A 57,671-nucleotide genomic window follows, 5' to 3' on the forward strand; every position below is an offset into this window, starting at 1 on the left:
TCCCTTCGCGTGAGAACACTGTGAACGTTCCCCCGAGATGCCGGGGGAGGCTGGGCCGCCCCCTTCATTCGGTCCGGTCGCCGAAGAAGTGGTGGCTGACATGCGGAATCCGAAGATCACGTGGAATGGGTACCTCGAGGGCCTCGCTCGCGCCGGCTTGCCCCTATGTGCTACCGAACTAGAAAAGCGGACCGTAGGAGTCGGCTAGAAGCCAGGTCCAGGGGGCACCCCACAATGCGGACTCCCCATCCTCATCGTCCCGGCCGTCGCTACGCCGGCGCTCGCTCCCCCACGCTCATTCCTCGAGTGTTCATGAGGGAACCCTATGCCGGACCCACTTCCCCGCGGGGCATCCCGTCACCGCAGCCAGCCGGGGTGGGCGTCACCCGTCAGCGCGGTCGGCCAGTAGTCCGGCAGCAGGTCCGCCAATCGCTTCCACACGACCGCCGTGGGATCGTCCCGGCCCGCCACCGCCGCCAGGACGTCCGGCCCGTACGCCGCCAGCCGTTCCCGGCACACCCCGCACGGGCTCAGCACGACGACGCTGCCATCCGCCCTGCGGTGCACACACACCGAGGCCACCACCCTGAGGTCCAACCGGTGGGCGGCACAGTACGGTTCGATCTCGTGGCACACCTCGACCGCAGCATTCGGCATGTCCGGGGCGGTTCCGGTGACCACGGTGCCGTCCTCGAGCAACATGGCCGCCGCACCGTGCTCCGACCCGTCCGGAAACCGGGTTTCGAGTAGTGCCTTGCACTCGGTCACGACGTAGTCCAGAGCGGAAGTGTCCATGGCCGGAGCCTATCGGGGAGCGCGCCGCACGGGTCGATTGGCCAGTCGGCCAGAGTTGCCCGCGGTGCGACCACGTTCCGACGCCGGCCCGGCGGACGATCGAACCCTCGGACCGACCGAGGTGACGGTCGCACGGTGGAGCTGCAGCGGCGTCGTCTCCTCGCGGACCTGCGTGTCCACCTGGCCGCGATGCGACATCGCGAGAGCGACGCCCCGCCCACTGCCTGTCATTTGAGGCACTCTCGAGCCACCGGGTGCACTTTCAGGCACGTCGAGGCCAGGAATACCGCTGTTCGTGGCTTCAAAGTGCCTCAAAGTCCGCAGCTGGCCAGAACGTGCCTCAAAGTCCGCGGGCTGGCCCGAACGTGCCCCAAAGTTCAAGGAGCGTCCGGAACCCGCCGCCGTCACCGTGACGCATTGCCCCACCTGACCCTCGGCGATACTGGTTAGGCATCAATCGGCCGAAAAGTGTCGTGGGTCACGCGATTGACGGTATGAATGTACCCACCGGTCGAACCGACCCCCGCGCACCCTGCGGCGGCGTCGGACCGGTGGGTCCATCGCATCACTCCCGTGGAGGCACCATGACACGAACCCTCAGCCGACGATCGTTGCTGGCCGCAGCGGCGTCGTTGCCCGTGATCGGGGGCCTGACGGCCTGTGCGGGAGGCCCGGGCTCGACCGACCGCACGCATCAGCTGGTGTGGTCCACCTACGGCGTGGGCACCGGGACGTACAACGACCTCGCAGCGGTCGCGAACACCCTGACCCAGCGCACGGGACGGCAGATCCGGTTGATGACCTCGGACACCGGCATCGGGCGCCTGGCCCCGCTGATCAACGGCACGGCCCAGTACTCGCGCACCGGGGACGAGTACTACTACGCGTTCGAGGGCAATGACGAGTACTGCTCCGAGCAGTGGGGCCCGCAGGCGCTGCGCCTCGTGTGGACTCCCCCGGGCAACTACGGGGTGCTGGTGCGCAAGGACAGCGGCATCGAGAAGGTGGCCGACCTCAAGGGGAAGAAGTATCCCAGGCTCATCGCCAGCACGTCCATCAACCGCAAGCTGGAAGCCATCCTGAACTACGGGGGCCTCACGGGGGACGACGTCGAGCACGTGGACATCTCCTACAGCGCCCAGATCGAGGGCCTCAAGACGGGTCAGATCGACGCCCTCTACCAGAACGTGGTGGGAGCAAACGTCTCCGAGCTGGCCTCGCAGTACCCGGTCCGGTGGCTGGACCTGGGTGGGAACGACCCGTCCCGCTACACGACCTGGGAGGAGCTCGCCCCCATGGTCAAGCCCGGCAAGTTCACGCAGGGCGCGGGGTTGGCCAAGGGTGAATCGGCGGTCAACATGCAGTACACCATCCCCCTGGTGGCCATGGCGGAGCGCCCCGCGGACGAGGTAACCCGCTTGGTGGAGGCCCTGGACGAGAACTTCCAGTACTACAAGGACACCACCCCGGACGCCCACCGGTTCGCCACGGACCAGATCCAGTTGACGCCTCTGGTCATCCCGTTCCACGACGCCGCGGTCGAGTTCCTCACCCGCAAGAACCGGTGGTCGCGCGAGCTCCAGACGCGCCAGGACGCCCTGTTGGAGCGCGAGCGCCTCATGACCGAGGCGTGGCCCGATTTCTGGAAGAGCCAGTCGGACGAGAAAGCCGCGCGCAAGGCCTGGGTCGAGTGGAAGAAGTCCAACCTGCCGCCGCTGCCCGAGGTCCCCGGGACCCTCGCAGAGGATCCCACGTCCACCGCACCCGCCGGAGGCACCGCATGAGTTCCCCGTACCAGCCCGGCGACGCCGCCGCTGCCGCCCACGACCCCCGTACGGGAGCCGCGGTCCTCTCCGCCCCACCGCGCGATCCCGCCCGCACTTCCGGGGACGACGCCGCCGCGGCGTCACCCACCATGCCGTCGGACGTGACCCTGCACGATGCCAATCCGCGTCTGACACCGTTCTGGCGGACGGTGGTCATCGTCCTCACGGTCGCGGGCATCCTGCTGACCATGAACCAGGTGTTCTTCTGGAACGCCGGTGGTTTGGCCGTGCTGACCAACTCCTTCCTGTACCTGCTGATCGCGGCGTTCGTGCCGATCGTGTTCATCACCACCCCGGTGCGCAAGCGGGCACCGGGAGCGACCGTGACGGGCCGCGAGCGCCGCGGGGTCCCCTGGTACGACGTGGCCCTGATCCTGATCCTCATGGGTTCGTGCGGGTACTTCGCGGCCAACGGTGTGCGGATGCAGGAGTACGGCTGGCAGTTCATCGCACCACCCCTGGCCACCGTGTTGAGCTTCGTGTTCTGGTTGCTGATCCTGGAAACCCTGCGCAGGGCGGCCGGGTGGATCGTGCTGGTCGTGGCCCTGCTCTTCTCGGTCTACCCGTTGTTCGCCGGGGTCATCCCGCTGTCCTTCCTGCAGGGCATCTCCTACGACCTGCCCACCCTCGCCCAGGTGCACACCATGGGCGTGGACAGCGTGCTGGGTTTGCCCCTGCAGACGGCCGGAACCATCCTGGTGGGCTTCCTGCTCTTCGGGGTGGTGCTGCAGCACACGGGCGGTGCGGACTTCTTCCACGAGCTGTCCATGGCCCTGTTCGGCCGCTACCGCGGCGGATCGGCCAAGGTGGCCGTGGCCAGCTCGGCCGCGATGGGCATGATGAGCGGCTCGGCGGTGTCGAACGTTCTGACCACGGGGCCCATGACGATCCCCGCGATGAAGCGCTCCGGGTTCAGTGCCCGGGTGGCCGGGGCGGTCGAGGCCACGGCGTCCTCGGGTGGCTCCATCACCCCGCCCATCATGGGCACCGCGGCGTTCCTGATGGTCTCCTTCGTGGGTGTCCCGTACACGACGATCCTGGTGGCCGCGACCATCCCGGCGATCCTCTACTACCTGGGCATCTTCTTCCAGATCGACGGCTATGCCGCGCAGCGCGGCCTGCGGGGCACCGTCAAGCACTTGCTCCCCCGCGCCCGGGGCGCCCTGCTCCAGGGCTGGCCCTACCTGGGGGCACTCGCCGTGCTGACGATCCTGCTGTTCACCACGGACTCGGAGGCCCAGGTGCCGTACTGGGTCGTGGCGATCCTGTTGGTGATCGCCCTGGTCAAACCCGGTGTCACGTTCGGTCCGCGGCAGTGGCTGGACATGGGCGTGGACGTGGGCAAGACGCTCGCCCAGATCGTGGGGATCATCGCCGGCGTCGGGCTGATCCTGGGTGGTCTGACGGCCACGGGCGTGGCCCTGTCCCTGTCTCGGGACCTCGTGGCGCTCGTGGGCGACAACGTGGTCCTGATCCTGATCGCGGGTGCGGTGGTGTGCTTCGTGCTGGGCATGGGGCTGACGATCTCCGCGGCGTACGTGTTCCTGGCCATCGTGATGGTCCCCGCCGTGACTGCGCTCGGGGTGGATCCGATCGCCGCCCACCTGTTCGTGATCTATTGGGCCTCGGTCTCCTACATCACCCCGCCCGTGGGTCTCGCCGCGTTCGCCGCGGCCGGGATCTCCAAGGCGTCCCCCATGGCCACGTGTTTCGCGGCCATGAAACTGGGTGCCGTGAAGTACGTGGTCCCGTTCGGTTTCGCGCTCAACCCCGCCCTCGTGGCGCAGGACTCCCCCGGCCACATCCTGCTCGCGTTCGTGTTCAGCGTGGTGGCCGTGTACGCGATCGCCGGGGCCATGGGTGGCTGGCTGACCTTCGTGGAACGGCAACTGTCCATCCCGTTGCGCGTGGTGCTGGCCGTGGGTGGGTTCCTGATGTTCCTGCCCAGCCTGACCGTCACCCTCATCGGTCTGGCCCTCGTGGTGATCACGGCCACAGCGGCCCGGCTCGGCAAGGCCCGTCCCGTCACCGACCCCGAGACCGGGGAGATCACCCGGGTCCCCCGTGAGGACACCATGGGTGAGAACACCACAAGTCAGAGCACCACCCCTCAGAGCAGCAAGGAGAATGCCTCATGACCGCATCGCAGAACGTGCTGACCGTCGAGATCTCCGACGGCGTGGCCCTGGCCACCGTCAACCGGCCGCAGGTGCGCAACGCCATCAACTCCGCTGTCCTGCAGGCCCTCACCCGCACCCTCGAGGAGCTCGCCGAGAACGACGACGTCCAGGTGCTGATCTTCACGGGCGCCGGTGACAAGGCCTTCGTGGCCGGTGCGGACATCAACGACCTCGCGGTGCGCACACCCCGCGACGGCCTCAAGGCCACCATGCAGAGCGTGTACGAGAAGGTCGAGCAGTTCCCCAAGCCCACGATCGCTGCGGTCAACGGGTACGCGTTCGGCGGCGGGCACGAGCTCGCGCTCGCGTGCGACATCCGCATCGCCTCCACCGCCGCGCAGTTCGCCCTGCCGGAAACCGGACTGGGCATCATGCCCGGGGCCGGTGGCACGCAGCGCCTGGCCAAGCTCGTGGGCCTGGGCCGCGCCACCGAGATCATCCTCACGGGGCGGCGCGTGAAGGCCGACGACGCCCTGGCCATGGGTCTCGTCACAAGCGTCGTGGAACCGGAAGAGTTGCTCGACACCGCCCGCGAGACCGCGAACGCCATCATGGCCAAAGGCCCGTTGGCCATCCAGCTGGCCAAGCTCGTGGTGCGCCACGGGTTCGACACGGACCACACCACCGGGATGCTGTTGGAGCGCCTGGCCCAGTCGGTGCTGTACAGCAGCGCGGAGAAGGCCGAGGGCACCACCGCGTTCCTCGAGAAGCGCACCCCCGATTTCCGCAGCGCAGCACGTAAGGACGTGACCGAATGACGACCGAGACCCCGAAACACATCACCGTGATCGGCGCGGGCGCCATGGGGTCGCAGATCGCCATGGTGTGCGCGCTGGCCGGGTACGACACCGACGTCGTGGACATCGCCCAGGACGCCGTGGACCGGGCCGAGACGCAGTTGCACGAGCGGATGGACCGGGACGTGGCCAAGCAACGCCGCACCGCCGAGGACGTGGCCGCGGCCTTCGAGCGGCTGACCTTCACCACGGACCGGGACGGATGTGCCGCGCAGGCGGACGTCGTGATCGAGGCCGCCGTGGAGGATCTCGGGATCAAACGGAAGTTGTTCGCGGAACTGGATCGGATCTGCCCGGAGCACACGATCCTGGTGACCAATTCTTCCAACATCGTCTCCTCCCGTGTGGCGGACGCGACCGGGCGGCCGGAGAAGGTGTGCAACTTCCACTTCTTCAATCCCGCGCTCGTGATGCAGTGCGTGGAGGTGGTCCCCCACGTGGGCACGTCCCGCAAGACGGTGGACACCGCCCTGGAGCTCGCGCGGTCCCTGGGCAAGCAACCCGTGGAGCTGAAGAAGGAGGTCCCGGGCTTCGTGGCCAACCGCTTGCTCGGTGCCCTGCGCACGGAAGCGTTGAAACTCTACGAGGACGGCGTCGCGGACTTCGAGGACATCGACATCGCCGCGAAAACCGCCCTGCGCCACCCCATGGGCCCGTTCGAGCTCATGGACCTCGTTGGGATCGACGTCGTGCACCTGATCCGGCTGGCCGAGTACGAGCAGACGGGTGACCCCGCGAGCCTGCCCGCCAGGTCCATCCGGGAGAAGTACGAGGCCGGCGAGTACGGCCGCAAGACCGGTAAGGGCTGGTACGACTACTCCTGACGGCGATTCACGGCCGTGACTCCTGCCCGGCGAGCACCCCGTGCAGTGTCTGGGCGATGCGCACCACGGAGCGCAACGCCGGGTTGGGGTCGGCCGCGCGCCACACCATCTGCACCTCGAGCGGGCGCTGGGGATCGGCCACGGGCAGGAACACCACGCCGTCGGAGGAGACGTTGTCCCGCACGGAGTCCAGGCTCAAGGCGCACCCGATCTGGGCGGCCACGAGTACCACGAGCGTCCACGAATCGGGTGCCACCTGGGCGACCCGCGGGACGAACCCCGCCGCGGTGGCCAGGGAGACCAACCGGTTCTGCAGGGCCGCCCCGGGGCCCGAGGGCAGCGTGACCCACGATTCCTCCGCGAGGTCCGCGAGCGCGATGCGCGGCTCCCCGGCCAGCCGGTGGTTGCTGGGCAGCACCACCATGACCTCCTCGTAGCCCAGCACACTCGAGCGCAGTTCCGCGGGGATGAAGTCCCAGCGCCCGATCGCCACGTCCAGGGCGCCGTCGAGCACCTTGGCGAGCGCCGTGTGCGAGAACTGGGAGCCGCGCAGTTCCAGGTGCACGCCGGGGCGCTGGGTGCGCACGTGCCGCGCCAGCTCCCCCACCTTCCGGTTGATGGACGCGCCCGCGAAGCCCAGGCGCACCCGGCCGGTCTCGCCCGTCACGGATTTGGCGACGGCGCTGCGCGCGTACTCCGACGCCGCCACCAGGGCCTTCGCCGGTTCCACGAGGGCCACGCCCGCCGGTGTGAGGGAGACCTGACGGGTACTGCGCTCGAACAGCTGCGCGCCGAGCGACTTCTCGATGCTCTTGATGAGCCTGCTCAGGGGCGGCTGCGCGATCCGCAGCGTGGCCGCCGCGCGCCCGAAGTGCAGCTCCTCGGCGACCGCGAGGAACGCCCGCGCCTCGTGTACTTCCACGCCCACCCCTTCCGTGTCTGCTTCGCCCGCGGCAGCGTGTCCGGTCCGCGTCGGCAACGAATCCGCCCGGCCGCGGCAGCCTGCCCGCCCGGCCCCGGCAACCTGCCCCAGCGAGCGTCGTCCGCGGTGCCCGCCGACGACGCCACCAAGCCGGGGCGCCGACGACGCCGCGTTTATTGCGCCGCGAGCATTACCGGGCCCTCGTTTTTGTATTGGACAGAGCCTAATCACGGTGCTTATGTGGGGCAAGACACACCGCAGTCGATCACGGAGCACGTATGAGTCCCTCCCCGCAGCACGGCACCGGCCCTTTGGACGGGGTCGTGGTCGCCGACTTCACCCGGGTCCTCGCCGGCCCGTACTGCACCATGCTGCTCGCGGACATGGGTGCCACGGTGATCAAGGTCGAGGGCCCCGGAGGGGACGACTCCCGCACGTGGGTCCCGCCCAGCTTCCACGGGGAGAGCACCTACTACCTGTCGGTGAACCGCAACAAGCACTCCGTGGTCCTGGACCTCACCGACCCCGAGGACCTCGCGACCGCCCACGAGATCGTGGCGGGCGCGGACGTGTTCATCGAGAACTTCAAGCCCGGCGGTTTGCAACGGTTCGGTCTGGACCCCGACTCCGTGGCGCAGCGGTGGCCCGCCCTGATCCACGCGAGCATCACCGGTTTCGGGACGGACGGCGGACGCTCCCTGCCCGGGTACGACCTGCTGGTGCAGGGAGTCTCCGGTTTCATGTCCGTGACCGGCTCGCCGGACGGCCCACCGCAGCGCGCGGGCGTGGCCATGTTCGACGTCATCACGGGCCTGCATGCCGCCGTGGCGGTGCTGGGCGCCCTGCATGAGCGCGCCACCTCCGGACAAGGGCAGCACATCCACCTGGACCTGCTCTCGTGTGCCCTGTCCGGGCTGGTCAACCAGACCACCGGGTACGCGGCGTGCGGCAACGTCCCCACGCGACTCGGCAACGACCACCCCAGCCTCTACCCCTACGGACCGTTCCCCACCGCGGACAAGGACCTCATCATCACGGTGGGCAACGACGCGCAGTTCCGCCGCTTCGTGGGCGTCCTGGGACTCCCCGACCTCGCGGACGACCCCCGCTTCGCGACCATGGAACAGCGCAACGAACACAGGGACACGCTACGCCCCGTCCTCGTGGAGGCCCTCACCCGCGAGCCGTCCGAGACCTGGACCGACCGTCTGCGCGCGGTGGGCGTGCCGTGCGCCCCGATCCTGACGATCGCCGAGGGAGTGGACTACGCGACGTCGTTGGGACTCGATCCCGTAGTCCCAACCGGCACCGGCGAGCGCGTGGTGCCCACCATCAAGAACCCCGCCGCATTCAGCCGCACGCCTGTGCGCTACGACAAGGCACCGCCCGAGCTCGGCGCGGACCGCGAGGCCGTCACGAGCTGGTTACGACGCCGCCGCGCGGACCGAGCGAGCGACGTCGCCCGCCGCGCAGCGCACGAGAAGACCCCATCACGAAAGGACCTGTCATGAGCGAGCTGCTCGACAACCCCGATTTCTTCCTGCTGGACCAGGAGCTGTCCCCCGAGGACATCGCGCTGCGCGATCGCGTGCGCCGCTACGGTGCGGAGCACGTGCTGCCCGTGATCAACGAGTACTGGGAGAAGGCCGAGCACCCCCTCCCGGCGTTCGACGAGCTCGCGAACCTGGGCGTCGTCGGCTCGTTCATCGAGGGCTACGGCTGCCCGGGACTCTCGCGGCTCGCGGCGGGGGTCGTGGCGCGGGAACTCGCGCGCGCGGACGGGTCCGTGAACACGTTCCTGGGCGTGCACTCGAGCCTGTGCATGGGCAGCATCTACATGCTCGGGGACGAGGAGCAGCGCCAGCGCTGGCTGCCCGTGATGGCCCGGCTCGAGAAGACGGGTGCGTTCGCGCTCACCGAGCCCACGCACGGCTCCGACTCCGTGTCGCTCGAGACCTCGGCGCGCCGCGACGGTGACCACTGGGTGCTCAACGGGCACAAGCGGTGGATCGGCAACGGTCACGCCGCGGACGTCATCGTGCTCTACGCGCGCGACGAGGCCGACGGGCAGGTCAAGGCGTTCGTCGTGGAGAAGAACGAGGACGGCACCTACCCGGACGGTTACCGTCCCGAGGTGATTGCGGGCAAGATCGGTAAGCGCGCCATCAACCAGGCGGACATCGTGATCGAGAACCTGCGCGTGCCCGCCGAGAACCGGCTGCCCGGGTGCGAGAGCTTCAAGGGTGTCAACAAGGTGCTCAAGGCCACGCGTGGCGGTGCGTCGTGGGAGGCCGTGGGGCACGGGATGGCGGCGTTCGAGATCGCCGCCAAGTACTCCCTGGAGCGCGAGCAGTTCGGTCTGCCGATCGCCAACTACCAGTTGGTGCAGGAGAAACTCGCGACCATGCTCTCGGACCTGACCAGCATGCAGTTGCTGTGCACCCGCATGGCCCACCTGGCCGAGACCGACCAGCTCACGGACGCCATGGCCTCCATGGTCAAGATGACCACATCCCGCAAGGCCCTGGCCATGTGCCGCACCGCCCGGGACATGCTCGCGGGCAACGGTCTGCTGCTGGAGTACCACATCGGCCGTCACCTCACCGACATGGAAGTGGTCTCCACGTACGAGGGCACCGACTCGATGCAAGCGCTCATCGTGGGCCGGGAGATCACCGGGATCTCGTCCTTCACGCGCACGCGCCGCTGACGGGCGGGGTGTGGGGCGGCCCACCCCGGAACTCACAGCACCACCCCGGCGGAACGTGTCACCATGGGGCAGGGCCCGCCACACCCGGGTGGGCCCGCCCGTCCCTCTGTCGGTGAGGTAAGTCTTCCGTGTCCTACGCCCCCTTCCCCCGCGGCCCCGAGGCCTCCCATCCGCAGTTCGCCGGCCCACCGGCCGGGCCGTCCGCCCGCTCAGTGACCACCCGGACCGTGATCGGTGCCCTCCTGGCGCTCGCGGTGCTGTGGGGTCTGGTCCTGCTCATCGCGTACGGCAGCCTGCACACCGTCACGGGTCAGGCACTCGACGAGGTCGCCCTGGCCCAGGCCAAGGCCGACCGCAATGTCTACTTTCCCGGCGCGGCCCTCGTCCTCGCGCAGTACGTCCCGGAGCTCGGGGCGGTGGCCGCCGGTGTCCTTGCGCTCGTGTGGGCCGTGCGCTACCGCCGTTGGACGGCCGCCGTATGTGCCGCAGGGGCGGCGTTCGCTGCGAACGTGACCACCCAGTTCCTCAAGCACGGGGTGCTCGACAAACCCGATTTGGGGATCCAGCAGATCGCGTCCAACTCGTTCCCGTCCGGTCACACGACCGCGGCGGCCTCCGCGCTCATGGCCGTGCTGCTCGTGGCGCCTCCCCACCTGCGGGCCAGGGCGGGGCGCTGGGGAGCCCTGATAGCGGCGGTCACTGGCATGCTCACCATCCTCAACGGTTGGCACCGTCCCACGGACGCCGCGGCCGCGCTGCTCATCGTGGGCGGGTGGGGCGTCGTGGCAACCCTCGTGGCACGCGCCGTCGACGCCGCTCTCTCCCGTACCGACGCCCGTCCCGGAGCGGCATCGCTCCAGTTCTACCGGCAGTTCCGGAAGAACCGTTCGCGTAGACGCCAGGACATCGAATGGAGCGAGGACCGGGGCGAGAGTGCCTATCTTCCGCCGGCCCACGAGCGCGCCGAGCGGCAGTTCGCGGAACAGCAGCGTGGTGAGCAGGAGCGGGCGGCATCGTACCCGCAGGCTCAGCAGGGGTACCCGCACGCGCAGTACGGGCACCAGCAGCCCCAGCCGACGTGGTCGCAGCCCGCCCCCTACGGAGCGCCCGTGTACCGCCCGCGATTCCCCGCGCGACCCCGGTTGGGCACCGCGATCACCCTGACAGTGTTGGCCGCGGCATTGCTCGCGGCAGCAATCTGGTGGCCCTCCCCGACCGTGGCGGGCACGCTCGCCGGGCGGGTCACGCTCACCGCGGGGTACGTGGGCATCGCGGCGGCCGCGGCCCTGGGGTGGTCGCTCGTGGCGCGGCGAGTGCGCGACACGACCCGGTGACGGCGGCCCGGTGACTACGAACGCAACTGCTATCGGACGTCCGGGAGTGACGACCGGCTAGATCGCCGCCAATCGGTCCAGGAAAACCCTGGCCACGCCGGCCTGGTACGGCAAGCGGTACATCGAGGCGGTGGACGGGCCCTCACCGGAGAGGCCCACGTCCCGAGCGCGCCGGATGGCCAGCTCCATGGTGTCCGCCTGCTGGGACACGAAGTTGCCGGTCACGGGCGAGCCGTGGCCCGGCACGAACACCCGGTAGCGTTCCAGAGTCGCTAGCGCGCGCAAGGACTCCACCCAGCGCTGGGGGTAGGCATCCTCGAAGTTGGGGTCCGCCCCCTCCTCCACGAGATCACCGCAGAAGACGACGTCGTCCACGCCCACGCACACGTCGTTGTCCGTGTGACCGGGGCCCAGGAAGAACAAGGTGACGGGGCGTTCCCCCAGGTCGATCCGGGTCAGGGAAGGCCTGCGACCGTCCCCCGGAAGAGTGTTGGTGGGCATAACGAGCTGGGTGTCCATGCCCTGGCCCTCACCCATCTCGGGTTCCTGCGTGCTCACGAAACTGCGCTGGTACTCGCCGACCTCCGCCATCGCGGCCGCGCACGCCTTGTGCGCCCAGAACTCGGTGGCCCCGGCGCGCGTGAACACCGCGTTACCCATGTAGTGGTCGTAGTGCGCGTGCGTGTTCACCACGGTGAGCGGCAGCTCCGTGAGCTCACGCACCGCGGTCAGGATCTCCCGGCCCTGGCGAGGCCCCGCACCCGTGTCGATCACCAGGGCGCGCTGAGTGCCCAGCACCAGACCGGAGTTCAATCTCCAGTTCTCGGTGCCGATCACATAGACGCCGGGGCGCAACTCCTGGGTGCGTGCCATGGGGCTCACTCTATCGGCAACCCCGCACCCTCTACGTATCGCCGCAAGCCACCGGGGCATGGGGCACGACGCCGCTCCGGCCGCCCCGCGCGACGGGAACCCGCGGCGGGGCGGTGCTACTGTGTGCCGCGTGTTTTCGACCAACCCCGACACCCCCGTGACCCCGGCGGGCCGCTTCGCGCCGTCGCCGTCGGGGGACCTGCACCTGGGAAACCTGCGCACGGCCCTGGCCGCGTGGGGATTCGCGCGGGCCACGGGGCGCCGCTTCCTGTTGCGCGTGGAGGACCTGGACCGGGTCAAGAAGGGGGCAGCACAGCGCAACGTGGCGGATCTGCGGGCGATCGGCCTCGACTGGGACGGCCCCGTGGACCACCAGTCCGAACGCATTCCCCGATTCCTGGACCGCGTACAGGACCTCACCGAGGCGGGCCTCACGTACGAGTGCTTCTGCACGCGCAAGGAGATCCACGCGGCGGCCTCCGCTCCCCACGGCATCCCGGGCGCGTACCCCGGCACGTGCCGGAACCTGAGTGCGACCGAGCGCGCGCGACGTCGTACCCAGCGACCCCCCGCCATCCGGCTGAGGGCGCAGACTCGGGAGTTCACGGTGCACGACCACTTCGTGGGCGAGTACACGGGAGCCGTGGACGACATGGTGCTCGTGCGCAACGACGGGACGCCGGCGTACAACCTGGCCGTGGTCGTGGACGACGCCGAACAGGGTGTGGACCAGGTGGTGCGCGGGGACGACTTGTTGCCGTCCGCTCCGCGACAGGCGTATCTCGCGGGGCTGCTGGGGCACCGGGTGCCCGAATACGCCCACGTGCCGCTGGTGCTCGGTCCCGCCGGGGCGCGGCTCGCCAAGCGGGACGGCGCCGTCACGCTCGGGGAGCTCGAGGACATCGGGTACACGGCGCAGGACGTGCTCGCGTGGCTCGCCGGCTCTCTGGGGATCATCCACCCCGTGCGCACCACCGCGGACGTGCTGGACTGCTGGGACCCGAGCTCATGGCGGCGCGAACCCGCGACCTTCACACCGTGGCCGGTGACGCGTCCGTAGGGCCTCCGGAGCGGTAGGGTTGTGAACCGTCTCACACGGCTCACATGGGATCTGCGTCACCTCCCCTATACAGTGGGCGCAGTCCAACGACCCCGTACCGGAAGGCACGAGTATGTCCGATCAGGCGTACCAACTCATGGCAATCCTGGCGTATTTCATCGCCATGATCTGCATTGGCCTGTGGGCCAACAGCAAGACCAAGAACCTCGACGACTACATGCTGGGCGGGCGCAACCTCAAGCCCGGCGTGGCTGCGCTGTCGGCCGGCGCGTCGGACATGTCCGGATGGCTGCTCATGGGTCTGCCCGGTGCCGTGTACCTCTCGGGTCTCGTGGAGGCGTGGCTCGCGATCGGGCTGACCATCGGTGCGTGGGTGAACTGGAAGATCGTGGCTCCCCGGTTGAGGGCCTACACCGAGGTCTCCCACAACTCGATCACCATCCCCTCCTTCCTGGACAACCGCCTCAAGGGCAACACCCGGATCCTGCGCGTGATCTCCGGTGTGATCATCCTGGTGTTCTTCACGTTCTACGTCTCCTCCGGCATGGTGGCCGGCGGTGTGTTCTTCCAATCCTCGTTCGGCACCAGCTACCTCACGGGCATGCTCCTGGTGGCCGGGGTGACCGTGCTCTACACATTCTTCGGAGGCTTCCTGGGGGCGTCCTACACGGACCTGTTCCAGGGTCTGCTGATGCTGGGCGCGCTGCTGCTCGTGCCGATCGTGGGCATCTTCCTGGTGGGCGGGCCCGGTGAGATGGCCACCCGGATCGAGAACGTGAACCCCGACGCGCTGTCCCTGTTCGCGGGCGGCACTGCGGTGGGCATCATTTCCTCGCTCGCGTGGGGCCTGGGCTACTTCGGCCAGCCCCACATCATCGTGCGCTTCATGGCGCTGCGCACCCCCGCGGACGCCAAGTCCGGGCGCCGGATCGGAATCGGCTGGATGATCCTCACGGTGCTGGGTGCCATCGGCACCGCCCTGGTGGGCATGGCCTACTACGGCAACCGCCCGGGCCAGGAGCCCACGGACCCGGAGGCCATCTTCCTGGACATGTCCCAGGTGCTCTTCCACCCGCTGATCGCGGGCCTCGTGCTCGCCGCCGTCCTGGCGGCCGTGATGTCCACGATCTCCTCGCAGCTGATCGTCTCCTCCTCCGCGCTGGTTGAGGACCTCTACAACCTGGCCGCCAAGCGCACCCCGTCCCCCAGGGCGCAGGTGTGGCTGGGCCGCGGTGGCGTGCTGCTCGTGGCCCTCGTGGCGGCCGCTCTCGCGTGGGAACAGAACTCCACCATCCTGGACCTCGTGGGCTTCGCGTGGGCCGGCTTCGGTGCCGCCTTCGGCCCCGTGGTGCTCATGAGCCTGTTCTGGCGCAAGCTCACCAACGCGGGCGCCATCAGCGCCATGGTCGTGGGTGCCGCGACCGTGTTCCTGTGGCAGTACACCCCGTGGAGTGACCTCTACGAGATCATCCCGGGCTTCATCCTGGGTGGTCTGGTGGGCATCATCGTCTCGCTGGCCACCCACCGGGAGAACCCCGAGATCCAGCGCGAGTTCGACGAGACTCTCCGCCTGGTCCACCACCCCGAGCAAGCCGATCCCACCGCCGCGGCCAAGGCGGCCGCCGGTGGCACCACCCCCGGGACCGTCTGAGTTCCACGGCCTGCGCCGCGGCGCAGACGGACGACGCCCTCGCACCGCACGGTGCGAGGGCGTCGTTCATTCCTGCGAAACCCGTTCCGCCGGGGCGCGCGGGCTCAGAAGCCGAGGTCGTGCAGCGAGGACCGCATGGTCCCCGCTGACGCGCGCAGCTGCTGCTTCTCGGGCTCGCCCATGGGAATGCGCAGCTGCTGGCCCACACCGGCGCCCCCCACCACGGATGGCACGGACAGGGCCACGCCGCTCACGCCGTAGTAGTCCTCCAGCACGGTGGACACGGACAGCACCGACTGCTGGTCCTTGAGCACGGCCTCCGCGATACGCACCCCGGCCAGGCCGATCGCGTAGTTGGTGGCGCCCTTGCCCTCGATCACGCGGTAGGCGGCGTTGACCACCTGGTCCTTGAGCTCGTCCAGGCGCTCGGTGGTGAAGGGCCGGCGCCCGTCCACCTCCCACTCGCTGAGCGGCACCTGACCGATGCTCGCGGAGGACCACACGGGGAACTCGCTGTCCCCGTGCTCACCGATGATGTAGGCGTGCACGCTGCTGGTGTTCACCTGCGCCTCGCTGCCGATCAACCAGCGCAGCCGGGAGGTGTCCAGCACGGTGCCGGAGCTCATGATCCGCTGGTGGGGAAGCCCTGTGATCTGCTGGGCCACCACGGTGAGCACGTCGCACGGGTTGGTCACCAGCACGAAGACCGCCTGCGGCGCCTGCTCCACCAGTTGCGGCATGAGCGACTTGAGGATCGCGGTGTTCGCACCGGCCAAATCCAGGCGGGTCTGCCCCGGCTTCTGCTTGGCGCCCGCGGTCACGAAGATGATGTCCGCGTCCTTGAGCACGGCGACGTCGTCCGAGCCCTCCACCCGGACGCCCGGGGCGAACATCTGGCCGTGGGAGAGGTCAAGTGCCTCGGCCTCCACCTTGGCGGTCTGCAGGTCATAGAGGGCGATGTCCGTGGCCGTGCCCCGGATCATCGCGGCGTAGGCCAGGGATGTCCCCACGGATCCCGCCCCCACGATCCCGATCTTGGTGCGGCGCACGGTAGTTTCGTTTGACGGGCTCACGGCTCATTCTCCATTCGACGCGCTCGGTCCGACCGCGCCCGCGGGGGACCCACGAACCCGGATCAGCTGACGGGGACGGCGACGCCGTTCGGTGGCGTCCCGCGCGGTGGGCACCGCGCGGCCCCCACCCCATTTTCGGCCGCGACGGCGATGCCTGGCAATGAGCAGCCCACGTCGGGGCGGGGGTATCCCGCGCCGTCGTGGGCTGCGCTCTTACTCCGTGTACTACTCGGTCTCGCCTCGAAACCTGGCCGGTGTCCCGATGAGGGCAAATTTCCCGGTCACGCGGAGGCCGTGGCCAATTTTCCAGTCACTCTTAGACCACGGCCACATTTACAGGCACCTCCAGGCCACGAAAGCGACGTGATGCTGGCTTCCGCGTGCCCGAAAGTTCCCAGGTGGCGTGAACGTGACCGGGACTTCCCGGCACAACATGCAGTCACTCCCAGGCCAGGCACGAATTCCCAGGCACGCGGAGGCCACGACCGCATTTTCAGGCACTCCCGGGCCACGAAAGCCACGCGAAGCTGGCTCCCGCGTGCCCAAAAGTTCCCGAGTGGCCTGAACGTGACCCTGACCTCTCCGCTCAACGTGCGGGCGCTCCCGGGCCAGGGACAATTTCCCAGGCACCCGGAGGCCAGGGCTGTGCGCTCGGTGCGCCTCAGCAGTGATACGTGTCCGTGGGGGCCTCGAAGTGCATGTCATAGCCCTCCGGCAAGCGCATCCCGAATGCCGACGCCAGCCCCAACACCTTGCGGGCCCGGGCCAGTCGGGGCAGATCGGAACCGTTGCGGATCTGACCGCCCTCGGCCTCGAACTCCCCCAGGAAGTCGGTGGCCCAGGACAGCTCGCTCAGGGACGGCGAAAGCCCCTCGTTGACGGTCGCAGTCTGTTCCGGCATGAGGCACAGCTTGCCGGTCATCCCGAACTCCGTGGTCACACCGGTGGCCTCCGCGAGCTTCGCGCCGAGCGCCCCCACGGCCGGTCCGTCGATGGGCCCGGGCAGGTTCGCGGCACGCGAGGCGATGGTGAACTGCGAGCGCGTGTACGCCAGTGCCATGGGGTTCTCGCCGAAGCCCGTGTCACGGCGGTAGTCGCCGATCCCGAACGCCAAACGGTACGTGGACCGGGCCGTGGCGATGGCCTGGAGGTTCTGCACGCCGCGCGCGGTCTCCACGAGCGCCACGATGCGGGTCCCGCGCAGTAGTTCCGCCGTACGGGTCACGTGCTCCGGGGACTCGGTCATGGCCAGCATCACGCCGTCCAACCCGGGGACGTCCCGCAGGGCGCGGAGGTCGTCCTCCCACCACGCGGTACCGAAGCCGTTGATGCGCACCCACGCACGGTTCTGCTCGCCGTCCTCGGTGCGCGCGCCGAGCCATTCCAGGACGTTCTCCCGGGCCTGGGCCTTGTCCGCCGGGGCCACGGAGTCCTCCACGTCCAGGACGACGGCGTCCGCGGCGCTGTTCGCGGCGACGTCGAACCGTGCGGGCTGGGAACCGTTGACGAGCAGCCACGAGCGGGCGAGCTCGGGGCCCACGGTGAGGTTCTCGGTGGAGTCGATGGTCATGGTGGTGGTGTCCGGGATGGTGGTGGTCATGGTGTCACTTCGCGATCTGTGTCTGAGAACGGACGCGCCCCCGCGAGTCCCGGGTGCCGCCCGGGGTCCGATGTGTCACGACTGCCCGACGCGTGGGCGTCGGGCAGGTGCACCGATCCGGGTGAGCGGGAAATCGGGGTGGCGCAGGTCAGCCGAACGCACGGACCAACCTGAACGATGGGGTGGTTGGTGCGGGTCGTCTGCCAGTCGTGGTGCCCGGCGGCCTCGACATCCCTCGAATGCGCGGGCCGCGGCGCACGGTGATGCGCTCGGGCGTAAACGGTGACCCCACAGTAACCCAGCTCACACCTGATCTCAACCGGGGGTGGGTTCACCCGTCCCGCCGCAGCGCGCGGGAGGTCTTGGCTGTGGCCACCGCGTTCCACGGGTTCTCGGGCCAGGGGTGTTTTGGGTAGCGGCCGCGCATCTCCGCCCGGACCTGGGCGTAGGGCCCCGACCAGAAGGACGCGAGGTCGTCGGTGATCGCGAGCGTGCTCCGCCCCGGGGAGAGCAGGTGGAACTGCAGGGGCACGCGCCCGTCCACCACGCGCGGCGTCTGCGCCCACCCGAAACATTCCTGCAGTTTCACCGCTACCACCGGCGGCCGATCCGGTTCGTCCTCGGAGAAGACCGCCGGGTAGTCGATCCGGGCGGTGTTCCCGCTGGGGACCGTGAGCCGCTGCGGGACCAGCTCGTCCAAGCGCGCCGCCTCCGGCCAGGGCAGCAGCCTGCGCAGCGCATCGACCACGCGGATCGAGCGCAAGGACCCGCCACGGGCCACGTCCCGCAGTTCGGGGGCGAGCCATTCGGTCACGCGCTCGACCAGGGCGGCGTCGTCGACCGCGGGCCACGGGTCCCCCAGGTGGCGACGCAGCAGCGCGAGCCGGGCGCGCAGGCCCGTCGCGGCGTCGTCCCACGGGAGCAGGTCCGGGCCCTGCTCCTCGAACGCCGCGCGCATTGCGGGAACGGCGGTCTCCGGATCCGCCGTGACCGGGGTCGAGGACAACTCGATCGCGCCGAGTGAGCGCACCGACCGGGTGACCACCCGCCCGTTCGTGAAGTGCGCGCGTGTCTCTTCACGAGCCAGGTCCCCGGCGACGAGCAACGCGGTGTCCCGGTCCAGGGGCGCGGCCGCGCGGATCACCGCCCCGGTACCGGCGGCGGCCCGGCCCATGGCCCTGCTGAGTTCGGCCACGGCGAGCCATTCGTGGTGGCGCAGCGGACTGCCGGCCTCGAGTCCCGCGCGGGTCCCGGAGGCGAGCAACCATTGGTCCCCCGCTGCGTCCACCCTGCGCGCGAGCCATTCCGGGCGGGCCAGGCCCACGACGGCGCCCTTCCGCGCCTCCCGGGGCACGGACGGGTCCGCGGTGTCATGGGTGCCCGAGGCGAGCCGCTTCAGCCGAGTCACTTCCCGGTGCCACCGCTCGGATTCCGTTCCCCCGCCGGAACGCAACCGACGGACCAGGGCGGGGATGTCCGCGGAGGGTACGCGAGCGCCGTCGGCGAGCGCGGCGATCGTCTGCGCGGCACTCGTGCGACCGACGAGTTCGGCGCCGTCCAACAGCGCGCGGCCCCAGCGCGGTTCCACGGGCAGCGTGGCGAGCAATCGACCGAGGTCGGTGGCGTGGCCGCGCTCGTCCACCGCGCCAAGGCGGGTGAGCTCTGCCTCCGCATCCGCACGGGCACGAGGAGGTAGGGGATCCGGTAGGGCCAACCCCTCGCCGCCGGGGGTGCCCCACATCGCGAGCGTGAGGCTCGCGGACGTGAGGTCCGCGGTGCGCACCTCGGGGACGGTGTGGGCGGGCATGGCGCCCCAGGCGGCGTCGTCGTAGCAGCGCACGACCGTGCCCGGACCCTGACGCGCGGCGCGACCGGCGCGTTGCTGGGCGGACGCCTTGGACGCCGACACCGTGACGAGGCCGGAGATCCCGCGCCCGGCGTCACGGCGAGGTTGGCGGGCGAGGCCCGAATCCACCACGAGCCGCACGCCGTTGACCGTGAGCGAGGATTCCGCGAGCGCGGTGCTCACCACGATCCGGGGGCGCTCCCCCGGCGCGCGACCCGCCACGGCGCGGTCCTGCTCCCGCGGGGAGAGCTGGCCGTGCAGTTCCAGGACCTCGGCGCCCGTGAGCGAACGCAGCTGCGAGGCCACCCGGGCGACCTCCCGGGCGCCAGGCACGAACACGAGGGTGTCCACGGTGGGGTCTTCCCCGACGGCGCGTGCGTGGGCGTCCGCGGCAGTGCGTGCGACGTGATCGAGGAACGCGGGCGTCACGCCGCGCTCGTCGAGGCGCTGCGGCCCCGGCGCCCACAAGGTCTCCAGGGGGAACAGCGCGGACGGGCAGTCCACGACTGGCGCGGGCTCGTCCCCGCCGAGCAGCGCGGCGAACATCGGGGCGTCCACGGTCGCGGACATCGCCACGACCACGAGGTCCTCGCGCAGTTGCCGCAGGTCCGCGAGCATGCCCACGAGCAGATCGGTGTCCACGGCGCGCTCGTGCACCTCGTCCAGGATCACGGCCGCGGTGCCGGGCAGTTCCGGGTTCGTCAGCAGCCGCCGCACGAGGATCCCCGGGGTCACGAACTCGATCCGCGTCCCCTCCGACACCCGCCGTTCCCCGCGCACGCTCCAGCCAACGACGCCGCCCGCTTGCGTTCCCGTCAGCGCCGCCAGCCGGCGTGCCGCGGCCCGGGCGGCCACCCGGCGGGGCTGGACCACGACGACGCGGTGGGCGGCGGGATCCGCACCGGACACCCCTGTGAGGTTTTCCCGGACCGCGTTGGACACCACCGGCGGCACCAGGGTGGTTTTGCCGGTTCCCGGCGGGGCCTGCACCACGGCCACGCCCCCGTGCAGCGCCTCCTGCAGAGCCGGCACGGACTCCGCGAACGGCAGACCCCGGCCGATCCGGCGGACGTCGAACAGGGCGGCACTCATGGGCTCCAGTATGGCCGAGCCCCCGGACGCGATTGTTAGGGTGTGCAGCCACCGACGGAAAGGTGGACATGGACTTCCCGGCGGTCAACGCACCGCCCCGGCCACCTGCCTAGAGTGGTACCCATGACCAACGCGCAGCTTCCCGAGCAGGTATCCGAGATCTTCGACCCGCAGCAGTGGCGTCCGGTGCAGGGCTTCGAGGACCTGCAGGACATCACCTACCACCGCGGTGTGGAACGGGACGGGAACGGGGACGCGGTGAGGGATCTGCCGTGGGTGCGGATCGCGTTCGACCGCCCCGAGGTGCGCAACGCATTCCGTCCCGGGACCGTGGACGAGCTGTACCGCAGCCTGGATCACGCCCGGATGTCCTCGGACGTGGGCGCCGTGATCCTCACGGGCAACGGCCCCTCCGCCAAGGACGGCGGATGGGCGTTCTGCTCGGGCGGCGATCAGCGCATCCGTGGCAGGGACGGCTACCACTACGCCGAGGGTGAGACCGCGGACTCCATCGACCCGGCCCGCGCCGGGCGCCTGCACATCCTGGAGGTCCAACGGCTGATCCGCACCATGCCCAAGGTCGTCATCGCCGCGGTCTCCGGGTGGGCCGCGGGCGGCGGTCACTCGCTGCACGTGGTGTGCGACCTCACCATCGCGTCGAGCGAGCACGGCAAGTTCAAGCAGACGGACGCGACCGTGGGCTCGTTCGACGCCGGCTACGGTTCCGCGTTGCTGGCCCGCCAGGTGGGCCAGAAGTTCGCGCGCGAGATCTTCTTCCTCGCGGATGAATATTCCACCGAGGACATGCACCGGATGGGCGCGGTCAACCAGGTGGTCCCGCATGCGGACCTCGAGACGACGAGCGTCGAGTGGGCCCGCAAGATCACCGCTCAGTCCCCGCAAGCCGTCCGGATGCTCAAGTACGCGTTCAACCTCCCGGATGACGGCATGGTCGGCCAGCAGGTCTTCGCGGGCGAGGCCACCCGCATGGGTTACATGACCGACGAGGCCGTCGAGGGCCGGGACGCCTTCCTCCAGAAGCGCGATCCCGACTGGTCCGCGTTCCCCTACTACTTCTGAGCATCGCGGCATGTCGGATTATCCGGATGATCCCACGTTGCCGGGCGACCCCCTCCCGGCACCCGAGGCGCGGGCGCTGCCGAGCGACGTCGTCACCCTGGACGGGCCCGTCCCTGGGGGTCCGCTCGAGCTCGTACCGCGCCTGACCGCGGCCCTGTCCCGACCGGGCCCCGCGGTGATCGTGGCGACGTCCGGTTCCACCGGCCGACCCAAGAAGACCGTGCTGAGCACCGAAGCGCTCACGGCCTCCGGTCGCGCCACCGAGCGCGCCACGGCGGGCCCCGGCCAGTGGTTGCTGTGCCTACCGGCGCACTACGTTGCGGGCGTCCAGGTGCTGGCCCGCTCCGTGCTCGCGAGCACGCACCCGGTCGCCATCCCCACCGAGCATTTCACCCCCGCCGCGTTCGCGGACGCCGCGCAGCAGCTCACTCACCCGGTGCGCTACGTCTCGGTGGTGCCCACGCAGCTGCAGCGCATCCTGGACCCGCGCGACGGCGCACCCGACCCGCGCGCCGTCGCCGCCCTCGCGCGCTTCGACGCCGTCCTCGTGGGCGGTTCCGCGCTGTCCCCCGACCTCGCCGCGCGCGCCGCGGACGCGGGCGTGCGCGTGGTGCGCACGTACGGGATGTCGGAGACGTGCGGGGGCTGCGTGTACGACGACGCCGCGCTCGACGCCGTCACCGCCGGGATCGTCCCCGATGGCGCACCGTCCAGCGCCGTACCCGACCCGAACGAGCGTCGGGAGGGCCGGATCTGGCTGGGCGGGGAGGCCGTGGCCGACGGCTACCTGGACGATCCCGCCCAGACCGCGAACCACTTCCGGATGATCGACGGCGTGCGCTGGTACCGCACGGACGACCTCGGTGTGCTGCGCGAGGACGGGACGCTCACGGTGCTGGGCCGCACGGACGACGTCATCAACACCGGCGGGGTGAAGGTCTCCGCGGGACAGGTCGCGGCCGAACTGCAGCGCGATGAGCGGGTCCGCCAGGCACTCGTCCTCGCGGTGCCGCACCCGGAGTGGGGGCAGGCGGTCGCGGCGGTGATCGCGCTGCGGGAGGGCTCGGACTACCGCGCCGTGGAGCGTGAGCTGTCCTCGGCGATCCGGGACGAACTCGGCGCACCCGCGGTGCCCAAGCTGTGGCGTCGCGTGGCGCAACTGCCCATGCTGGCCACGGGGAAACCCGACCGCCGTTCCGCCGAAGCGTTGTTCGCCAGCCCCGATGTATAGCGCGCCGGCGTTCCACGGGGCCGGGGTGTGGCTGCCGACCGCGACAGGCCGGGCGGTCCTGCGCGACGCCCCCACGGACGGGACGAGGTGACATCATGCCCGCGCACTCCCTCGACCTGGTGCTCTCCCCCGCCTCAGATGATCTGATCCGCTCGCGGTGGGCGGCACTGCACGGGGCCGGTCTACCGAGCCTCGCCACGCATCGCGGTGCGTCCAACGCCCCGCACATCACCGCACTGTCCGCGCCCTCGATGCCCGAACACGTCCTGGCCCGAGCACGGGAGATGTTCTCCGCATTGTTGCCGTGTTCCGTGGACATCCCTGGGTTGCTCGTTGTGGGGCACGGGCCGTTCGTGCTCGCGGAGTCGGTGATCGTGCCACCCGGGGTCACGGAGGCCGTCCGCGAGCTGGAACGGATCGCGGCGGAGTCCCGACCCCCGGCGCGCCCGTGGGTTCCGCACCTGACCCTGGGTAAGCGACTCACCGCCGCTCAGGTGGGTGAGGCCCTGGAAGTACTCGCAGACGTGCCCGCACCGCGCGCGGTCGAGATCACGGGCCTGCGACGGTGGGATCCCGACCAGCGCGTCACCGCCATGGTGGCGGGCTGAACCGGACCGGGCGGCTTACCGCGTTCGCGCCGTCGTCATCCCTTGGGCTCGGCGAGACCGCGCATGTCTGACGCACTCAGGCGCCCCAGCGCCCGACCGGAATCCGCGACCGCCTCCACGGCCGGGCCGCTGAGACCGCCTGGGCTCATCGTGTCCCCGGAACGTGTGCACGTGCACAGCGCGTGAAACAATGACACGAACCCGTCCCCGTTCTCGAAAGGTTGCACCGTGGCCACACCAGCTCAGTGGGTCGAGGGAGCACGTCTGCGTACGCTTCCCATGGCCGCGGCCCCCGTGATCGCCGGCACCGCCGCCGCCCAGTGGATGGCTGCCGCACGGTTGGGCCCCGCGGTCCTCGCGCTGCTGGTCGCGCTGTTCCTGCAGATCGGGGTGAACTACGCCAACGACTACTCGGACGGCGTGCGCGGGACGGACGACGATCGCGTGGGCCCGTTGCGTCTGACCGGCTCCGGTGCGGCATCCCCCCGCGAGGTCAAGACCGCGGCGTTCGTGTGCTTCGGGCTGGCCGCGCTCGCGGGCATCGCGCTCGTGGTGGTCTCCCAGCAGTGGTGGCTCGCCGCGGTGGGTGTCCTGGCGATCCTCGCGGCATGGGGCTACACGGGTGGCAAGAAGCCCTACGGGTACATGGGACTCGGCGATCTCTTCGTGTTCATCTTCTTCGGTCTCGTGGCCACCCTGGGTACCACGATCACCCAGGCCGGGCGGCTCAACCTGGAGTCGTGGGTCCTGGCGATCTCCACCGGGCTGTTCGCGTGCGCGCTGCTCATGGCCAACAATGTCCGGGACATCCCCGGGGACCGCGCCGTGGGCAAGAAGACCTTGGCCGTGCGTCTGGGCGATCCGAAGGCCCGGCTCACGTTCACCACGGAGCTGTTCGTGGGGATGGTCCTGCCGTTGCTGCTCGTGCCCCACAACCCGTGGGTGCTGCTGATTTATGCCGTGACGCCACTGGCCATCGGCGCGGCCGTGACCGTGCTCAGGACCACCGACCGGCGCGAGCTGATCCCCGTGCTCAAGCAGTGCGGTTTCATCAACCTGGGAGTGACCGTGCTCTACGCGATCGCAGTGCTGGTGCACCAGTACCTGGGCTGACACTCCCCGCCGCTTGAATCATGGCGTCGCGCTCCGGGTGTGCGCCATCGCGACCGCTGAAGTGCCCCGGGCCAGAACCCCGCGGGCGGACGCTCAGACGTCCTTGCGAGCCTCGCGGTCCGTGTAGGAGTCCTCGATTTCCTGGTCCTCCAGGGCCACCCGGTTGGTGGGCTTGGGGGTGCGTGAGATCCATCGGTGGAAGTCCTGGCCCGCGGCGTAATGCAGCTTGGGGAAGAAGATGTAGCAGATCGCGAAGGCCGCCACCACGGCCGCAATCCCGGAGAAGACCAACCCCAGCCCCAGGTACATGCACAGCAGGAAGAGCACCACCAGGATGCCCAGGCGCAGCAGGGAATACTTCACGAAGTTCACCCGACCATTCTACGGGCCCGCCCTGGGTGCTTCCCGGGCACCGTAGTTGCCTGCGAGAAGCCCCGATCTGGACAGGACGTTGCCCGTGCGGGGCATCTGCCTCGGACGCCCTCCCCGCTCAAGGCCCCGGCCCTGGTCAGGGCGCCTTCCTGCCCGGGCCCGATCCGGACGGGACGCGCTCCCCCACCCGCCGCGCTGACCCGAAGAGGAACTGCCCAGTCCACTCCCCTAGGATGATCCGCATGGGCAGAGCGATCCTGATCATCGGAGCAGGCGCCCTCGCTGTGGGCGTCATCATTTACGCGCTCATCGAGTGCGCGCAGTCGGACAAGTACGCCGTGCGGGCCATTCCCAAGTGGGGTTGGCTGTTGGTGATCCTGCTGTTGCCGGTGGTCGGGGCGGTGCTGTGGCTCTTCTTCGGCCGCCCCCGCAAGGACGACGCCGCCCGCGAACCCCAGCGCGGCCGCGGCCCGGACGACGACCCCCAGTTCCTGCGCAACCTCGAGGAGCGGCGCAAGCAACAGGAACGCGCTCGCAAGCTCCAGGAATGGGAGAACGAACTCAAGCGCACCGGTCGCGCCCCGGGCGAACGCCCCGACGCCGAGGAACCGGTGTTGGATCCCTCCGACCCGCGCCTCGCTGCTCCCTCCCCCGACCACCCGGCGGATGATGTCCGCGCGAACGACCCGGACGACGTCGCCCCCCGCAGCGGCTCCCACTCGGAAGACTCAGACGCCCCCCGGGACGATCCCGACGCGGACGGCCTGGACCCCGACGATCCGCGCGGCGACGACTCGCGTCCCGGTGGTTCCACTCCCCGCTAACGAGCCCGAGATACCCCCTGAACATGACGTGAGCCCCGCCCCATGAGGGACGGGGCTCACCTGTTTCGCGAACTCGTGTCACGGGCTCATGCCCGCGGAGGACTTACAGGCCCGAGTACGAGTGCAGGCCCGGGAACAGCGTGTTGACCACCGTGAAGTTGAAGACCACGCACAGGTAGCCCGCGATCGACAGCCACGCGGAGCGGTTGCCGTTCCAGCCGCGGGTCACGCGCGCGTGCATGTAGGCGGCGTAGACGGTCCACACCACGAAGGTCCAGACCTCCTTGGTGTCCCAGCCCCAGAACCGGCCCCAGGCCTGATCCGCCCAGATGGCACCGGCGGCCAGGGTGAAGGTCCAGAACACGAAGCCCACGGAGTTGAGCCGGAACGAGAAGTTCTCGAGCGTCACGGACGTGGGCACGGCCCGCAGGAAGCCCAGACGGGAGTCCTCGCCGGTGGCCAGCTTCTTCTCGCGACGGGACTGCAGCAACTGCAGCACGGCCATCGCGAACGTGATGGTGAAGATCCCGGAGGCCGCGACCGCGATGGACACGTGGATGATGAGCCAGTAGGACTGCAGCGCGGGCTGCAGGGGGGACACGGGGGTCGGGAACGCGATCGTGGCCAGGCACAGCATGATGAGCACCAGGCCGGAGACCATGGGGCCCACGAAGCGCAGGTCCTTGAAGAACAGCGTCACGAGGTACACGCCGGCCACCACCAGGGCGCCCGTGGTGCAGAACTCGTACATGTTGGCCCACGGCACACGGTCCGCGGCGACACCGCGGGAGACCACCGCGAACGCGTGCAGCAGGAACGCGATGACCATGAGGGTCACGGCCACGCGGGCCGCCGGGCGGCGGCTGTTGTGCTTGTAGTCCAGCGCCTCGAACTCGTTCACGCCCTTGGCGCCGTCCGCCGAGGTCCGGAACTCGTCCGCGACGGACTCACCGGTCCCCGCACCACCGCGGGTCGCACCCCCGCTGGACGAGCCGGCGGTCGTGGAGCCAGAATGCGCGGCCGTGGCGCCCACGAGCTCCTTGGCCCCCTCGGCGGTGTTCCCGCGCCGGGAGCGTTCCGTCAACCCGAGGGTCTTGGAGTGGGAGGCCATGTCCCACACGAATGCCACGAACACCACCAGGTAGGTCATGGCGGCCAGGAGCATGAACCATTCGCTCCAGTTGCCCAAGGTCACGTTGATGTTGCTACCCATTAGTTCACGCCTTATCCGACGAATTCAGGTGGAACTCCCGCACGCCGCGGTCCTCCCACAATGACGTCCACAGAGCCGTTAGTTTTTCCGCTTCCGCGCCCAAGCGGTGGTCCTCGCCACGCGCCAACAGTCCGTACTCCAGAACAGTACACCGCACCCCGTTGGCGTCCTCCGTGGTCGTGGCCCGCACCCACGCCCTGCGGCGAGCGATGAACAGGCTCATGATGAGCCCGACGAACGCGAGCACGAAGGAGATGAACGCCGGGATCCGACCGGGGTCGCTGTGCACGTCCAGGCCCACGTAGCGCTTCACGTCCAGGAACTCCACGCTGCCTTTGCCGTTCGGCAACTGCACCTCGCGGTGCTGACCGTCCAACAGGATGGGCCCGTTGGCCGAGGTCATGGAGTTGAGTTCCGTGAGGTTCTCGGTGTTGAGCACGTACACGTTCTGCGGTTGCCCGCTGTCCAGGCCCAGGTCCCCGTAGAACGAGGACAGGATCAGCGCGGGGTTGTTCAGCGCGGGGTCCGCGGAGCGCGGGATCTCTCCCGGCTCCGAGACGGCCGTGGGCAACAACAACCCCACGAACCCGAGCTGATCGGGGCGGGCGTCCGGGACCTTGAGGGTCAGCGAGGACGTGTACACGGAGTCCGAGGGGACCGTGACCACGGGGCCCTCGTAGGCCACGTTGCCCTCCCCGTCCGTCACGCGGATCACGGGCGCGTAGCCGTTGCCCACGAGGTACACCTTGGTGCCGTTGACGTTGAGGGGCTTGTTGACCGCGAGGTTGACGTCCTGGGGTGTGGCCCCGGGTTCGTCCGTGACGGTCAGGTCCGCGTTGAAGTCGGTGGGCTGGCCGTAGTGCCGGGGATCGGAGGTGTCCCGGTTGAACGTGGCCTGGAAGTTGTTGAGCCGCACCGAGAAGGGGTTGAGCCAGTCCGGGTCGAAATTGGTGCCGGGGTTGAAGGAGTCGTAGTCCACGAGGGTGTTCACGAAGGACTCCCCCTCCACGATGATCTTCTGCCCCTTATACCCGAACAGGGCCCCGATCGCCACGGAGACCAACACGCCCAGCAGTGCCACGTGGAAGAGGATGTTGCCCACTTCCTTGAGCATCCCGCGCTCGGCCGCGACCGACGGCGCCGCGGAGCCCAGGTCCTGCATCTGCACCCGGTAGCCGCGCTTCTTCAGAGCGGCGGCGGCCTGCTCGACGGCGTCGTCCGGGGAAGGTGCGGCAGCGCCGTCGCGCCCGCCCAGCATGACCTTGCGGTACTGCGGCAACCGGGAGATCCGGCGCGGGGTGCGCGGCGGTTTGGAACGCCACGCCTTGAAGTGCTGGACGGCGCGCGGGAGCACGCAGCCCACGAGCGAGATGAACAGCAGGAGGTAGATCGCGGAGAACCAGTAGGAGGAGAAGACGTCGAACAGCTGCAAGCGGTCCAACCACGGACCCATGGTGGGGTTCGCCTCGATGTAGCTGGTCACCGCGTCCGGGTCCTGGACCCGCTGGGGGAACAACGATCCCGGGACCGCCGCGATCGCGAGCAACAACAGCAGCACGAGGGCCGTGGACATCTTGGTCAGTTGCCGCCAGGCCCACCGGGCCATGCCGAGGGGTCCCAGTGCGGGGACCTCCACGTCGGAACGCTGCGCCTTCTTCGGGCGCGGCGTGCGCGTCTCGGTCATATCGGCATCACCCAATCGGTTACGAATTCGGACTGGACCCACGAGACCAGTGCGGACCACACGCCCGTGGCCATGGCGGCCCCGATGAGCACGAGCACGGCACCGCCCACGCGCTGCAGCGTGAGACGGTGCCTGCGGAAGAAGGACATGGCCCCCATACCCCGGCGCAACGCCAAGGCGATCAGCACGAACGGGACGCCCAGACCCAGGCAGTAGGCGGTGGTGAGCACCACGGCCTTGCCGGTGGACGCGCCGTCCACGTAGACGAGCGCCTGCACCGCGGCGAAGGTCGGGCCGATGCACGGCGCCCACCCGAGACCGAAGGTCATTCCCAGGAGGGGCGCACCCCACAGCCCCGGGGGCGGGCGGCGCTCGATCTTGCGGTCACGCTGGAACCACGAGAAACCACCCATGAAGACCACGCCCATGAGCATCACGAGGATCCCGAGCACCACCATGATCCACTGCTGGCCCAGCAGCCACGCGAACGCGCCGAGCTGCGCGAGCACCACGGACATCAGCACGAACACCGCGGAGAACCCCAGGACGAACAGCACCACGCCCGTGAGGATCCGCCCGCGCCGCTGTTCCCGCAGGTCCACCCCGGTGAGCCCGGTGATGTAGCCCAGGTACCCGGGTACCAGGGGCAGCACGCACGGTGAGGCGAAGGAGACGAATCCCGCGAGCAGCGCCACGGGCAGCGCGGCAATCAGTGAACCGTCGAGGATGACCTCGGCGAAGGGATTGCCGTTCATGCGGACTCAGTCACCGTGTCCTTGATCAAGGCGTCCAGGGTGGATTTGTCCGCCTTGCCCAGCACACGGGCGGCCACGCGACCCTGCTCGTCCAGCACGAGGGTCGTGGGGACGGCCTGCGGCGGGACGTAGTCGCTCAACGCGAGCAGCACGGCCCCGTTGAGGTCGGACGCGGAGGGGTAGTCCACCCCGTAGTTGCGCTCGAACGCCTCCGCGGTGGGTTGCTGGTCGCGCAGGTTCACGCCCAGGAACTGCGCGCGGTCCTGGTACTCGTGGTGCAGGGCCACGAGGTCCGGGGCCTCCGCGCGGCACGGCGCGCACCCGGCGTACCAGAAGTTCACGACGGCGGGCTTGCCGCGCAGGCTCTCGGCGCTCACGGTGCTGCCGTCGAACATCTCGGCCTCGAACTGCACGGGTTCCCCGCGCTGCTCCGGCGCGTACTCGCTCACGGAACCGTCACCGGCCACGTATCCCTTCTCGCCCCCGGCGTTGGCCTGCTGGGCGAGGCTGTCGTTGCCCGAGGACGAGCACCCCGCGAGCGCGAGCCCCAGACACGCCACCACGGCGACCGCTCCCGTGCGCACTCGGGCACGGGCGGGCAGGGAACGGGCGGATGAAGAACGCGGAGAAGTCATGAGGAGAACACCTGGGAAGAGGTCGTGGGGTGAGAGGTCAATTATGAGCCGGGAAGCTGATTGACGCCTGGATAGAGGTGGGCGGCCGGTTCCCGGTAGGAGACCTCCGGGACCTGCGCGGCGTCCACGTCCTCGAACGTGAAGGACGTCAGGGACGCGAGGTTGCACTCACGCCGCCGCGGGTCGTGCGGCAACGGACGGCCCTGCACGGACAACCGCGTGAGCCAGATGGGCAACTGGTGGGACACGGCCACGGCCTGGGCGCCGTCGCCACCGCGGCGCACCGCGTCCCGGGCGAGGTCCCGCACGGCCTGTGCCATGCGCTCCACCTGCTCCTTGTAGGGCTCGCCCCACGAGGGGCGCAGGGGGTTGAGCATGTAGGGCCAGTGCTTGGGCTTGGCGAGCTCACGCCCGGTCACGTGCAGGCCCTGGAAGTGGTTGGCCGGTTCGATCAACCGCTCGTCCGTGTGCACCTCGAGCCCCAGTTCACGGGCCACGGGTGCGGCGGTCTCCCGCGTGCGGGTCAGCGGCGAGCACGCCAGCAGAACGATCCGATCGCCGTCCTGGACCCGCCGGGCCAGGTCCGCCGCCGCGGCCTCGGCCATCCGGGCGCCCTTCTCGGACAGGTGGTAGTCCGGGAGCCGCCCGTAGACCACGTGCGCGGGGTTGTGGACCTCGCCGTGGCGCAGGAGGTGAACGGTTGCTGAAGGCATGCCCCCAGTGTCTCAAACCCCGCTGTCAGCCCCCAATCGGCGCGTCAGGACGGAACCGGCCCCGTCAGGACAGCACGGCGCGTCAGGACAGCACGGCGCGCAACCGGGCGGCGTCGATGCGCAACCGGTCCCACGGGGCTCCGTCCACGAAGACCACGGGGATGTACTCGGCGTAGTCGCGCAGCAGCTGCGGATCGCCCGTGATGTCCCGCTCGCGATACTCGCTGCCCGTCTGCTCGCACACCCCGGTCACGACCTCGCGCGCGTCCTCGCACAGGTGGCATCCCGGTTTGGTCAGCAGCGTCACCGTGTGCGCCGGGCGCGGGCGGGTCCAGTCCGCGCCGGAGAGCAGGGGCGTACGACGTCGCTCGCTCCCCTCCTGCCGCCCCGCGGCGCCGGCGCCCGCGCCCGTTCCACGCGCCGTCGCCGTGGCGGGAGACGTCGCCGCCCCGCGCGTCGTCGCCGATTCGGGAGCCGATGCCGCTGCGGGTACCGACTCCGATGCGGGGCCCGGTTCGGCCGGACGGGCGGGATCGGGACGGTCGGGGCTCACGGGCTGCTGCGTCATGCGGCCCATGCTACGCACGCGGACACTGCGCACACGATGAAGGCCCCGTTCCCGACCAAGGCCCCGCACATGATGAAGGCCCCGTTCCCGGAGCGGGAACGGGGCCTATCACGGGCGCGCTTACTTCTTGTTGCGGCGCTGGTGACGAGTCTTGCGAAGCAGCTTGCGGTGCTTCTTCTTGGACATGCGCTTGCGGCGCTTCTTGATGACCGAACCCATAGGATCCCTCACAGTTCTCTGGACAGTGGTGTTTGCTGGGGGCCGCGGGTGAACACCGCCCCGCCCCTGCTAACGCGGGGGCAACATCCGTTTAACGGCAAACTACTGGCCTACCTTACCGTGCGACCCCGCCGGGCCCGAAAACGGGCGCTCAGGCGCTCGCGCGGCGATCGGCGTCGAGTTCCTCGTCCTGCTCCGGCCGCCCGTCCTGCTCCGCGACGGAACGCCCCCGCGGCGTTGCCGTGCGCTTGTCACGGGACGACGCCGCACGGTCCAGCGAGCGCGGTTCCGCGACCGAGGCGCGGGAGTCGTCCGGGTCCACGCCGGCTTCCTCGTACTGGTACGTGATGTGCTCGGCCACGAGGCGGGCGGCCAGGTTGTGGTCCCCCGCTTCGAGGGCGCCCACGATGGCCCGGTGTTCGGCGCGGATGCGGCTGGACGTGGTGCTCCACAGCGGCACATGACCCACGAGCGCCAGGGTGTACTCGTAGATCGAGTCCCGCAGGGCGGTGAACAACGCCGCGTTCACCGCGTTGCCGCCCGCCTTGACCAGCGCGATGTGGAAGCTCACGTAGAGGTGGTGGAACTGCTTGAGCCCCAGGTCCTCGTCCATCTGCGCCATGATCGCGCGCAGTTCCTCGCGCGGGATGCTGTGCTTCTCGGCGTTCTCGAGGGCCGAGGTCTCGAGCATCACGCGCGTCTGGACGATGTCCCGCAACGGGTGCTGCGACGTCGCCATGTGCAACTGCAGTGCGGGACCCGCGGACGCGGCCGGTTCGCGCACCAGGATGGGGAGAATGCTGCGGTGCGGGCCCTCGAAGAGTTTGACGATGCCCTGGGCCTCCAGGATCTTGAGGGTCTCACGCATGGAATTGCGGGACACCCGGAAGATCGCGGCCAAGTCCTTGTCGGTGGGCAGTCGTTGACCCAGCACCAGGTTTGCGTCGAACAGCTCGTTCTCGAGCCATTGCAGAACCTCTCGATGCGTTGCCATGTATCCCACCCTAAACGTCGTACGGCGCCCGACCGCCGTATGGCACGGTCGGGCGCCCGGCGCGCCGCTCTCCGGACGCGGCCTTGCTCAGATGATGCCCTGGGCCACCATGGCCCGGGCGACCTTGAGGAACCCCGCGATGTTCGCACCGGCCACGTAGTTGCCCGGCATCCCGAACTCCTCGGCGGTCTCCGCGCAGCGATCGTGGATCCCACGCATGATCTCCTGCAGGCGCTGCTGCGTGTAGTCGAAGCTCCATGAGTCGCGGGACGCGTTCTGCTGCATCTCGAGCGCGGACGTGGCCACACCGCCGGCGTTGGCGGCCTTACCCGGCGCGAACAGCACGTCCGATTCCTGGAACCGGTGCACGGCCTCGGTGGTGCACGGCATGTTGGCCCCCTCCGCGACGGCCACGATCCCGTTCTCCAGCAGGGTCTTGGCCTGGCGGCCGTTGAGCTCGTTCTGCGTGGCACACGGCAGCGCGACCGTGCCGGGGACGTCCCACACCGAACCGTCGAAGACGAAGCGGGCACTCGAGCCGCGCCGTTCGGCGTACTCGCTGATCCGGGCCCGCTCGACCTCCTTGACCTGCTTGAGCAGCGCCAGGTCGATGCCGTTGCTGTCCACCACGTAACCGCTCGAGTCCGACGCCGTGAGCGCCTTGGCGCCGAGCGACTGGGCCCGCTCGATCGCGTAGATCGCCACGTTGCCCGAACCGGAGACGATCACGTCCCGACCCTCGAGGTCCAACCCGCGGGTCTTGAGCATCTCCTCCGCGAACATCACCGCACCGTAGCCCGTGGCCTCGGTGCGGACGAGCGAACCGCCCCAGGACAGGCCCTTGCCCGTGAGCACACCGGACTCGTAGCGGTTGGTGATCCGCTTGTACTGACCGAAGAGGTACCCGATCTCACGCCCGCCCACACCGATGTCACCGGCGGGGACGTCCGTGTACTCACCGATGTGGCGGTACAGCTCGGTCATGAAGGACTGGCAGAACCGCATGATCTCATCGTCACTGCGCCCGGACGGATCGAAGTCCGAACCACCCTTGCCGCCGCCGATGGGCATGCCGGTGAGCGCATTCTTGAAGATTTGTTCGAAACCCAGGAACTTCACGATGCCCAGGTACACCGACGGGTGGAACCGCAAGCCACCCTTGTAGGGACCCAGCGCGGAGTTGAACTCCACCCGGAACCCACGGTTGATGTGCACTTGGCCTTGGTCGTCCGTCCACGGCACACGGAAGATGATCTGACGCTCGGGTTCGCAGATACGCTCCACGATCGCGGAGTCCAACAGTTCCGGATGGCGAGCCACCACGGGACCCAACGACTCGAAGACCTCGTCCACGGCCTGGTGGAACTCGGACTCACCCGGGTTGCGCGCCGTGACGATCTGCCGGATGGGGATCAGTTTCTCGTGCATGTCTCTCCTGCCGTCTTGAAAGGTCTGCGGCTCCCACTCAACCGCGGCGTGAACCGCGGTTGCGGCGCCGGAAACCCGTCAGAGTGGACAGCAGACCGCTCTGACGGCGATGCGCAGCCCCGCGAGGTCGGATGAGCTCCGCGATCTCGGGCGAGTTCGTCTCCGGGGAGACGGCGCGGGGCTCTGCATCGTGGGGCTCGGCATCATGCGCGGCACGGGGCTGCGCAGCGGGCTCGGTGTGGGCACCGTCGTCCAGACTATCCCCTGTGACCTGGGCCTCCCGTTCGCTGGCCAGGCCCTCCGAATCAGCGGAATTGATAGCTTCTTCGGTGACTCCCGAGCTGAACTGTACGACTTTCTCGGACTCCTGGGATGATTCGTCGAAAAACTCGGCTTCTGCGGGCGTCTCTGTTTCGCCTGAATTTTCTTCCGGACGGGGATCATCGACCGGGGATCCGGGGGTGACCGTGGGAGCGGGGATGTCCAGGACCTCGGGATCGTCCGAGGTGTTGGTGGCCTCCGCGGCCTCCGTCGTGACGTCGGTGACCTCCGCCGTGAACCACGGCAGGGACCGTTCGGGTTCGCGCCCAGGTTCCTGGGCGGCGTCGACGTCAGTGGTCTCGGTGGGGCTCGGGGCCTCGGCGGGTGCGTCGGTGACCGGGGCGTCCTCGGGCGACTGCGCGGCGTCGTCCACGGCCGGCTCCGCGGAGGCGTCCTTGGTCGGCTGCGCGGCGTCGTCGACGGCCGGCTCCGCAGCGACGTCGTTCGCCATGGCGGGCTCATCGGACTCGGCTGGGGCGGACTCGTGCGTATCCGTCACGGGAGTATCCGCCGCGGCGACCAGCTCGTTCACCCAGTCGAGCACGGCCACGAAGGGCTCGGCGGTGAGGCTGTAGAAGCGCTTCTGTCCCTGGGCCCGGGTGGCGACCATCCCGGCGTCGCGCAGGACCTTGAGGTGCTTGGACACCGTGGGCTGGGAGACCTCGAGCGCGGTGACCAGTTCGCCCACCGGCCGGGGCCCGCCGCACAGGGCCGTGAGGATGCGGCGTCGGGTGGGGTCGGACAAGGCGGAATATGCGTCGTGGGACATGGGATTCACCTTAGACGGGCTGCCCACCCCGACCCAATCAGACCTTCCCGTCACGGGTCGGTCCCACCAGCGTCAGCCCTGCCAGGGTCAGTCGTACCAGGGGTCCAGTCCCCACTGGGGAAAGACCTCCTTGCGCGTGGCCATGATGCTGCGGTCGGTCTCGTCACTGGGGTCGTAGCCGATCTCCCACGAGCGCCACCAGATGTCGACGTCGTCGCCCATGCGCTCGGGCGGGCGCCCGCCGTACTTTTCGGCCATGTAGCTGCGCCACGCCTGCGGGACCGGCGTGTTCACGTCCACGGGGTATCCCGAGGCGACCCCCACGAGGTGCGCCCACGAGCGGGGCACGGCGTCGTGGCAGTCGTACCCGCCGCCGCCCGTGGCGATCCACCGGCCCTCGCACAGTTCCGCCGCGAGCTCGGACACGGCCAACGCGATCTGACGCTGCCCGTCCACGCTCACCCGCAAGTGGGTCAGTTCGTCCTGGAAGTGGGAGTCGCAGCCGTGCTGGGAGACGATCACCTCGGGACGGAACTCGCGCGCGATCGGGGGGACCACGGCGTCGTACGCTCGAAGCCACTGGGAGTCGTCCGCGCGCGTGGGCATGGCCACGTTGACCGCGGTGCCGGCCGCCGCCCCGGAGCCGATCTCGTTCGCGAACCCCGTGCCGGGGAACAGGGACAGGCCCGTCTCGTGCAGGGACACGGTCATCACGCGGGGCTCGTCGTAGAAGATCGACTGGGTGCCGTCCCCGTGGTGGCCGTCCACATCCACGTAGAGCACGCGCTGCACTCCGTTGCCCAAGAGGTGCTGGATGGCCACGGCGCAGTCGTTGTACACGCAGAACCCGGAGGCCTTGTCCGCCGCGGCGTGGTGCATGCCGCCGCCGAAGTTCACGGCGTGGACCACGGAACCGCTCAGCAGGTCCGCGGCACCCTGGTAGCTGCCGCCCACCAGGCGCGCACTCGATTCGTGGATGCCCTCGTAGCCGGGAGTGTCCTCGGTGCCCAGGCCGCATTCGGGGATCTGCCGCGTGGGGTCCTCCGAGACGGCGCGCACGGACTGCACGTAGGTCTTGGTGTGCACGAGTTCCAGGACGGAGTCGTCCGGGACCTCGGGGACGGTGACCCGCACATTGGGCGCGGTGTCCAGGCCCAGGTTCTGCACCAACCGCATGGTCGCGTCCAGGCGGGTGGGGCTCATGGGGTGGTAGTCCCCGAAGTCGTACTGGAGCAACCGGGGATCCCAGTAGACACTGGTGGGGTAGACGGCATCCTTGCCCGTTGTCGCGGAGCTCACACGTCCATTAGAACACTCACGCGCGAGCGGCAGTCGCTGCAGCGCACTGTGACGGGGGATACTGGGGGTCGTTGCGCCGATCCACCCCCGCGGGACCGTAGGATTCCGCGTGACCCGACCGTCCATCGGATCCCGCGAGGAGGTGCCGTGAGCGAGCTCGAACAACCCAACGCCGTCGAGGAGCCCGCCTCCCCCGCGCCCTCCGGGGAGCCGCTGACCACCCGCGCGGCGCGAGGCATCCGGGACTTCGTGGACCAGATCGCGAGTTCCTCGCCCGCGCGGCTCGCGGTGATCGTGTTCGTGATCGTGGACCTGGGATTCGCCGCCCTGTTGTGGCTGCCCGTGTCCGCCAATCCCGGTCAGGAGACCCGGTTCGTGGACGCCGTGTTCACCGCGACCTCCGCCGTGACCGTGACCGGACTGACCACGGTGTCCACGGCCGCGCAGTGGTCCGTGTTCGGCCAGGTGGTCATCCTGATCGCCATTCAAGTGGGCGGTCTGGGCACCCTGACGCTCACGTCCATCCTGGCGCTGGCCATCGGGCGCAAGCTCGGGCTGAAGTCCAAACTGATCACCCAGGAGGCGCTGAACATCGGGCGACTGGGCGAGGTCGGTTCGCTGCTGCAGATCATCGTGATCACCTCCGTGAGCATCGAGGCCGCCCTGGCGCTCGTGCTCTCCGTGGGGTTCCTCGCGGAAGGAGAACCCCTGGGCACGGCCCTGTGGCACGGAGTGTTCTACGCGATCTCGAGCTTCAACAACGCCGGGTTCACGCCCCACACGGACGGGCTCGTGCCCTACGACCACGCCGGGCCCACCGCGTGGCTCATCCTGCTGCCCGTGTGCATCGGGGTGATCGTGGGGTCCCTGGGCTTCCCCGTGATCTTGGTGCTGCGTCAGGTGGGGTTCCGGTTCACCCGGTGGAACCTCAACGCCAAACTCACCGTGGTCACCACCGCCGCACTGTTGCTGCTGGCGTGGGTGCTGTTCACGGCCATCGAGTGGGCCAACCCGGACACCCTGGGCGGACAGTCCGTCCCCGAGCGGATCTTCCAGGGGTTCTTCGCGTCCGTGATGATGCGCTCGGGCGGTTTCAACCTGGTGGACATGACCGACACGTCCCAGGTCACGCTGTTGCTCACGGACGCCATGATGTTCGCCGGCGGCGGTTCCGCGTCCACGGCCGGCGGGATCAAGGTGACCACACTCGCCGTCGTCTTCTTGGCCATCCTCGCGGAGGCCCGCGGCGACCAGTCCGTGATCGCGTTCTTCCGCACCATCCCGGACTCCGTGCTGCGCATCGCGATCTCCGTGATCATGATGGGCGCCTCCGTGGTGCTGCTGGGTTCGAGCATCATGGTCGCCCTGACCCACATGCCCCTGGACCACGTACTGTTCGAGGTCATCTCCGCGTACGCCACGTGCGGTCTCAGCACCGGTGTGTCCGCGGGCGCCCCGGACGCCGGGAAGTACGTGCTGTCCGTCATCATGCTCATCGGCCGCATCGGTACCAACACCGTGGCCACGGCCCTGGCCCTGCGCTCGCGGCGCCGGCTCTACACGTACCCGGAAGAGAGGCCCATCATTGGCTAAGAACTCCTCCCACTCCGTCCCCGTCCTGGTGGTGGGCCTCGGGCGCTTCGGCTCGGCCACGGCCCTGCAGCTGATCCAGCAGGGGCGCGAGGTCCTCGGCGTGGAACGCGACGCCGCCCTCGTGCAGAAGATGTCCGGCCAGCTCACCCATGTGGTCGAGGCCGACGCCACGGACATCGACGCCCTGCGCCAGCTCGGCGCCGCCGAGTTCTCCTCCGCCGTGGTGGGTGTGGGCACGTCCATCGAGTCCTCGGTGCTGACCACCGCGAACCTCGTGGACCTGGGGATCGACCGGATCTGGGCCAAGGCCATCTCCCCCGCCCACGGCAAGATCCTCGCGCGCATCGGCGCCCACCACGTGATCTTCCCCGAGGCCGACGCCGGGCGCCGCACCGCCCACCTGGTCTCCGGGCGGCTCCTGGACTACATCGAGTTCGACGACGACTTCGCGATCGTCAAGATGTACCCGCCCCGGGAGACGCAGGGGTTCACGCTGGGCGAGTCCGACATCCGCTCCAAGTACGGCGTGACCGTGGTGGGTGTGAAGTCCCCGGGCGAGGACTTCACCTACGCCCGCCCGGACACCACGGTCAGCTCGCGGGACCTGCTCATCGTCTCGGGGCACGTGGACCTGATCGAACGGTTCGCCGCGCGGCCCTGACCCGGTTGCGTCTCGGCGGGCCGTCGCGGTCCGGCGTTACTCAGCACCCGACGGCGCGACCGTCATGGCCCGCGTGGCGAGCGCCATGATCCCGGGGACCCCGGCGCGGCCGAATGCCCGGCGCTGGCGACTCGCACCGTTGCCGCGCTCGAGGATGCGGCGCACCCCCGCCTCGGCGAAGCGGCGGTCCGCCTCCGAGGTGTAGTGCCCGCTCACCCGTTCCAGCAGGGTGCCCACGAGTTCCTCCGCCGGGACCAGGGTGGCCGTGACGGGATCCAGGAGCCGACCGCTCAGCCCCCACCGGGCGGACTGCCACAGCGCGATGTCCAGGTACTCCTGGGTGAACGCGACCGCGGGCGGCGCCTCGAGCGCGTAGTTCGCGAGGGCGCGCGTGAGCACCGCGATGGCCACCGAGTCCTGGGCCTCCAGCTGGACGTCGCACGCGCGGATCTCCAGGGTGCCGTGGCGGTGGGACAACCGGGCGAGCCAGCTCAGACTCGCGGGGCTCTCCACGGCGTCGAACGCGGTGAGCATGGCCACGCGCGAGTCGTAGTCGTGCAGGTCCTGGAAGTGGGGCGGCACGCCGTTGGCCATCCAGCGGCGGTAGTGGATGGAACGCCAGCTCTCGAACCCGGACTCCACGCCCCGCCACACGGGCGAGTTCGCCCCGATGGCCACGAGCACGGGCAACCAGCCACGCAGCCCGTTCAGGGCGCGCACCGCGACCTCCAGGTCCGGGAACCCCAGGTGCACGTGCATCCCGCTGATGTACTGGTCCGCCGCGATGGCCGGGGTCTGGCCGGCCAGGCGCTGGTAGCGGGCGTCGTGGGTGATCTGCGCGGGTTCGGGCCGCACGTCCGGGGCGGCGGCGACACCCACCACGTCCATGCCCATGGCGTTCGTGGCCTCGCGCAGCGCCGTGCGGAACTCCACGAGCGAGGCCACGGCCGTGGCGGCGTCGCGGAACACCGGGGAGGTCTCCTCGACCTGGCACGAGAGCCACTCGGGGGTGGCCGCGCCGCCGCCCGCGGTCAGCGAGACCAGTTGCGCCGACTGTTCCGGCGTGGGCCGCGCGGGGAGGTTGTCCCCGCGGTCCACCAGCAGGAACTCTTCCTCGATGCCGAACGTGCTCATGGTGCTACCGCCTTGCGTGGTCTCGTGTGGTGGGCCGGGCGGTTCGCGTCATTCGCCGCCGTATTCCTTTACCATCTGGTCACCCTTCGTCGCGGACGCCTCCGCGCCGGCCGCGATGATCTCGCGCAGGCCCTTCTCGTCGAACGTGGTGATGGCCTGCTCCGTGGTGCCGCCCGGGCTGGTGACGGCCTTACGCAGGGCGGCGGGATCGGCGTCGTCGGGCGCGAGCAGGACGCCCGCCCCGGAGACCGTCTCCTTCGCGAGCACGCGCGCCGTCTCCGGGTCCAGGCCCAGCTGCTCCCCCGCGTGCTGCATGGCCTCGGCCAGGTAGAACACGTACGCGGGGCCCGAGCCGGACACACCCGTGACCGCACGGATCAGGTTCTCGGGCACCTCGACGACCGTGCCCACGGCGGCCAGCACGTCCTTCACCGCGTCCAGCTGCTCGCGGGACGCGTGCTCGCCCGGGGTCACGGACAGCACGCCTCGGCCCACGCTCGACGGCGTGTTGGGCATCGAACGCACCACCGGCTGCCCCTGCGGCAGGGCCTTCTGCAGGGCGTCCAGCGTGACACCGGCCGCTACGGAGACCACCACGGTCCCGGGGTCCAGGGCTGGTGCGATCTCGCGCGCCAGGTCCAGGATCGCGTACGGCTTGACCCCCAGCAGCACGACGTCCGCGCCCTTCACGGCAGTGCGGTTCGCGTCCGCGTCCTCCTCGCCCGCGAACACGGTCACCCCGGTCTCGTCACGCAGCTTCTCCGCCGACGACGCCGAACGGGTCGTCGCGCGCACCGCCCCCTTCTCGGTGCCGCCCGCCAGGACCCCTCGCAGGATCGCACCGTTCATGAAACCGGTTCCTAGGAACGCCAGGGTCAGCTCGCTCATGCCATCAGTCCTTTCACACCCGTCCGCGGGCCCACTCGCGCTGTTGCTGCGCAGCAGGGCTCACGGGGTGTCGTTGCGGTCACGGAACTCTCCTTGAACGGTATCGCGCGGCGGACGGTCCCCGCGACCGCGGTGCTCTGAGGTGCTGCGGGGTGCTCCGTGGGCCGGGCACATCTTTGCTGCGAAATGCACTGGTTCGGAACGTGCCAGGGGCCGGGGACATCCTTGCTGCAGAAAGCACGGATTCGGGGCCGAAAATGTGCGTAGTGCAGCACAGATGTGCGAGCCCCCACGGACTGGCGCAGGGGCTCGAGGGTGGGCAGCAGCGATGCCGCTCCGAGACAGTGAACGGAGTCCGGTGGTCAGGTTGCCACCGTCATATGACGGTCGGCGGCATCAACAGGCCCGACGACGCGTTCCTCCACTCAGCCACCACCCGGCCACCCCCGCCACCACGAGGGGCAGGCCAATCACCCACAGCGGCCCAAGTGTGCCCATGAGCAGACCGCCTCCCAAGGCATCCCCCGCACCGAGCTGGGGCGCGAGCCATGAGGTCCATCCCAGGACCGCGAGAGAAACCGTCAGCAGTATGGCGCCGGCGATCGCGACGATGACCGATACGGCGGCGAGTGTGTCCTTCATGGGCCCATTGTGCTCCGCCGGTCGACCCGGTTACATCCTTGCTGCAGTACGCACCGATTCGGCGCCGAAAACGTGCGTATCGCAGCACAGATGTGTGCGCCACCGTGGGCGTGGTGGGAGCGGCGTCGGCGGCGCGTCGGCGAGCGCTAGCCCTCCACCGTCATGTGGCGGCGCGCGAAGGACAGGGCTTCCGCGAGCCACTCGTCGCGCTCGTCCGCATCCTTCGACTTACGTGTGGAGACCTCCACCCCCACCACTCCCTGCCAGCGCTGATCACGCAGGTACTCGAGGGTCTCGGCGACCGGCTGCACGCCGCGCCCCGGCAGGAGGTGCTCGTCCGCCATGGTCTGGCCGGAACCGTCCGTGAGGTGCACGTGGCCCAGCCGGGAACCGAGTTCCTTGACGGCCGCGAGCGAGTCCATCTTGGCCGTCGCTGCGTGGGAGAAGTCCCACGTGACCCAGTCGTAGTCCTGGCCGAGCGGGCTGTAATGCGGGGAGTACACGACGGCCTCACGCCCGCCCACGCGCCACGGGTACATGTTCTCCACGGAGATCTTGGTGTCGGTCATCCTGGAGACCTCACGCACACCGGCCACGAAGTTGCGCGCGTACTTGCGCTGCCACCGGAACGGCGGGTGGGCCACCACGACCTCCGCGCCCACCTGGTGCGTGAGCTTGGCGGCCATCTGGATCTTGGTCCACGCCTTGCCCCACACCTGTTGCGTGAACAGCAACGTGGGGGCGTGGATCGTGGAGATGGGCAGCTGGTACTTCTGGATATTGTCCAGCAGTTGGTGGGTCAGCTGGCTCATGCGCTCGTGGGTCACGAGTACTTCCACACTGTCGTAGCCCAGGCGCTGGGCGGCGTCGAACGTCTCGGGGACACCCTGCGGGTACAGCGAACTCGTGGACAGCGCCACGTGCGGGCGGTAGACGGGTGAGGTGTCGGTCATGAGCTGGTCACCAGGTCCTTGGGATCGACGGTCGAGCTGGCGGAGTCCCGCAGCAGCCGGTCCATGCGTCGCAGGATGAGTCCCTCCCGCAGGGCCCACGGGGAGATCCGCAGCGACTCCACCTTGAGCAGGTCCATGGCGGTCTCCGCGACGATCGCCCCGGCCACCACCTGCGCGGCGCGGTGTTCGGAGACCCCGGGCAGGTCCGCGCGTTCGGCCACGCTCATGGCCTCCATGCGCCGCGTCCACAAGCGTAGGTCCTCCAGGTGCATGACGCGTTGCACGTACGGTCCTTGTCCCGACGGCGCTGCCCCGCAGATCCGCGCGAGCGAGCGGAACGTCTTGGACGTGCCCGCCACCAGATTCGGTTGTCCCCCGCCGGCGATCCGGTCCGCGGCGGGACGCAGCGTGGTGCGCACGTGCTTGCGCAAGCCCTTGAACCGGGCCGGGGGTGCGACGTCGGACCCCGCGAGATACACGCGATACAGCCTGCCCGCCCCGAGCGGGACCGACGTGGCCACCGTGGGCAGCGCGTTGGTGCCGATCGCCATCTCGAAGGACCCGCCCCCGATGTCGAAATCGAGGATGCGCCCGGCACCCCACCCGAACCAGCGGCGCACCGCCGAGAACGTCACGGCCGCTTCCTGGTCCCCGGACAGTTCCGTGAGCGTGACCCCGGACGTCGATTGGACGTGGTCCAGGACGGCGTTGCCGTTGGTGGCCTCCCGGATCGCGGACGTCGCGAACGCCAACAGGTCCTCCGCGCGGTGCTCTACGGCGAAGTCACGCGCCTCCCCCACGAACCCGGTGAGCAGGTCCCTGCCCTCGTCCGTGATCCGACCGTCGTCGTCCTGGTAGTCCACGAGCCGCAGCGCCATCTTGTGGGACGCGTACGGTTCCGGCCGGGACCCCGGGTAGACGTCCAGCAGGAGCAGGTGCACCGTGTTGGAGCCGACGTCCAGGACGGAGAGCCGCATGTGAGTTCCTTCGCTCGCTGGGTGGGCCGTAGGGGCCACTGGGTCGGTCCGCGGTGACGACGCCGCCGGGGCGCCGCCGCGCGCGCTGCCGGGGTCGTTACGTGGTCGCCGTGCGGCCCGCGCCGGCAGTCTTCCGGGTGGTGGTCTTCCTGGTGGTCCCGCCCTTGGCGGCGCCGGTCTCGGTGGCACCGGTCTTGGCAGTACCGCGTTTCGCGGTACTGCTCTTGGCGGTGCCGCTCTTGGCCGCACCTCCCTTGGCCGTGCTGCGCGAGCGCGACGTCGACTTGGCCGGCGCGGGCCCCTTGGCCCGTTTCTCGGCGAGCAGCTGGGACGCGCGGGCAGCGGTGATCTGCTCGATCGCCTCGGCACGCGGGACCGTCACGTTGGTCTCCCCGTCCGTGATGTACGCACCGAAGCGGCCGTCCTTGATGACCATGCGCTTCTCGGTCAGGGGGTCCGCACCAAGATCCGCGAGTGGGGGCTTGGCCGCCTGGCGACCGCGCTGCTTGGGCTGGGCGTAGATGGCCTTGGCCTCGTCCAGGGTGATCGTGAAGATCTGGTCCTCGGAACCGATCGAGCGGGAGTCCGAGCCCTTCTTGAGGTACGGCCCGTAGCGCCCGTTCTGCACCGTGATGGTCTCACCGTCGGTGTCCTCCCCCAATACCCGGGGAAGGGACAGCAGCTTGAGTGCGTCGTCCAGGGTGATGTCCTGCAGGTTCATGGACGAGAACAGGGACGCCGTGTTGGGCTTGGGCCGCTCGACCTTTTTGGGCTTGGGCTTGCCGTTCTTGTAGTACTCGGTGGGGATCGCGTCCAGTTCCTCCTGCGTGGGCTCCGGGATCACCTCCGTGACGTAGGGACCGTAGCGCCCGTCCTTGGCCACGATCATCCGGCCGGTGTCCGGGTTCACGCCCAGCTCACGGCCGTCCGCCTTGCCGATCTCCATGAGTTCCCGCGCCTTCTCGGGCGTGAGCTCATCCGGGGCGAGGTCCAGCGGGACGTTGGCGCGCACCGGGTCGGTGAGTTCCCCGGTCTCCGGGTCCACCGTGCCACCGGTCTCGAGGTACGGGCCGAACTTGCCCACGCGCAGCGTGATCTCGTCCGTGACGGGGATCGAGTTCACGGCGCGGGCGTCGATCTCCCCGAGGTCGTCCACGAGCGGCTTGAGTCCTGGTTCGGAGGAGGTGTCACCGAAGTAGAACCCCTCGAGCCACTTGACCCGCTCGGCCTCGCCACGGGCGATCCGGTCCAGGTCCTCCTCGAGCTCGGCCGTGAAGTCGTAGTCCACGTAGTCGGAGAAATGCTCCTCCAACAACCGCACCACGGAGAACGCGAGCCAGGACGGGATCAACGCCGAGCCGCGCACCTGCACGTACCCGCGGTCCATGATCGTGGAGATCGTCGCGGCGTACGTGGAGGGCCGCCCGATCCCCAGTTCATCCAGGGTCTTGACCAGGGAGGCCTCGGTGTAGCGGGCGGGGGGCGTGGTGGTGTGCCCGTCCGCGGTGACCTCGGAGGCGTCCAGGGCGTCGCCCTCGGCCATCATGGGCAGGCGCTTGTCCTCGGACTTCTCCGACTGCTTCGAGCTCTCCTGGGCGAGGTCCGGGTTCACGTCCCGGCCCTCCTCGTACGCGGCCAGGAACCCCCGGAAGGTGATGACGGTCCCGGAAGCCGAGAACTCGGCGTCGGCCCCGGAATGCTCCCCGGCGGCGGACGTGGCCGTGGCGCCCAGGCGGACGGTCGCGGTGCTGCCCTTGGCGTCCTCCATCTGGGAGGCCACGGTGCGCTTCCAGATCAGCTCGTAGAGCTTGAACTCGTCCACGGACAGCTGCGAGCGCACCTGCGACGGGGTGCGGAAGGTGTCCCCCGCGGGGCGCACGGCCTCGTGGGCCTCCTGCGCGTTCTTGGACTTGGACGCGTACACGCGCTTGGAGGCAGGGACGAACTCCGCGCCGTAGAGCTCCTTGGCCTGCGAGCGCGCGGCGTTGACCGCCTGATCGGACAGCGCGACCGAGTCGGTACGCATGTACGTGATGTAGCCGTTCTCGTACAACCGCTGCGCGACCCGCATGGTGGTGCGGGAGGTGAAACGCAGCTTGCGAGCGGCCTCCTGCTGCAGCGTGGAGGTGGTGAACGGTGCGGCGGGACGGCGCGTGTAGGGCTTGGTCTCGAGCGAACGGACCGAGAACTCGGCGTCCTGCAATCCGGCCGCGAGCGCCGTCGCAATGCCCTCATCCAACGCGGCGGGGGCGTTCTGCCCGGAGGCCTTGAGCTCCCCGCGGTCCGTGAAGTCCTTACCGGTGGCCACGCGGCGACCGTTCAGGGAACTCAACCGCGCGGTGAAGGCCCGCCCGGCGTCCTGGCCCTCGGGCCGGGAGAAGGTCCCCGTGAGGTCCCAGTAGTCGGCGGGCACGAACGCGATCCGCTCACGCTCGCGCTGGACCACCAAACGGGTGGCCACGGACTGCACGCGCCCGGCGGAGAGCCCCGAGGAGACCTTGCGCCACAGCACCGGGGAGATCTCGTAACCGTAGAGCCGGTCCAGGATGCGGCGGGTCTCCTGGGCGTCCACGAGGTCCTGGTCGATCTCCCGCAACTGCGCGAAACCACGCTCGATGGCCTCCCGGGTGATCTCTGGGAACGTCAAGCGGTACACGGGGACCTTGGGCTTGAGCACCTGCAACAGGTGCCACGCGATCGCCTCACCCTCGCGATCACCATCCGTGGCCAGGTACAGGGCGTCCGCGTCCTTGAGCTTGCGCTTGAGCTCCGTGACCTTCTTCTTCTTGTCCGGGTTGACCACATAGTACGGGTCGAACTCGTGCTCCACGTCCACCGCGAACTTGCCGTACGGGCCCTTCTTCATGTCCGTGGGCAGCTCGGAGGGCTGCGGCAGGTCACGGATGTGGCCCATGGAGGACTCCACTTCATAGGCGTCCCCCAGGTACCCCGCGATCGTCTTCACCTTGGACGGTGACTCCACGATCAGCAGGCTCTTGCCCGTACCGGCGTTCTTGGTGGCCTTGGATGCCAAAGGTGCTCCTCGTCATGACCCGTGGTTGCGGGGCGGGTCTGTGTTCAATGGTGGCCGTTCATGCTGATCGGCCGGTGGGCGTGGGCGACGGTGCTCGGTCCCTCCGCGCGCCGCGTTCACTCCGTGCCCGGGACGTCAGCGTACGACACGCTGGATCACTACAGGTCGTGATCCGGTTGCTCACCCATGGTGAATTCGCGTCCGGTGGCGTCGTCCGGCTCCAGGACCACGTAGTGGAACTTGTAGTTCGGCGCCCACGGGGTCAGCGGCAACTGTTCCGCCGCCTCCACCTCCGCCCGGGTCTCCAACCGGCGCGCACGGCCATGGACCACCGCGGATTCCACGTGGGTGCCCTCGACCTTGTCCACCTCGAACGCCACGTGGTTGTTCACCACGAGGCTGGCCAACTTGGTCCCCTGCGACGTGCGGAAATAGATCTTGCGCTGGTTGACCACGTGGTTGACCGGGAAGATGTCCACGAGTCCCGCGCCCTGGACGGCCAGACGGCCGTACGGCATCTCGTCCAGCAGCTCCCAGACCCGCTGGGAATCCATGACCCGGAAGGGATTCAGGTTCTCGCTCATGGGTTCAGTCTTACACCTCCACCAGGAAGCCATGTGTGATCAGGCGTTTGATTTCACGCAGCAGCTGCGGTGCCGGGCCGTCCTGCCACTCCAACAACGACCCGAGCGCAGTGAGGATCTGCCCCGCGCTGAGCTCGCCGTCGCACACGCCCGCGAAGCCCGCCGCCTCGCTCGAGAGGATCACGCTCCGGCGCAGGCCCGCGCCCTGCCGCAACAGGATCAGGGCGGGGTCCGGCGCCCCTGGTGTGCCGTGGCGTTCCTCGGTCACGTCCTGCGCCACGGTGTAGTGCCGCGCGAGCCACGCGGGAACGGTGTCCGACGTCGCGCCCGGGTCGTGTGCATCGCGGGCCTCGTCACTGGCCTCGTCACTGGCCATGCTCAGTACGCGGTCCCACTCCGCGGCGAGCGCCGGGGCGATGGGTTGCTGGATGGCGTGCGGGATGGTCTCGAAGATCCGCGGTGCGGTGTCCTGCGCGTCCGACTCCTGCGGGCGGTACAACCACACCATGCCGAAGCCCACCGCGGCCACGTCCCGGGAGTCGAAGTCGTCCAAGTACGCGGCGTAGGCGCGCTCGTAGTCGGCGACGTCGCGCTGCTGGGACGCGTCCCGCAGCCAGGTCTCGGCGTACTCGCACGGATCCTGCAGCTCACGCTGGACGATCCACACGCCGGTTCCCTGTGGCACCCATGACGAGGGTCCGCGGGACCACGTGGCCGAGGGCTCCTCGTGCGGATCGCGCGGGATCTCCCAGTTCGCGAGCAGGTGCGCGGTGGCCCCGGGGTTCAACACGGAGGGCAGCGCGCCCAGCAATTCCCGCACGAGCCGGTCCCCCGGCAGACCGCCGTCCCGGTAGGTGAACCGGTCCTCGGCGTGCTCCTGCGGGCTGCGCGGCGTGATCACGAACGGGGGATTGGAGACGACCATGTCGAACCGACGTCCCACCACGGGCTCCAGCAGACTCCCCCGTTCCAGGCTCACCCGGGCGGAAAGGTCCCACGGGTCCACGTCCAGAGCCTCGGCGTTGAGGATCAGGTTGAACCGTGCGGTCGCCAGGGCACGGTCGGAGATGTCCGTGGCGGTGACGTGGCGCGCGTGCGCCAACAGATGGAAGGTCTGGATCCCGCACCCGGTACCCAGGTCCAGGGCGGTGTCCACGGGCCGACGCGGTGTGGACTGCACGAGGGTCAGCGAGGCACCCCCGATGCCCAGCACATGGTCATGGCGCAGCACGCCGGGTCGCTGGAACGCACCCAGGTCGCTCGCGACGTACAGCTCGGCCGACGAATCCGTGGCGTAGGGGCGCAGATCCACCGCGGAACGCAGTTCGGTGGAAGTGCCGGCCTCCACCAGGCCCAGCCGTTCCAGGCCACGCGCGCCAACCGAGGGCAGGGCGGCGTCGAGCGCTGCGGCTGACACGGGGTCCCCGAGCAGGAAGAACGCCGCGAGGGTGATGAGCGCGGCGTCGTTGTGGCCCGCAGGATCGTGCGACACCTCTGTGTGGCAAGGCTCGGATTCGTGCGCATCACCGGCACGGCCCGACGCGGAACCGAGTTCTCGCGACCGCCGCTGCAGGGCCCGACGTGCCGGGACCGCCTGGTCCCGCGACCACGCGGACATGGCCTGTTCCCCCACGAGGTCCGTGACCCCGTCCACCGTGAACGCCGCCGCCACGAGGTCGGCGTGCAGGTGGGCGATCAGCGCCGGGTCATCGGAGCGCGGGGCGTCCGGGATCGTGCTGAACGCGGGCGCAGTGTCGGGCGAACCCGCGTGGTGAGCGGTCGCGGCGTCGTGCCGAGCGCTGCCGTGCCGAGCGCCGTCGTGCGAATTGATGTCGCGCGGAGCCGCGTCGTGGCCCGTCGTGGGAGTGGTGGCACGGGCGTCGTCGGGGCGGGAAGAGCGCACCCGTCAGTGACCCAACCGGAACGCGCGACCCGTGATGCGCGTGGGCGTGATCTCCACGAACTCGATCTTCTCCGTCTCCAGCCACGGACGCAGACCCAGTTCCTCCACGTACGCGATCCGGTCCGTGTCCGTGATCATCTCGGCGGTGCCGCGCACCACCACGGAGTGCGCCTGCGAGCCGGCTGCGCGATCGATCTCGACCGTGACGTGCGGGTTCAGCTGCAGGTGCAGGACCTTGGTGCCCTTGGCGGAGCGGAAGAAGATCTTCTCGCCGTCGGTCACGATGTTCAGCGGGGTGATGTCGATTTCATCGCCGTCGCGCGTGGCGAGCCGTGCAAAACGTGCCTGCTTGAGCAGCTCCCAGCTCTCCTGCTCGCTCAGCTCGGTGATGGGCGGGACCTGGGACGCGTCGTCGTGCTCGTGGGCGATGTTCATGGGGTGCGAGTGCTCAGCGTTGCTCATACCCCCATGATTCCACGCGGGTGCTGGGCGTGGGCGAGGTGTTGGCAGCCCCGTGCCGGGATGGGGCCGACGGCGCGCCCCGGTACGCATGTGAACCCGGGACGCAGTCCCGCGCAGCGGGTCGAGACCGGAGGGTGGCGCCCGCGTGTCAGGATGGGAGGGGGACGCAGCCTTCACGCGACGTGGCCGACGGCGCGTGGTGGGATTGCGCGCGGTGGTGCCTCAGCGACGTCGTCCCCGCGCCGCGTGGGCCACAATGTCCGGGTGACGACTTCGCAGGACATGGTGGACCTGCTCGGCCGCGGACCCCGCCCCGAGCAGGTGCGTCACGTGCGCGAGATCCCCGAACGGGAACCCACGCACGCGCCCTGGCCCGAGTGGCTGCACCCGGACGTGGTCAGCGCATATGAACGTCTCGGCATCCACGAGCCCTACGCGCACCAGGTGGCCGCGATGACCGCGCCGCGGCACGCCATCGTGGCTACGGGCACCGCCTCGGGGAAATCCCTGGTCTACCAGTCCCTCGTGCTCGACGCCGTCCACCGGGGCAAACTTGCCGTGGCCGAACGACCCGGCCTGTTGCACCACCCCGACGAGGCCACCGCGCTGTACATCGCACCCACCAAGGCGCTGGCCGCGGACCAGCTCACGTCCTTGCGCGCCCTCGGTTTCGCCGACGTGCGCGCGGCGACCTACGACGGGGACACCGATCCCGGCGAGCGCCGCTGGATCCGGGAGCACGCGGACGTGATCCTGTGCAACCCGGACATGCTCCACCACGGGATCCTGCCGCATCACACGGGATGGTCGCGGTTCTTCCGGCGGCTGCGTTTCGTGATCGTGGACGAGGCACATTCCTATCGCGGTGTGTTCGGCTCCCACGTGGCCGTCCTGTTGCGCCGACTCACCCGGGTGGCCGCGCACTACGGGTCCTCCCCCGTGTTCGTGGGGGCGTCCGCGACGAGCGCGTCCCCGCAGCAGTCGTTCGCCAAGCTCATCGGCGCTCCCGAACAGGACGTGACCGCGGTGACCCACGACACTTCGCCCCACGGTTCCCGCACCGTGGTGCTGTGGGAGCCGGAACAGTCCCCCGGCGGTTCGGACAACGGCGCCCCCCGTCGCCGCACGGTCACCGCGGAGGCCTCCGACATGCTCACCGACCTCGTCCTGCGCCAGATCCGCACGATCGCGTTCATCCGCTCCCGCCGCGGCGCGGAGACCATCGCCCAGGCCGCCCACCGCCAGCTCGAGGAAGTGGACCCCGCGCTCGGTCATCGCGTGGCCGCCTACCGTTCCGGGTTCCTGCCGGAAGAGCGGCGCGAACTCGAACAGCAGTTGCGGGACGGTCGCTTGCTGGGGGTCGCGAGCACGTCCGCGCTCGAGCTCGGGATCGACATCGCGGGTCTCGACGCCGTTCTGGTCGCCGGATGGCCCGGGACCCGGGCGTCCTTCCTGCAGCAGATCGGCCGGGCCGGGCGTGCGGGTCAGCATGCGCTGGCCGCATTGATCGCGGGGGACGACCCCCTGGACGGCTACCTCGTGAACCACCCCGAGGCGATCTTCGACGTCCCCGTGGAGGCCACGGTGTTCGAGGCCTCGAATCCCTACGTGCTCGCCCCACACCTGTGCGCCGCGGCCGCGGAACTGCCCCTGCGCCCCGACGAACTGGAGCTGTTCGGACCCACCGCGCGCAGCGTCGTCGACTCCCTCACGAACGCGGGACACCTGCGCCGCCGCCCGAGCGGATGGTTCTGGACCCGCTCGGAGCAGCCCGCCAACATGGTCTCGATCCGTTCCGGGGACGGCGGGCCCGTGCAGATCATCGACTCGGACACGGGTTCGGTGCTCGGCACCATGGGAGCTCCCCAATCGCATTACCAAGCGCACCCGGGGGCAGTGTACGTGCACCAGGGCCGGACCTATCTGGTGGAGGAGCTGGACGAGGAACTGCACGTAGCGGCGGTGCGCCGGGCGTTCCCGGACTTCTACACGGTCGCCCGCGACATCACCGAGGTCCGCGTGCGGGAGGTGCGCGACTCGATGCAGTGGGGACCCGTGAGTATCCACCGCGGAGCCGTGGACGTGACCACACAGGTGGTCAGCTACCAACGCAAACTGGTGGCGTCCAACGAGGTAGCGGGCGAGGAACCCCTGGATCTGCCACCCCGTCAGTTGTCCACGACGGCCACGTGGTTCACGGTGTCCGGTCCGCAGCTGGCCGCGATGGGGATCGAGGAACCGGACATCCCCGGTTCCCTGCACGCCGCCGAACACGCCATGATCGGGCTCTTGCCACTGTTGGCCTCGTGCGATCGCTGGGACGTGGGCGGACTCTCGACCGCCCTGCACGTGGACACCGAGCTGCCCACGATCTTCGTGCACGACGGCCACGCCGGCGGTGCGGGATTCTCCGAGCGCGGGTACGACATGTTCCGCCACTGGATCGCGGCCACCCGGGACGCGATCGCGCAGTGCGAATGCGAGTCCGGCTGCCCCTCGTGCGTGCAGTCCCCCAAGTGCGGCAACCGCAACAACCCGCTCGACAAGGCCGGAGCGCTCAAGCTGCTCAACGGGGTGCTGTCGTTCGCGCCGTGAGTCAGTCTTTTCGTTCCGCGGCGGGCGGCAGCTCCGTGGTGGATGACCGCGAACCTCACGGCTCTCCCGGCGGTGGGCCAGCCCGGGAGACGCCTCTCGCCGGGCCCAGGGGCGCGAGGGGTTGCGGTAACTCGATCACCGCGGTGATGTCCACGATCGTGTTCTCGGGAGCCACCACCGCGCACTCGGACAACTGGGCGCCATTGTCCGCTGCCACCCGCGCGGCCACATCGCACGGGACGCCGGGGCTCAGGCCGCGAGCGACGTCGGCCGCGGCCAGTGCCGCGAGATCCGCCGCCTTGGCCGCGCGGTGGGTGAGGATCGCCGCTTGTGCGACGAGCAGGACCACCACCAGGAGGAAGCACAGCGTCACGGCCAGGGTCAGCCCGTGTATCGTTCCGGATCCCTCGTCGCGGTGATGTTCCGCGCCCATCGCCCGAGTGCGACGGCGCTCGTGCGGCTTGTTCGACGTCATGTCACGGCCCCGCATGGTCCGGTGCTCCCGACGCGGCTCCGGGAGCCCCGTCGGCTCCACGCGTGCTGTCCACGGCTGCGCTGCCGCTGGCATGTAACCGCCAATTGCTCCACTTCCCCAGGATCCCCGGGGCGGGGCCGCTCACCGCGACCGTGACCCGGTCGCCCGCGGCACTGACCTGGACGACGGCGGAGTCCCCGGCGATGTCCCGCGCCGTGCGTTCCACGACCTCGGAGTTTTCTCCCCGGGCCGCGGCCCGTGCGGAGGCCCGGGCAGCTTCCTCGTAACGCACGGTCGTCATCCCGGCGGCCGCGGCCGCGAGCAGAACGGCCAGGAGAAGGACGAGACCGGGCATGATGACCGCCGTCTCCACGGTGACCGCGCCGGTGTCCGGGTGACCCGGCGGATGTTCCGGCGCATGTTCCGACGGGGCGTTGACGTGGCCGTGCACCGGCTCGGTGCTGGACTTTCTCATGGGAGTCCTCCTTCTGCGGATCCTTCGACGGACAGCCACTCGCGCGGTCACCGGTTCGGGCCACGATGCCCGAGTGGCGGCGTCGTGAGGGCTCGACGTGGTTCTGTTCGGTCGGTGCTGGCACCGTGCCCGGGCCGCGGGGTGGCCGGTCGTACTCGGCTCCCCACGGCCCGGGCCCGGTGGGTGTGCGGTTCAGACGGCCAACGCCTTCTGGATGATGCCGAGCAGCATGCCCGAGACGGAGTCCGAGGACAGCACCGCGGCCATGACGCCACCGAAGGCGGCGGCCGCGAGCACGATCACCGCGTACTCCGCCGTGGACGCCCCGAGGTCCGGGTCGTCCGGATCGATGGTGGTGTGGGGCTGCACCTCCGTGGTCGGCATGGACCGGGTCGCATCCTCCCAGGGGATTTCCGTGGGGTCGTCGAACGCGGTGGTGCGGGCGGGAAGCGTGATGGTGGACATGGTGTTTCTCCTGTTCGCTGTGTAGCGGTTACGGGTTGTGGACTGGGGCGGCTGCGTCTCGCGCCGACCGCCCCGAGACGTCGAAGGTCGAGCAATCGACCGGGTGATCGAGGAACGGTGTGACAGGACCCATCGACTGGGCGGCCCCCTGCCCCGTCCGGTAAGAACCGTGCGGTTCACAAGGGCTTGGGCGTGCACGTCGATGTGGACGTGATCGTTGGCGCTCATGACCCGAACACCCTGGGCAGCAAGCTCATGAGCACGGGGACCACGCCCCAGCACATGAACGCGGGCAGGAAGCACAGTCCGAGCGGCAGCACGAGTTTGACGGCCAGTGCCTCGGCCGCTCGTTCGGCACGGCGGTAATGCGCTCGCCGCACGAGCTCCGCCTGACCCCGCAGCACGGACGCGGAGGCCGTGGCGGACGTGGCCGTGAACTCGAGGGCATCCCGGAAATCGCGCATGTCCCGGGACAGCTCCCCGTCCGGCGGCCATGCCGCATCCCACGGGAGCCCAAGTCGCAGGGCGGCCGCGACCCGACCCAGCTGCGGATGAGCGGCGCCCGAGCAACTGTCCGCGAGGACGGACACGGCTTCCGCGAGCGGCAGCCCGGTCTCGAGTTGGCATGCGGTCAATTCCACGAGGGCCGCTGCGGGCAGGGCGGGGATGACCGCGGACTTGGCCCCCGGAACACCGGCCAGGACGTCCCGCACGGCACCCGGCGCCGGACGGTGCGCAGCGGGATCGCGCGGGGAGCGCCGTCGTCCGCGGGGAGTCCCCAACTGCGGGCCGGGAGAAAGCCACAAGAGCACACCGCATCCCGCGAGGGCGCCCGCCATCAGCGCGCCGATCATGACGCGGTCTCCGCTTCAGCGCGGTGCATCAGGGTTCGTGTCCACAGCCGCCCGGCGATACTCAGAGCAGCACCGGCCGCGAGCGCGACCCGCCCCCACCACGTGGTCAGCAGCGTGCTGATCGGATCCGTGCCCATCAGGACACCGAGTCCCAGCGCGAGCATCGGCAGCCACGACAGGGTCCGCACCGTGACCCGCGGCCCCGCCAGGGCACTGTCCCGAGCGGCCTGCGCGTCCAACTGCGATTCCAGCGACTCGGCCACCCCGGAGAGCGTGCGGCCCAGGGAGGCCCCCGAGCGTTCCGAGATCTCCCAGCACGCGGCGAGCTGGGCGCACACCGATCGGGCGATGGCCGCGAGCGCGCGATCCCCCACGGGCACCGGAGCGCTCGCGAAACGCGTCAGGCTCACGGACACCGGGATCCCCACCTGGGCGGCGGCGTGGACGTCCCCGCACATTCGTGCGATCCAGCGCCCCGTGGGCCCCGATCCGGTGGAGACCGCGGGCAGTTCGCCGAACACCCGGGCGGGGGCCCGCCCCGCCTGCAGCAGCGCGGCCAGTCGGCGGACGACGGTCACCCATTGCATGGCCTCGGCGCCACGATCACGACGGCGCCACCGGGCGAACGCGCCCGGCTCCCGCGAGCGCTCGGCACCGTCGCCGTCGCCGTCGTCGTTACCTCCGGGGCGACGCGTGAGCACGGCCAACCTGCCCCCGCGCGTACCGCCACCGCTCCAGACGAGCAATGCGGCCGCGGTGAGGACGAAGACAAGGACGGCGGCCATCATGACGCCTCACGCCCTCGCTCCAACAAGCGGGTCAGCTGCGACCAGCCGGGCCCCTTGACCGGGTGCCCGGACTCCACGGTGAGAGCGGGCCGCGTGCTCAGCACGCTGTCCTCGAGGTGGAGGGTGCACAGGGAATCCAGCCTGCGACCGGCGGGGGTGCGGCTCACGTGGGCCACGAGGTCCAGCGCGTTGGCCGCCTGCAGGTCGACCGCGCTTCGGCCCAGTCCCGCGAGGGAACCGAGGGCGGCCAGCCGGGCCGGGACCGCCCGCGCGGAGTTCGCATGCACGGTTCCCGCACCGGAGTGTCCCGTGTTCAGGGCGGTCAACAACTCGCGGACCTCAGCACCGCGACATTCGCCCACCACGAGCCAGTCCGGGCGCATCCGCAACGCTTGCCGGACCAGGTCCGTGAGGTCCACGGAACCGGCCCCCTCCACGTTCTCCTGCCGGGACTGCATGCCGACTACGTGAGGATGATCGGGGTTCAGCTCCGCGGCGTCCTCCACGAGCACGAGGCGCTGTTCCGGCGCGCACTGGGACAACAGCGTGGACAGCACGGTGGTCTTCCCGGAACCGGTGGCCCCGCTGATCATGAGATTCGCCCGTGCGGCCATGGCATCCGTGAGGACGTCCGCGAGGAACGGGTGCACAGTCCCGGAGTGCACCAGATCCGCGAGCGACAGCCGCTGAGGGGCCCGGAACCGGATGGACAGCAGTGTCCCCGAGGTGGACACCGGCGGGATCACGGCATGCACCCGCAGCCCGGTGGCGGTCTGCACGTCCACGCACGGGTGGCCGTCATCCAGCCGGCGGCCGGCCGCGGTCACGAGCCGCACCGCGAGTGCCCGCACATGCGCCTCGGACGTGAACGGGCTCGCGACTCGCTGAATCCCGTCCTGGGTCTCCACGAAGACGTTCTCGTGCCCGTTGACGTAGACGTCGCTCAGCCCGGTGGCGGGGAGCAAAGGCTCCAACGGCCCGAGCCCGGTCAACTGCGCCTTGACGTGCTGCGCTGCTCGGACGGAGCCCACGGCCCCGAGTACCCGGCCCGTCTCCCGCACGGCCTTGGCGATCCTGGTGTCGGTGACCGGACCGCCCTCGGCCAGGAGTCGTTCGCGCACCTGGTCCACGAACGCGGCGTCGTGCGCGGCAGCTCCCGGACCCGGAGACACCCGCCGGCTGGACAGCGCGGCGTCATGGGCGTTACCACCCGGACCCGGAGACACCCGCCGGCTGGACAGCGCGGCGTCGTGGCCGTCAGCTCCCGGCGCCGGCGTGACACACGGACCGGGCCGGGCGTCGTCGTGATCGTGGGACACCGTGAAGGAAACCGTCATGACAGCTCCTCCAACGCCCGGGCGATCTGCGCCACGGCCTTCGCATGGCGGGGGCGCCGGCCGCGGCGCAGCACGGTGCCGTCGTCGAGGTGCTGGGGCACGTGGGCGTCAAACCCCACGGTGGCCACGCACGGCACGCCGGTGGCCTCGGCCACGACCGGGGGATCCACGTCCGCGACGTTGACCCCGCACACCGCACTCACCACGGGAACGGGTGCGCAACGCCGAACCGTGTGCTCCGCGGCCAGGATCCCGCGCACGGTGCGGGGAGCCAGGACCAGCACGGCATCGCACCAGCGCGCTTGCCGTTCGAGGTCCGAGCGGGACAGATCCACCACCTGGACCGCCGCGGCACCGCGCAGCGCGCCGATCACCGTGGCCATCGGAACGGTGTGCTCGTGGCTCGCGTGTCGATCCCACGAGAGGTACCGCAGGGCGTCCAGGCGCGGCATGGCCGCCCACAACTGGTCGGCCGCCACGGTGCCCGAGAAATGGTTCAGCTCGGGCCACCGCAGCCCGTCGGTGGTTTCCTCCCCCAACGCGAGATCGAGGCCCGCGCCCAGGGGGTCACCGTCCACGAGCGCGGTGTCCGCCCCCCGGGCCGCGAAGTGTCCCGCGAGCCAGCACGCCACCGTGGACGCACCCACTCCCCCGGTAGCGCCGACGACGCCGTACACCCGCCCGGTCGTGCGTGGCAGTTCGGAATCGGCCGAGCGGGAGATCATGTCCGCGAGCCACGCGGCCGCGTGCGGCAACACCACCACGGCGGACGCCCCGAACCTCGCCGCGGTGTCCCACGCGTCGGCGTGTTCGGTGAGCGCCACGACCACCGCCCCGCGGGGTACGACGTCCCCGGCCCAGGCGGCATCCACGAGCACGACGTCCGATGACGCCGCTCGCGCCCCCGCGCCGTCGTCCGTCACCCTGAGCGCGACCCCGGCGCCGATGCACACGGCCTCGACGGCCTCCACGAGGTCAGAGGTGGTGCTGAGCAACTGCACGCCGCGGGTCCCGTGCGAGTCGGCGCCGGCCAATGAACTACCCGCTGAGGCACTGCCCGCGGCGTCACCGCCCGACGCCGCGCTGCCTGTCGCCGTGCTTCCCATCGGTGCACGCCCCACCGCTGTGCTGACCCGCGAGCGCGCCGCGACCGGGGACTCGCGATCTGCGGGAACCGGCCCGGCAGGGAGCGGACCAGACCCCTGATCGTCATGGCCACTGTCATAGGCTGCGAAGGACCGACTGGCCGCGCGGCGGGCTCGACGCGAGGCACCCGGGGAGACGACGGGAGCCGTGATGGATGCGGTGTTCATGGCACCAACCTGGCCGGTGACACCCACGTTCCGCGCCCACGGGCCCGCACTGTGCAGCGTTACGGGCACCTGCCGCGGCGCGCCGGGTGCTGTGCAGTTCGCCCACCGCGGGGTCTGGAGGTTTCGTCC

52 protein-coding genes are annotated in these 57,671 nt (G+C 69.8%); 18 read left to right on the top strand and 34 right to left on the bottom strand.

Features of this window, described 5'->3' with window-relative positions; genetic code table 11:
- Positions 1–37: 37 nt before the first annotated feature.
- Positions 38–208 (top strand): VapC50 family PIN domain-containing toxin, encoded by a 171-nt coding sequence (locus AS25_RS15635; protein ID WP_496196062.1) that lies wholly within the window; start codon positions 38–40, stop codon positions 206–208.
- Positions 209–357: 149 nt separating this feature from the next.
- On the opposite strand, the gene AS25_RS10970 is transcribed toward AS25_RS15635, so the two are convergent.
- Positions 358–795 carry a cytidine deaminase gene (locus AS25_RS10970; RefSeq protein WP_084118166.1) on the bottom strand — a complete coding sequence of 146 codons (438 nt, stop codon included), beginning with the start codon at positions 793–795 and terminating at the stop codon, positions 358–360.
- 584 nt (positions 796–1,379) lie between these two features.
- Here AS25_RS10970 and AS25_RS10975 point away from each other — a divergent pair.
- From AS25_RS10975 to AS25_RS10990, 4 genes are read left to right on the top strand one after another with little or no spacing between them, the layout of a single operon-like run.
- Positions 1,380–2,579, top strand: a complete 1,200-nt coding sequence (locus tag AS25_RS10975; protein ID WP_035965100.1) for a TAXI family TRAP transporter solute-binding subunit — start codon at positions 1,380–1,382, stop codon at positions 2,577–2,579.
- A complete protein-coding gene (locus AS25_RS10980; protein WP_084118167.1) occupies positions 2,576–4,759 on the top strand; it encodes a TRAP transporter permease in 2,184 nt (727 codons plus the stop codon). The genes AS25_RS10975 and AS25_RS10980 overlap by 4 nt, the downstream gene beginning before the upstream one ends.
- A complete protein-coding gene (locus AS25_RS10985; RefSeq protein ID WP_035965101.1) occupies positions 4,756–5,559 on the top strand; it encodes an enoyl-CoA hydratase/isomerase family protein in 804 nt (267 codons plus the stop codon). Before AS25_RS10980 ends, AS25_RS10985 begins: the two co-directional genes overlap by 4 nt.
- Positions 5,556–6,422, top strand: a complete 867-nt coding sequence (locus tag AS25_RS10990) for a 3-hydroxyacyl-CoA dehydrogenase family protein (protein ID WP_035965102.1) — start codon at positions 5,556–5,558, stop codon at positions 6,420–6,422. Before AS25_RS10985 ends, AS25_RS10990 begins: the two co-directional genes overlap by 4 nt.
- A 7-nt stretch (positions 6,423–6,429) precedes the next feature.
- Here the strand turns inward: AS25_RS10990 and AS25_RS10995 are convergent, their stop codons facing one another.
- Positions 6,430–7,344: a LysR family transcriptional regulator gene (locus AS25_RS10995; RefSeq protein WP_035965179.1), complete on the bottom strand. Its 915-nt coding sequence runs from the start codon at positions 7,342–7,344 to the stop codon at positions 6,430–6,432.
- A gap of 278 nt (positions 7,345–7,622) precedes the next feature.
- Here AS25_RS10995 and AS25_RS11000 point away from each other — a divergent pair, with 278 nt between their 5' ends.
- The 3 genes from AS25_RS11000 (at position 7,623) to AS25_RS11010 (ending at position 11,388) form a co-directional block, all read left to right on the top strand.
- Complete coding sequence (locus AS25_RS11000; RefSeq protein WP_084118168.1) at positions 7,623–8,855, top strand: CaiB/BaiF CoA transferase family protein; 1,233 nt, start codon at positions 7,623–7,625, stop codon at positions 8,853–8,855.
- Positions 8,852–10,054 carry an acyl-CoA dehydrogenase family protein gene (locus AS25_RS11005; RefSeq protein ID WP_035965103.1) on the top strand — a complete coding sequence of 401 codons (1,203 nt, stop codon included), beginning with the start codon at positions 8,852–8,854 and terminating at the stop codon, positions 10,052–10,054. The genes AS25_RS11000 and AS25_RS11005 overlap by 4 nt, the downstream gene beginning before the upstream one ends.
- Before the next feature lie 128 nt (positions 10,055–10,182).
- Entirely contained in the window at positions 10,183–11,388 is a 1,206-nt protein-coding gene (locus tag AS25_RS11010; RefSeq protein WP_253270561.1) for a phosphatase PAP2 family protein, read from the top strand.
- A gap of 57 nt (positions 11,389–11,445) precedes the next feature.
- Here AS25_RS11010 and AS25_RS11015 read toward each other — a convergent pair whose 3' ends face one another.
- A complete protein-coding gene (locus AS25_RS11015) occupies positions 11,446–12,261 on the bottom strand; it encodes an MBL fold metallo-hydrolase (RefSeq protein WP_035965106.1) in 816 nt (271 codons plus the stop codon).
- 130 nt (positions 12,262–12,391) lie between these two features.
- On the opposite strand from AS25_RS11015, the gene gluQRS reads away from it, so the two are divergent.
- Together gluQRS and putP are read left to right on the top strand one after the other, a co-directional pair.
- A complete protein-coding gene (gene gluQRS / locus AS25_RS11020) occupies positions 12,392–13,321 on the top strand; it encodes a tRNA glutamyl-Q(34) synthetase GluQRS (RefSeq protein ID WP_035965107.1) in 930 nt (309 codons plus the stop codon).
- Between the two features lie 112 nt (positions 13,322–13,433).
- Positions 13,434–14,972 (top strand): sodium/proline symporter PutP, encoded by a 1,539-nt coding sequence (gene putP / locus AS25_RS11025; RefSeq protein WP_035965108.1) that lies wholly within the window; start codon positions 13,434–13,436, stop codon positions 14,970–14,972.
- Positions 14,973–15,076: 104 nt separating this feature from the next.
- On the opposite strand, the gene AS25_RS11030 is transcribed toward putP, so the two are convergent.
- The 3 genes from AS25_RS11030 to hrpB all read right to left on the bottom strand — a co-directional run bounded on the left by AS25_RS11030 (position 15,077) and on the right by hrpB (position 20,583).
- Positions 15,077–16,045, bottom strand: a complete 969-nt coding sequence (locus tag AS25_RS11030; protein WP_035965109.1) for an L-lactate dehydrogenase — start codon at positions 16,043–16,045, stop codon at positions 15,077–15,079.
- 661 nt (positions 16,046–16,706) lie between these two features.
- On the bottom strand, positions 16,707–17,645 hold the full coding sequence (locus tag AS25_RS11035; protein WP_052160940.1) for an HpcH/HpaI aldolase/citrate lyase family protein: 939 nt from the start codon (positions 17,643–17,645) through the stop codon (positions 16,707–16,709).
- A 331-nt stretch (positions 17,646–17,976) separates the two neighbouring features.
- A complete protein-coding gene (hrpB, locus tag AS25_RS11040; RefSeq protein ID WP_035965111.1) occupies positions 17,977–20,583 on the bottom strand; it encodes an ATP-dependent helicase HrpB in 2,607 nt (868 codons plus the stop codon).
- Positions 20,584–20,706: 123 nt separating this feature from the next.
- Here hrpB and AS25_RS11045 point away from each other — a divergent pair, with 123 nt between their 5' ends.
- The 4 genes from AS25_RS11045 (at position 20,707) to AS25_RS11060 (ending at position 24,615) form a co-directional block, all read left to right on the top strand.
- Positions 20,707–21,663 carry a 1,4-dihydroxy-2-naphthoyl-CoA synthase gene (locus AS25_RS11045; RefSeq protein WP_035965113.1) on the top strand — a complete coding sequence of 319 codons (957 nt, stop codon included), beginning with the start codon at positions 20,707–20,709 and terminating at the stop codon, positions 21,661–21,663.
- Between the two features lie 10 nt (positions 21,664–21,673).
- Positions 21,674–22,894 carry an AMP-binding protein gene (locus AS25_RS11050; protein ID WP_084118170.1) on the top strand — a complete coding sequence of 407 codons (1,221 nt, stop codon included), beginning with the start codon at positions 21,674–21,676 and terminating at the stop codon, positions 22,892–22,894.
- Positions 22,895–22,989: 95 nt separating this feature from the next.
- The gene (locus AS25_RS11055; RefSeq protein WP_035965114.1) at positions 22,990–23,502 is read left to right on the top strand and encodes a 2'-5' RNA ligase family protein; all 513 of its coding nucleotides are present in this window, start codon (positions 22,990–22,992) and stop codon (positions 23,500–23,502) included.
- Positions 23,503–23,730: 228 nt separating this feature from the next.
- Positions 23,731–24,615, top strand: coding sequence for a 1,4-dihydroxy-2-naphthoate polyprenyltransferase (locus tag AS25_RS11060; protein ID WP_035965116.1), 885 nt, complete (start codon positions 23,731–23,733; stop codon positions 24,613–24,615).
- 93 nt (positions 24,616–24,708) lie between these two features.
- Here AS25_RS11060 and AS25_RS11065 read toward each other — a convergent pair whose 3' ends face one another.
- Complete coding sequence (locus tag AS25_RS11065; protein WP_035965117.1) at positions 24,709–24,987, bottom strand: DUF4229 domain-containing protein; 279 nt, start codon at positions 24,985–24,987, stop codon at positions 24,709–24,711.
- 242 nt (positions 24,988–25,229) lie between these two features.
- On the opposite strand from AS25_RS11065, the gene AS25_RS15325 reads away from it, so the two are divergent.
- On the top strand, positions 25,230–25,811 hold the full coding sequence (locus AS25_RS15325; protein WP_084118177.1) for a PLDc N-terminal domain-containing protein: 582 nt from the start codon (positions 25,230–25,232) through the stop codon (positions 25,809–25,811).
- Positions 25,812–25,914: 103 nt separating this feature from the next.
- Here the strand turns inward: AS25_RS15325 and ccsB are convergent, their stop codons facing one another.
- The 11 genes from ccsB to AS25_RS11120 all read right to left on the bottom strand — a co-directional run bounded on the left by ccsB (position 25,915) and on the right by AS25_RS11120 (position 36,409).
- Positions 25,915–27,024 carry a c-type cytochrome biogenesis protein CcsB gene (ccsB, locus tag AS25_RS11075; RefSeq protein WP_035965119.1) on the bottom strand — a complete coding sequence of 370 codons (1,110 nt, stop codon included), beginning with the start codon at positions 27,022–27,024 and terminating at the stop codon, positions 25,915–25,917.
- Between the two features lie 4 nt (positions 27,025–27,028).
- Entirely contained in the window at positions 27,029–28,708 is a 1,680-nt protein-coding gene (resB, locus tag AS25_RS11080; RefSeq protein ID WP_035965121.1) for a cytochrome c biogenesis protein ResB, read from the bottom strand.
- Positions 28,705–29,463, bottom strand: coding sequence for a cytochrome c biogenesis CcdA family protein (locus tag AS25_RS11085; protein WP_035965122.1), 759 nt, complete (start codon positions 29,461–29,463; stop codon positions 28,705–28,707). Before AS25_RS11085 ends, resB begins: the two co-directional genes overlap by 4 nt.
- Positions 29,460–30,098: a TlpA family protein disulfide reductase gene (locus AS25_RS11090; RefSeq protein ID WP_035965124.1), complete on the bottom strand. Its 639-nt coding sequence runs from the start codon at positions 30,096–30,098 to the stop codon at positions 29,460–29,462. Before AS25_RS11090 ends, AS25_RS11085 begins: the two co-directional genes overlap by 4 nt.
- Positions 30,099–30,139: 41 nt before the next feature.
- Positions 30,140–30,811 (bottom strand): histidine phosphatase family protein, encoded by a 672-nt coding sequence (locus tag AS25_RS11095; protein ID WP_035965126.1) that lies wholly within the window; start codon positions 30,809–30,811, stop codon positions 30,140–30,142.
- Between the two features lie 82 nt (positions 30,812–30,893).
- Positions 30,894–31,379, bottom strand: a complete 486-nt coding sequence (locus tag AS25_RS15070) for a glutaredoxin family protein (protein WP_084118178.1) — start codon at positions 31,377–31,379, stop codon at positions 30,894–30,896.
- A 120-nt stretch (positions 31,380–31,499) separates the two neighbouring features.
- Positions 31,500–31,598, bottom strand: coding sequence for a 30S ribosomal protein bS22 (locus AS25_RS14335; protein WP_005504750.1), 99 nt, complete (start codon positions 31,596–31,598; stop codon positions 31,500–31,502).
- Between the two features lie 151 nt (positions 31,599–31,749).
- Positions 31,750–32,592 carry a FadR/GntR family transcriptional regulator gene (locus AS25_RS11105; RefSeq protein WP_084118171.1) on the bottom strand — a complete coding sequence of 281 codons (843 nt, stop codon included), beginning with the start codon at positions 32,590–32,592 and terminating at the stop codon, positions 31,750–31,752.
- A gap of 87 nt (positions 32,593–32,679) precedes the next feature.
- Complete coding sequence (gene gdhA / locus AS25_RS11110) at positions 32,680–34,020, bottom strand: NADP-specific glutamate dehydrogenase (RefSeq protein ID WP_035965127.1); 1,341 nt, start codon at positions 34,018–34,020, stop codon at positions 32,680–32,682.
- Positions 34,021–34,057: 37 nt separating this feature from the next.
- Positions 34,058–35,110 carry a metalloregulator ArsR/SmtB family transcription factor gene (locus AS25_RS13895; protein WP_052160941.1) on the bottom strand — a complete coding sequence of 351 codons (1,053 nt, stop codon included), beginning with the start codon at positions 35,108–35,110 and terminating at the stop codon, positions 34,058–34,060.
- An 87-nt stretch (positions 35,111–35,197) separates the two neighbouring features.
- Positions 35,198–36,409, bottom strand: coding sequence for an acetoin utilization protein AcuC (locus AS25_RS11120; RefSeq protein ID WP_052160942.1), 1,212 nt, complete (start codon positions 36,407–36,409; stop codon positions 35,198–35,200).
- 147 nt (positions 36,410–36,556) lie between these two features.
- On the opposite strand from AS25_RS11120, the gene AS25_RS11125 reads away from it, so the two are divergent.
- Positions 36,557–38,002, top strand: a complete 1,446-nt coding sequence (locus AS25_RS11125; protein ID WP_035965129.1) for a TrkH family potassium uptake protein — start codon at positions 36,557–36,559, stop codon at positions 38,000–38,002.
- Complete coding sequence (locus AS25_RS11130) at positions 37,995–38,663, top strand: potassium channel family protein (protein WP_035965130.1); 669 nt, start codon at positions 37,995–37,997, stop codon at positions 38,661–38,663. Before AS25_RS11125 ends, AS25_RS11130 begins: the two co-directional genes overlap by 8 nt.
- Positions 38,664–38,699: 36 nt before the next feature.
- Here AS25_RS11130 and AS25_RS11135 read toward each other — a convergent pair whose 3' ends face one another.
- The 9 genes from AS25_RS11135 to AS25_RS11175 all read right to left on the bottom strand — a co-directional run bounded on the left by AS25_RS11135 (position 38,700) and on the right by AS25_RS11175 (position 49,240).
- Positions 38,700–39,797, bottom strand: a complete 1,098-nt coding sequence (locus tag AS25_RS11135; protein ID WP_035965132.1) for a carboxylate-amine ligase — start codon at positions 39,795–39,797, stop codon at positions 38,700–38,702.
- 48 nt (positions 39,798–39,845) lie between these two features.
- A complete protein-coding gene (gene proC, locus AS25_RS11140; protein ID WP_035965133.1) occupies positions 39,846–40,685 on the bottom strand; it encodes a pyrroline-5-carboxylate reductase in 840 nt (279 codons plus the stop codon).
- 396 nt (positions 40,686–41,081) lie between these two features.
- Positions 41,082–41,327 (bottom strand): hypothetical protein, encoded by a 246-nt coding sequence (locus tag AS25_RS11145; RefSeq protein WP_035965135.1) that lies wholly within the window; start codon positions 41,325–41,327, stop codon positions 41,082–41,084.
- A gap of 146 nt (positions 41,328–41,473) precedes the next feature.
- A complete protein-coding gene (locus tag AS25_RS11150; RefSeq protein ID WP_035965136.1) occupies positions 41,474–42,280 on the bottom strand; it encodes a sugar phosphate isomerase/epimerase family protein in 807 nt (268 codons plus the stop codon).
- Positions 42,277–43,257, bottom strand: coding sequence for a Ppx/GppA family phosphatase (locus tag AS25_RS11155; RefSeq protein WP_035965139.1), 981 nt, complete (start codon positions 43,255–43,257; stop codon positions 42,277–42,279). Before AS25_RS11155 ends, AS25_RS11150 begins: the two co-directional genes overlap by 4 nt.
- A 97-nt stretch (positions 43,258–43,354) precedes the next feature.
- Complete coding sequence (gene topA / locus AS25_RS11160) at positions 43,355–46,291, bottom strand: type I DNA topoisomerase (RefSeq protein ID WP_035965140.1); 2,937 nt, start codon at positions 46,289–46,291, stop codon at positions 43,355–43,357.
- 158 nt (positions 46,292–46,449) lie between these two features.
- Positions 46,450–46,875: a pyridoxamine 5'-phosphate oxidase family protein gene (locus AS25_RS11165; protein WP_035965141.1), complete on the bottom strand. Its 426-nt coding sequence runs from the start codon at positions 46,873–46,875 to the stop codon at positions 46,450–46,452.
- 10 nt (positions 46,876–46,885) lie between these two features.
- A complete protein-coding gene (locus tag AS25_RS11170) occupies positions 46,886–48,607 on the bottom strand; it encodes a DUF7059 domain-containing protein (RefSeq protein WP_035965194.1) in 1,722 nt (573 codons plus the stop codon).
- Between the two features lie 174 nt (positions 48,608–48,781).
- Positions 48,782–49,240, bottom strand: a complete 459-nt coding sequence (locus AS25_RS11175; protein ID WP_052160943.1) for a pyridoxamine 5'-phosphate oxidase family protein — start codon at positions 49,238–49,240, stop codon at positions 48,782–48,784.
- Between the two features lie 264 nt (positions 49,241–49,504).
- Between AS25_RS11175 and AS25_RS11180 the strand changes: the two genes are divergently transcribed.
- Entirely contained in the window at positions 49,505–51,835 is a 2,331-nt protein-coding gene (locus AS25_RS11180) for a DEAD/DEAH box helicase (RefSeq protein ID WP_035965143.1), read from the top strand.
- 55 nt (positions 51,836–51,890) lie between these two features.
- Here AS25_RS11180 and AS25_RS11185 read toward each other — a convergent pair whose 3' ends face one another.
- The 7 genes from AS25_RS11185 to ssd form a co-directional block, all read right to left on the bottom strand.
- The gene (locus AS25_RS11185; RefSeq protein WP_035965198.1) at positions 51,891–52,268 is read right to left on the bottom strand and encodes an Rv3654c family TadE-like protein; all 378 of its coding nucleotides are present in this window, start codon (positions 52,266–52,268) and stop codon (positions 51,891–51,893) included.
- 43 nt (positions 52,269–52,311) lie between these two features.
- Complete coding sequence (locus AS25_RS11190) at positions 52,312–52,785, bottom strand: TadE family type IV pilus minor pilin (RefSeq protein WP_253270562.1); 474 nt, start codon at positions 52,783–52,785, stop codon at positions 52,312–52,314.
- Between the two features lie 192 nt (positions 52,786–52,977).
- Positions 52,978–53,250, bottom strand: coding sequence for a DUF4244 domain-containing protein (locus AS25_RS11195; RefSeq protein WP_035965146.1), 273 nt, complete (start codon positions 53,248–53,250; stop codon positions 52,978–52,980).
- A 224-nt stretch (positions 53,251–53,474) separates the two neighbouring features.
- Positions 53,475–54,104, bottom strand: a complete 630-nt coding sequence (locus AS25_RS11200; RefSeq protein WP_035965147.1) for a type II secretion system F family protein — start codon at positions 54,102–54,104, stop codon at positions 53,475–53,477.
- Complete coding sequence (locus AS25_RS11205; RefSeq protein WP_035965148.1) at positions 54,101–54,892, bottom strand: type II secretion system F family protein; 792 nt, start codon at positions 54,890–54,892, stop codon at positions 54,101–54,103. Before AS25_RS11205 ends, AS25_RS11200 begins: the two co-directional genes overlap by 4 nt.
- The gene (locus AS25_RS11210) at positions 54,889–56,229 is read right to left on the bottom strand and encodes a TadA family conjugal transfer-associated ATPase (protein WP_253270563.1); all 1,341 of its coding nucleotides are present in this window, start codon (positions 56,227–56,229) and stop codon (positions 54,889–54,891) included. Before AS25_RS11210 ends, AS25_RS11205 begins: the two co-directional genes overlap by 4 nt.
- Entirely contained in the window at positions 56,226–57,230 is a 1,005-nt protein-coding gene (gene ssd / locus AS25_RS11215) for a septum site-determining protein Ssd (protein ID WP_253270564.1), read from the bottom strand. The genes AS25_RS11210 and ssd overlap by 4 nt, the downstream gene beginning before the upstream one ends.
- Positions 57,231–57,671 lie beyond the last annotated feature (441 nt).

Origin of the sequence: Kocuria marina (assembly GCF_000786655.1) — a bacterium.
Lineage (GTDB): Bacteria > Actinomycetota > Actinomycetes > Actinomycetales > Micrococcaceae > Kocuria > Kocuria marina_A.

Coding starts and splice junctions, on each gene's coding strand:
- AS25_RS15635 (WP_496196062.1), top strand. CDS start 38: ATGCCGGGGGAGGCTGGGCCGCCCCCTTCATTCGGTCCGGTCGCCGAA.
- AS25_RS10970 (WP_084118166.1), bottom strand. CDS start 795: ATGGACACTTCCGCTCTGGACTACGTCGTGACCGAGTGCAAGGCACTA.
- AS25_RS10975 (WP_035965100.1), top strand. CDS start 1,380: ATGACACGAACCCTCAGCCGACGATCGTTGCTGGCCGCAGCGGCGTCG.
- AS25_RS10980 (WP_084118167.1), top strand. CDS start 2,576: ATGAGTTCCCCGTACCAGCCCGGCGACGCCGCCGCTGCCGCCCACGAC.
- AS25_RS10985 (WP_035965101.1), top strand. CDS start 4,756: ATGACCGCATCGCAGAACGTGCTGACCGTCGAGATCTCCGACGGCGTG.
- AS25_RS10990 (WP_035965102.1), top strand. CDS start 5,556: ATGACGACCGAGACCCCGAAACACATCACCGTGATCGGCGCGGGCGCC.
- AS25_RS11000 (WP_084118168.1), top strand. CDS start 7,623: ATGAGTCCCTCCCCGCAGCACGGCACCGGCCCTTTGGACGGGGTCGTG.
- AS25_RS11005 (WP_035965103.1), top strand. CDS start 8,852: ATGAGCGAGCTGCTCGACAACCCCGATTTCTTCCTGCTGGACCAGGAG.
- AS25_RS11015 (WP_035965106.1), bottom strand. CDS start 12,261: ATGGCACGCACCCAGGAGTTGCGCCCCGGCGTCTATGTGATCGGCACC.
- putP (WP_035965108.1), top strand. CDS start 13,434: ATGTCCGATCAGGCGTACCAACTCATGGCAATCCTGGCGTATTTCATC.
- AS25_RS11035 (WP_052160940.1), bottom strand. CDS start 17,645: ATGACCACCACCATCCCGGACACCACCACCATGACCATCGACTCCACC.
- hrpB (WP_035965111.1), bottom strand. CDS start 20,583: ATGAGTGCCGCCCTGTTCGACGTCCGCCGGATCGGCCGGGGTCTGCCG.
- AS25_RS11045 (WP_035965113.1), top strand. CDS start 20,707: ATGACCAACGCGCAGCTTCCCGAGCAGGTATCCGAGATCTTCGACCCG.
- AS25_RS11050 (WP_084118170.1), top strand. CDS start 21,674: ATGTCGGATTATCCGGATGATCCCACGTTGCCGGGCGACCCCCTCCCG.
- AS25_RS11055 (WP_035965114.1), top strand. CDS start 22,990: ATGCCCGCGCACTCCCTCGACCTGGTGCTCTCCCCCGCCTCAGATGAT.
- AS25_RS15325 (WP_084118177.1), top strand. CDS start 25,230: ATGGGCAGAGCGATCCTGATCATCGGAGCAGGCGCCCTCGCTGTGGGC.
- ccsB (WP_035965119.1), bottom strand. CDS start 27,024: ATGGGTAGCAACATCAACGTGACCTTGGGCAACTGGAGCGAATGGTTC.
- resB (WP_035965121.1), bottom strand. CDS start 28,708: ATGACCGAGACGCGCACGCCGCGCCCGAAGAAGGCGCAGCGTTCCGAC.
- AS25_RS11085 (WP_035965122.1), bottom strand. CDS start 29,463: ATGAACGGCAATCCCTTCGCCGAGGTCATCCTCGACGGTTCACTGATT.
- AS25_RS11090 (WP_035965124.1), bottom strand. CDS start 30,098: ATGACTTCTCCGCGTTCTTCATCCGCCCGTTCCCTGCCCGCCCGTGCC.
- AS25_RS11095 (WP_035965126.1), bottom strand. CDS start 30,811: ATGCCTTCAGCAACCGTTCACCTCCTGCGCCACGGCGAGGTCCACAAC.
- AS25_RS15070 (WP_084118178.1), bottom strand. CDS start 31,379: ATGACGCAGCAGCCCGTGAGCCCCGACCGTCCCGATCCCGCCCGTCCG.
- AS25_RS14335 (WP_005504750.1), bottom strand. CDS start 31,598: ATGGGTTCGGTCATCAAGAAGCGCCGCAAGCGCATGTCCAAGAAGAAG.
- AS25_RS11105 (WP_084118171.1), bottom strand. CDS start 32,592: ATGGCAACGCATCGAGAGGTTCTGCAATGGCTCGAGAACGAGCTGTTC.
- gdhA (WP_035965127.1), bottom strand. CDS start 34,020: ATGCACGAGAAACTGATCCCCATCCGGCAGATCGTCACGGCGCGCAAC.
- AS25_RS13895 (WP_052160941.1), bottom strand. CDS start 35,110: ATGTCCCACGACGCATATTCCGCCTTGTCCGACCCCACCCGACGCCGC.
- AS25_RS11135 (WP_035965132.1), bottom strand. CDS start 39,797: ATGAGCACGTTCGGCATCGAGGAAGAGTTCCTGCTGGTGGACCGCGGG.
- proC (WP_035965133.1), bottom strand. CDS start 40,685: ATGAGCGAGCTGACCCTGGCGTTCCTAGGAACCGGTTTCATGAACGGT.
- AS25_RS11145 (WP_035965135.1), bottom strand. CDS start 41,327: ATGAAGGACACACTCGCCGCCGTATCGGTCATCGTCGCGATCGCCGGC.
- AS25_RS11150 (WP_035965136.1), bottom strand. CDS start 42,280: ATGACCGACACCTCACCCGTCTACCGCCCGCACGTGGCGCTGTCCACG.
- AS25_RS11155 (WP_035965139.1), bottom strand. CDS start 43,257: ATGCGGCTCTCCGTCCTGGACGTCGGCTCCAACACGGTGCACCTGCTC.
- AS25_RS11165 (WP_035965141.1), bottom strand. CDS start 46,875: ATGAGCGAGAACCTGAATCCCTTCCGGGTCATGGATTCCCAGCGGGTC.
- AS25_RS11175 (WP_052160943.1), bottom strand. CDS start 49,240: ATGAGCAACGCTGAGCACTCGCACCCCATGAACATCGCCCACGAGCAC.
- AS25_RS11185 (WP_035965198.1), bottom strand. CDS start 52,268: ATGGGCGCGGAACATCACCGCGACGAGGGATCCGGAACGATACACGGG.
- AS25_RS11190 (WP_253270562.1), bottom strand. CDS start 52,785: ATGAGAAAGTCCAGCACCGAGCCGGTGCACGGCCACGTCAACGCCCCG.
- AS25_RS11195 (WP_035965146.1), bottom strand. CDS start 53,250: ATGTCCACCATCACGCTTCCCGCCCGCACCACCGCGTTCGACGACCCC.
- AS25_RS11200 (WP_035965147.1), bottom strand. CDS start 54,104: ATGATCGGCGCGCTGATGGCGGGCGCCCTCGCGGGATGCGGTGTGCTC.
- AS25_RS11205 (WP_035965148.1), bottom strand. CDS start 54,892: ATGATGGCCGCCGTCCTTGTCTTCGTCCTCACCGCGGCCGCATTGCTC.
- AS25_RS11210 (WP_253270563.1), bottom strand. CDS start 56,229: ATGACGGTTTCCTTCACGGTGTCCCACGATCACGACGACGCCCGGCCC.